The sequence below is a fragment of the Pseudomonas sp. PH1b genome (assembly GCF_000633395.1).
Lineage (GTDB): Bacteria > Pseudomonadota > Gammaproteobacteria > Pseudomonadales > Pseudomonadaceae > Aquipseudomonas.
Genome location: NZ_AYMU01000024.1, coordinates 1 through 56,355, shown reverse-complemented (window position 1 = coordinate 56,355; position 56,355 = coordinate 1). Strand labels below are relative to the sequence as shown.

Here is a 56,355-nt window from a genome sequence, read left to right as displayed (position 1 = left end):
TGGGCGGTGCTGATCAACGAGTTTGGCCAGATCGGCCTGGATGCAGCCTTGCTGACCCGTGACGAGGATGGCATCGCCCTCGGTGAAGTGGCCGGAGGCTGCGTGTGCTGCGTCAACGGCGCGCCGTTTCAGGTGGGCCTGGGGCGTTTGCTGCGCCAATCGCGACCCGATCGCCTGTTTATCGAGCTGTCCGGCCTCGGCCACCCGGCGCAGTTGCTCAAGCAATTGAGTGTCGCGCCCTGGCAAGGGGTGCTGGCGCTGCAGCCAGGCGTGATGGTGCTGGATGCCCAGGCCCTGGCGGCTGGCAAGCCGCTGCCCCAGGCCCAGCAGGAGGCGTTGTCCAGCGCCGGCTTGCTGGTACTGAACAAGGACGAGCTGCTCAGCGACAGCGAGCGGTTGCGGGTACTGGAACAGTTGCCGGCTATCCGCTTGTTCTGGACTCGTCATGCGGCGCTGCCCCTGGCGGAGCTGCCGGGCCTGGCGGTCAGTGCCGAGGCCGCGCAGGAGCCATTCGAGCTGCCCCAGGGGCTGGCGCAGCTACCGGCGGTGTGGAGCGATCCGGCCATGCCGATCTGCCTCAGCCAGGCCCAGGCCGAGGGCTGGAGCGTCGGCTGGCGCTGGCACCCAAGCCAGCAGTTCGATCTGGCCCGGATCGAGCACTGGCTGCAGAACCTCGACTGGCGGCGGGCCAAGCTGGTGATCCACAGCAGCGAAGGCTGGCGCTCGGGCAACGGGCTGGAGAATTCGCCGCTCAACTGGCTGCCCAGCGAATGGCGTCGGGATTCGCGCCTGGAGTTGATCTTCAGTGAGATTCAGGATGTGCAGGCGCTGCAAGACAGCCTGGCGGCCTGCCGCCTGTAGCTGCTGCGGTGGTTGGCTAGCAGCGGCCAAGGATTGTCCTGGGACGGCAAAGCGGCGCCGGCTTCGGCCTAGTGCCGTCGCCGGAGGACAGCAGGGGGGTCAATTGCGCTTGCGGTGTTCGTCGCGCCACTGGCTGAGTTCGATCACCTCGGCGCTGGGCTGGGGTTCCTTGGCCTCAAATGGGTAGGGCGCCAGTTCGATCTGCGCGTTGTGGGCGCCGAACTGGGTGATGGTCCCGGCGTGGCGGGTTTCGCCGGTGACGGTGAACTCGAAGGTGTAGACCCGGGCCAGGCGCCGTCGGCCGCTGGCGTCCTTGATCAGGCCAATGCGCTTGAGCGCCACGTTGCCGTCGAGCAACTCGATGTCGAGCCGTGCGCAGTGTTGCTTGACCCGTTCCAGCGCCCGCTCGCGCAGGCTGTGGTTGTGCCACAGCCAGGCGGCGCCGGTCGCCAGCAGCATCAGCACAAAGATATTTCCAAGGGTCAGCATGAAGGTTCGCTCCAACGAAGTGGCATCAGCTTAACTGCGACTCCGGTCTGTCGTACAGGCTGCGTTTAGTCGCATACTGCGCGGCTTGAATTCCACCGGTTTTATGGAAAATCCTGCATGAAACGTACGCCCCACCTGCTTGCGATCCAGTCCCATGTGGTTTTCGGCCACGCCGGTAACAGTGCCGCAGTCTTTCCCATGCAGCGGGTTGGGGTGAATGTCTGGCCCCTGAACACCGTACAGTTCTCCAACCACACCCAGTATGGTCACTGGGCCGGGGAAGTGCTGGCGCCCCAGCAGATTCCCGAATTGGTGGAAGGCATCGCCAGCATCGGCGAGCTGGGCAACTGCGACGCGATCCTCTCCGGCTACCTGGGCAGCGCAGCTCAGGGCCGGGCGATCCTCAGTGGCGTGGCGCGGATCAAGGCGATCAACCCCAAGGCCTTGTACCTGTGCGACCCGGTGATGGGGCACCCGGAAAAAGGCTGCAGCGTGCCGGCGGAGGTCAGCGACTTTCTGCTGGACGAAGCGGTGGCCATGGCTGACTTCCTGTGCCCTAACCAACTGGAGCTGGACAGTTTTTGCGGGCGCAAGCCGCAGTCGCTGTTCGATTGCCTGGCCATGGCCCGCTCGCTGCTGGAGAAAGGCCCGAGAGCGGTGCTGGTCAAGCACCTGGACTACCCGGGCAAGCTGGCGGAAGGTTTCGAGATGCTGCTGGTGACTGCCGAAGGCAGCTGGCACTTGCGGCGCCCGTTGCTGGCGTTCCCGCGCCAGCCGGTGGGTGTGGGCGACCTGACGTCGGGTCTGTTCCTGGCCCGGGTGCTGTTGGGGGACAGCCTGGTGGCGGCGTTCGAATTCACCGCCGCAGCGGTGCACGAAGTGCTGCTGGAAACCCAGGCCTGCGCCAGCTACGAGCTGGAGCTGGTGCGGGCCCAGGACCGCATTGCCCACCCACGGGTGCGCTTCGAAGCCACGCCGATCGGTTTCTGAGGGCGACCGGCAGGCGGTCGAGTCAGGCCTGCTCGGAGAACTGCACCGTCGGCGCCGGCTGACGGAAGCCCCGGGTTTGGATGGCCAGGTAGACCAGGCCCAGGGCGAACCAGGCCATGCCGATTCCCAGGGTCAGGGCCGAGAGGCTGGTCCATAGCCAGACGATCAGGGCAAAACCGATCAGCGGCAGCAGGCCGTACTGCAGCAGCCGCACGATGCCGCGCGGCTGGCCCTGGCCGAGGTGGCTCTTGATCACCGCCAGGTTGACCACGGAAAACGCCACCAGCGCGCCGAAGCTGATCATCGATGCCAGGGTGGTCAGATCGATGACCACCGCCAGCAAGGACACCAGCGACACCAGCACAATGGCGATCACCGGTGTCTTGTAGCGCTCCGACAGGCGGCCGAACAGCCGCCGCGGCAGGATGCCGTCGCGGCCCATGCTGAACAGGATGCGCGACACCGAGGCCTGGGAGGCCAGGGCCGAACCGGCGGCGCCGGCCACGTAGGTGGCGGTGAAGAAAATCTCCAGGAAACGCCCGCCCGCCTGGAGCATCACTTCGCTGGCCGCCGCGTCTGCGTCCTTGAAACTGCTGCCGGGAAACGCCAGCTGGCTGGCCATGGCCAGCAGGATGAACAGCAGGCCGGCGCCCAGGGTGGTGATCAGGATGGCCCGGGGGATGTCCCGCCGCGGGTCGCGGGTTTCCTCGGCCAGGGTCGATACCGCGTCAAAGCCCAGGAACGACAGGCACAGCACCGCTGCTCCGGCCATCAACGGCAGCAGCCCGGTCTGGCTGCCGTCACCGACCCAGGGCGCGGCGAGGTCCATGCTCGGGGCGCCTGCCAGCTGGCGCAGCACCAGTGCCACGAACACCACCACGAACACCAACTGGGCACAGACGATCAGGTTGCTCATGCTCGACACCGAGCCGATCCCACGGATGTTCAGCACGGTCACCAGGCAGACCGTCGCCACCACGAACACCCAGGCTGGCACGTCGGGGAACGCCAGGTTGAGAAACAGCCCGATCACCAGGTAATTGATCATCGGCAGGAACAGGTAATCCAGCAGCAGCGACCAACCGGCGAGGAAGCCGATACCCGGGCCGAAGCTGAGGCTGGCGTAGGAATAGGCCGAACCGGCAATCGGGTATTTCCTGACCATCACGCTGTAGGAGCGGGCGGTGAAGATCATCGCCAGCAAGGTGATTACATAGGCTGCGGCGGTACGGCCGCCGGTGATCTGGGTGACCACGCCGTAGGTGGTGAAGACGGTCAGCGGGACCATGTACACCAGGCCGAAGAACACCAGGGCCGGTAGGCCGAGGATGCGTCGCAGGGCAGTGCCCTGGGCACTGTGGGCGAAACTCGCGTCGAGGCTGGCGCTGCTGGAAAGTGGAGGGCTGCTGGGGAGGGGATTGGCGCTGGGCATTGTTATTGTTCTCACGCGTTCGTTGGCTCGAAGGCTCCCCGGGGGGAGTGCGTTGCTGCCTTGCCCATGGATTCTGGCAGTGGCGCCCTGAGGACATAACTCTCGATGTGGTCAAAAAGGGATAGATCTGGCCATTCAAGATGACCGCAGAAGACTGCCTGGCAAGGCCCGGAAAGGAGCTGGCCTGGCGCAGCAGGCGCGGGCCGGGAGGAGAGTGGAGGGGAGCGGAGGGAAGGACCGTCCGTGGTCCTGCTGGAGCAGCTGGATTACCGGTGAATCAAGGGCCGTCGGCCTTGATTTCCTGGTAGCGCTTTTCCAGTTCCTGGCGGATCTGCCGGCGCTGCTGGGCCTGGATATAGCGGCGCTTGCCGTCGCTGGTTTCCGGCTGCAGAGGCGGCACCTGGGCCGGTTTGCGCTGGTCGTCCACCGCCACCATGGTGAAGAAGCAGCTGTTGGTATGGCGCACCGAACGCTCGCGGATGTTCTCGGTGACCACCTTGATACCCACCTCCATCGAGGTGTTGCCGGTGTAGTTGACCGAGGCCAGGAAGGTCACCAGTTCGCCGACATGGATCGGCTCGCGGAAGATCACCTGATCCACCGATAGGGTCACCACGTAGCGTCCCGCGTAGCGGCTGGCGCAGGCATAGGCGACTTCATCGAGGTACTTGAGCAGGGTGCCGCCGTGGACATTGCCAGAGAAATTGGCCATGTCAGGGGTCATCAATACCGTCATCGACAGCTGGGCGTTTCCGGGTTCCATAGCACACTCACGGTTCTAGGCAGGGGTTGCTGGAGCACCTCTGCGGGTGCTTGGTCGAAGAGTTTTCAAACTATCGATAACGGGACGCCGGGCCTCGTCGCGCCGTCACGCTTTAGTGGATCTGTTTCCTTATATTGCGCCGCCTTGCTGGCGGAAGTCGCGGTGTTAACCTGCAAAACACCCGTTCCAGGGTATTTTTCCACTCCTCTTGAAGGATGTTTCCCCTTACTGATCAGAATTTTCTTTTGAGGCGATCTGCGCCGCCCATCATTCAAGGAGAGCACCGGCCATGCATGCCATCAGCTTCATTCAGGACCTGGCAGTGATCATGTTGGTCGCAGGCGTGGTGACCATTCTCTTTCATCGATTCAAGCAGCCGGTGGTGCTGGGCTACATAGTCGCCGGCTTCATCATTGGCCCGCACACCCCGCCTTTCGGCCTGATCCATGACGAGCAGACCATCAAGACCCTGGCCGAGCTGGGGGTGATCTTCCTGATGTTCTGCCTGGGGCTGGAGTTCAGCCTGCGCAAGCTGTTCAAGGTGGGGGCCACGGCGTTTATCGCGGCCTTCCTGGAAATCGTACTGATGATCTGGATCGGCTACGAGATCGGCCGCTGGTTCGACTGGAACACCATGGATTCGCTGTTCCTCGGGGCGATCCTGGCCATTTCCTCCACCACCATCATCGTCAAGGCCCTCAACGACCTGAAGATGAAGAACGAGCGCTTCGCCCAGCTGATCTTCGGCGTGCTCATTGTTGAGGACATTCTGGGTATCGGCATCATCGCCTTGCTCTCGAGCATCGCGGTCAGCGGCACCGTGAGCTCCGGCGAGGTGTTCTCCACCGTCGGCAAGCTCTCGCTGTTCATGATCGTGGCACTGGTGATCGGCATCCTGCTGGTACCGCGCCTGCTGGCCTACGTGGCGAAGTTCGAGAGCAACGAGATGCTGCTGATCACCGTGCTGGGGCTGTGTTTCGGCTTCTGCCTGCTGGTGGTCAAGCTGGAGTACAGCATGGTCCTGGGGGCCTTCCTGATCGGTGCGATCATGGCCGAGTCCCGCCAGCTGCTGAAGATCGAGCGGCTGATCGAGCCGGTTCGCGACCTGTTCAGTGCCATCTTCTTCGTCGCCATCGGCCTGATGATCGACCCACAGATCCTCCTGCAATACGCCTGGCCGATCGCGGTGATCACGGTGGCGGTGGTGCTCGGCAAGATGCTGTCCTGCGGCATGGGGGCCTTTATCGCCGGCAACGACGGACGTACTTCCTTGCGAGTGGGCATGGGCCTGTCACAGATCGGCGAGTTTTCCTTCATCATCGCTGCCCTGGGCATGACCCTACAGGTCACCAGCGACTTCCTGTACCCGGTGGCAGTGGCGGTGTCGGCCATGACCACCCTGCTCACGCCGTACCTGATCCGGGCCGCCGATCCGCTCTCGCTGAAGCTGGCGGGGATCATGCCCCAGCGTGTCAGCCGGGTGCTGGGCATGTACGGTGAGTGGCTGCGCAGCATCCAGCCCCAGGGTGAGGGGGCATTGCTGGCCTCGATGATTCGCAAGATCCTGCTGCAGGTGGGGGTGAATCTGGCGCTGGTGGTGGCGGTGTTCTTTTCCGGCGGCTATTTCGCCAAGCGCATTGGTGCCTATCTACAGGACTGGGTGAGTGATCCCAGCTGGCAAAAGGCGTTGATCTGGGGTGGGGCGCTGCTGGTTTCCCTGCCGTTCCTGATCGCCGCCTATCGCAAGCTCAAGGCCCTGTCGATGTTGCTGGCGGAGATGGGGGTCAAGGCGGAAATGGCCGGGCGCCATACCCAGCGAGTGCGCCGGGTCATCGCCGAGGTGATCCCGATCCTGTCGTTGCTGGTGATTTTCCTGCTGCTGGCGGCGCTCTCGTCGAGCATCCTGCCAACCCTGGAGTTGCTGATGCTGATCGCGGTGGTGGCGGCGGCGGTGGCCGCGGTGCTGTGGCGCTGGTTCATCCGCGTACACACGCGGATGCAGGTGGCGCTGATCGAAACCTTGGACCACAGCAAGGACAACGGCGGGCATTGACCCTGCCACTCGCCAGCAGGGGGGCTGGCGAGTTGTTTCAAGCGCTGCAGGCCAACGCTGGGCGGCGCAGGTCTCAGCTTTCCAGCCAGACGTCCCGCGCCCAGTGCCACACCGATTCCCAGGATTCCTCGGTGATCAGCTCTTCTTCGCCGGACCACAGCACCACGGTGCCGTCTTCCTCGACGCAGTAGTAGTCGTCGCCGTCCTGGCAGATCGGGATCAGCTCGCGAGGCACGCCCATGTCCCAGGCGGTAGCGGCCACTTCCGGCAGGTAGGTGTGGGATTGTGGGTCGGTGACGGTTACAGGTTCGAGGCTGCCGTAAACCACATCGCTGACCGTCAACAGGAACTCCTTGAAGACGAACGGGATGTTGATGAACAGCTGTTCTTCAATTTCCACCAGTTGGTCTTCGTCCGGGAGTTCCAGGGGGACGGGTACCGGTTCGTTGGCTTCTCGGAGTTGTTCGATGACTTCTTCCACGGCCTGGGTCCTCTTAGCTCTATGGCGCGGTTATGTGACGGCGGTTTATACAGTAGCTCGCTATAAGTGCAATCGTGAAATGCAAAACCCCGACCTGAGTCGGGGTTTTGCATTACAGCTGTGACAGCAGAATGAATCAGCCGTTCTGGCGGATACCTGCCACCAGCCATGGCTGGTTGTCGCCCTGGGCACGTTCCATGTTCCAGCTTTCGCTGAACACTTCGCCCTGGTCGAAGCGCGAAGTCTTCGATACACCGCTGAAGGTCAGGGTGGCGATGGTCTTGTCGGCACGGTCATCCACGCCTTCAAGCTGCACTTGCAGGTTGTCGATGTAGGTCGACTGGAAGCCGTCGCCCAGGTCGGCACGTTCCTGCTTCAGGAACTGCAGCAGTTGCGGGGTCACGAACTCGGCGATCTTGTCCATTTCGTTGGCGTCCCAGTGTTGCTGCAGGGACTGGAAGTGGTTGCGCGCCGCTTCAATGAAACGCTCCTCGTTGAACCAGGCCGGTGCGTTGATCACCGGGCGGGCGACCGGAGCGGCCGAGCCGCCGAAGATCGAGCCACCCGCAGGCTGCTGAGGTTCGAAGGCTTCACGCTGCATCGGCGCGTGGCCCGCCGGAGCATATTGCTCCTGCTGCTTGCGGCGACGTGCGGCAATGAAACGGAAGATCACGAAGGCAATGACCGCCATGATCAGGATGTCGAAGATCTGCATGCCCTGGAAGCCACCGCCCATGAACATGGACGCCAGCAGGCCACCGGCGGCGATGCCGGCCAGAGGGCCGAGCCAGCGCGATGCACCACCGGCCTTGGCCGCAGCGCCCGCGGCACCGGCTGCGCCAGCGGTGGCTGCAGCGGCGGGAGCACCCGGGGCGGTCGGCGCCGCCTGGCGAGTCTGGTGAGTCGGGGCAGCACCGGCACTTTTGCCGCCGCCAAAGCGCTTGGCGTTGGCATCGAGGCTCATCGTCAAACCGATGCACAGCGCCATGGCGATGCTAAGAAAACGTTTCATAAAGGGGGTTCCCATTTGTGGATGGCACGCGCGCCATATTGCACAGGTGAAGTGTCAGTGGCGAGCGGCATAATGTTTCGGGCTTTTGCCTGACAGGCTCGGTTCAGCTCTGCCCGGCGTCATGCTCGCCGTTGTGGCTTTTGTCCGTCCAGAGGTGTTGCGTTCAATCCCGGTGTCATTCAGCGCCGCAGTGCCAGCAGCACCACGCCCGCGGTGATCAGGCCGATTCCACTCCATTGCCGCAGGTCGAGCTTCTCGCCCAGCAGCACCACGCCGATGATCGCGACCAGTACCACGCTGAGTTTGTCCACCGGCGCCACCAGCGAGGCGGGGCCGAGTTTCAAGGCGCGGAAGTAGCACAGCCAGGAAGCGCCCGTGGCCAGCCCGGACAGCAGCAGGAACAGGTAGCTTCTGGCAGAAATCGATCCCAGGGACTGATATTGGCCCGTGGCGTACAAAATCAAGGCCAGGCTGACCAGTACCACCACGGTGCGCAGCAGGGTGGCGAAGTCGGAATTGACGTTTTCAATGCCGACTTTCGCGAAGATCGCCGTCAAAGCGGCGAAAGTGGCCGAGAGCAGGGCCCAGAATGTCCATGAGGAAAAAAATCCCGAGCCCATGTTCGCGCATCCTTATATAGGTGCTGTGCCTGCCGGCTGGCCGGCGAAGGCGTATTGGGGATCGCCATCGCCGGTGCGCCAGCCCCGCAACAATCAGGTTTAGATGGCTTCCAGCTTGGCGTAGCCGAGCATCAGCCACTTGCTGCCCTCACTGAAGTTCACTTGCACCCGGGCCTGGGCACCGGCGCCTTCGAAGTTGAGGATCACCCCGTCGCCGAACACCGAGTGCCGCACGGCCTGGCCCAGGCTCAGGCCGGTGTCGGGGATCTCGCTGCCGCCGAACAGGCTGCTGGTGCTTTGTGACTGGCCGCCCCCAAAAGGCCGGCTGACGCTGTTGGACAGGCGTACTTCCTGGATCAGGCCCTTGGGCACCTCGCGGACGAAGCGCGACACCTTGTTGTAGGTTTCGCTGCCGTACAGGCGACGTGTTTCCGCGTAGGTCATCACCAGGTTCTGCATCGCCCGGGTAATGCCGACATAGGCCAGGCGCCGTTCTTCCTCAAGGCGGCCGGGTTCTTCCAGGCTCATCTTGTGGGGAAACAGGCCTTCTTCCATGCCCACCAGGAACACATAGGGGAATTCCAGGCCCTTGGCACTGTGCAGGGTCATCAGCTGGATGCCGTCTTCATGCTCTTCGGCCTGGGTATCGCCGGCTTCCAGGGACGCGTGGCCGAGGAAAGCCGCCAGGGGCGTCAGGTCCTGGTCTTCCTCGGTGCTCTCGAAGTTGCGCGCAGCGCTGACCAGCTCCTCGAGGTTTTCTACCCGTGCCTGGCCTTTTTCGCCTTTTTCCGCTTCGTGGTAGGCAATCAGCCCGGATTGCTCGATCACCGTCTGGGTCATCAGGTGCAGGGGCATGTCCAGGGTCTTGGCCGCGAGGTTCTCGATCAGCTCGATAAAGGCCCCGAGGGCGCCGGCGGCACGGCCGGTCAGGCCTTTGTTGGCCACCAGCTGGCGCATGGCTTCCCACATCGACACATCGCTGTGGCGCGCGTGCTCGCGGATGGCCTCGACGGTCTTCTCGCCGATGCCCCGGGCCGGCACGTTGATCACCCGCTCCAGGGCTGCGTCGTTGCCGCGGCCTTCCAGCAGGCGCAGGTAGGCCATGGCGTTCTTGATCTCGGCCCGTTCGAAGAAGCGCTGGCCGCCATAGATGCGGTACGGAATGCGCTCGCGCAGCAGGGCCTCTTCCAGCACCCGGGACTGGGCGTTGGAGCGATAGAGAATGGCGATGTCGCTGCGGGCCAGGCCCGTCTTCAGCGCGCTTTCGATGGTTTCCACCACGTAGCGTGCTTCATCGTGCTCGTTGAAGGCGGCGTACAGGTTGATGGCTTCGCCATCGCCGCCGTCGGTCCACAACTCCTTGCCCAGGCGCCCGGTGTTGTTGGCGATCAGGGCGTTGGCAGCCTTGAGGATGCCGGCGGTGGAGCGGTAGTTCTGCTCCAGGCGGATCACTTCGGTGTCCGGGAAGTCTTCGGAATACTGATGGATGTTCTCGATCTTCGCCCCGCGCCAGCCGTAGATCGACTGGTCGTCGTCGCCCACCACCATCAGGCTCTCGCCGCCCTTGGCCAGCAGCCGCAGCCAGGCGTATTGCACGGCGTTGGTGTCCTGGAACTCGTCCACCAGCACATGGCGGAAACGCTTCTGGTAGTGCGCCAGCAGGCCCGGGTGGTCGCGCCACAGGTCCAGGGCGCGCAGCAGCAGTTCGGAGAAGTCGATGACCCCGGCACGCTGGCAGGCGGCCTCGTAGGCCTCATAGATGCCGCGCATGGTGGCCAGGAACAGGTCGCCGCTGGCCTGGATGTGCTGCGGGCGCAGGCCTTCGTCTTTCTGGCCGTTGATGAACCACTGGGCCTGGCGGGCCGGCCAGCGCTGCTCGTCCAGCCCCAGCTCGCGGATCACTCGCTTGACCAGCCGTTGCTGGTCGTCGCTGTCGAGGATCTGGAAGGTCTGGCTCAGGCCGGCCTCTTGCCAGTGCGCCCGCAGCAGGCGGTGGGCCAGGCCGTGGAAGGTGCCGACCCACATGCCCGCCGGGTTGATCCCCAGCAATTGCTCGATGCGGTGGCGCATTTCGGCCGCCGCCTTGTTGGTGAAAGTCACCGACAGGATCGAGTGGGGCGAGGCGTTCTCGACCTGGATCAACCAGGCGATGCGGTGCACCAGCACACGGGTTTTGCCGGAGCCAGCACCGGCCAGGACCAACTGACGACCCACGGAGGCGGCTACGGCCTGGCGTTGGGCATCGTTGAGGGAGTTCAACAGGAGGGAGAGATCATCGCGCATCGGGGCATTCTAGGGGGCCGCGCCACCCCGGGCAAACCCGGCATTGCATTAGCCGATAAAACAACGGTCGGGGACGACCGGTTGGTCACAGGTCGCAGCCATTGGCGTCTCTCGCCCGCACACTTTCATGACGGAATACGCCGGGATTTGTTTTATCGATTTTATGACCTGGGGCAGTTTGGCTCGGGCCTTTGCTTGTGTATGCTCCGGCGACGTTTCAGGCTCAACCATTATAAGAACACTGCCTATGACACTTGACCCAGACCTGTCCGGGCCCTTTGTGGCGCCCCGGGTCATTCGCCAACGCTACGCCGTCGAGATGGCGGTGGAGCGTACACGCCTGCTGTATCAGGGCTCGTTGCTGCCCACCCTGTTCATGCTGCTCAACGGCCTGGTGTGTGCCTGGCTCCTGTGGAATCCGACGCGCTATCTGTTGCTCAGTGTATGGATGGTCTGGCTGCTGGCCCTGGTGGCCTTGCGGGTGATCCAGGTCGCGGCCTTCGATTCGGCGATCCCCAGCCGGCAGGCGCAGCCGATCTGGCAGCGGATGTTCCTCCTCGGCTCGGCGGTCAGCGGCCTGACCCTGGCCTGCGCCGGCATTGCTCTGGTACCCACCGACAGTTTTGTCCAGCAGGCCTGGGTGTTCGGCCTGATCGGCGCGGCCATTCTGTCTGCCAGCGTGGCCTATGCGGTCAACCTGCAGGCTTTCTTGTCGTTCACCCTGCCTTGCCTGCTGCCGGCCATCGGCTACCTGTTCTGGGGCGGTGACGAGCAGCAGCGTGGCTGGGGCTGGCTGGGGCTGATTCTCCTGGTGTCCCTGAGTGTGGTGGCCTGGCAGGTCAATCGCCTGATCCAGCGCGGCCTGCTGCGGCGTTTTCAGAACCAGGCATTGATAGAACATCTGCAGAACGCTCAGGGCCGCAGCGAGCAACTCAATCGCGAGCTGGCCCGAGAAGTCGAGCAGCGCCGGCGAGCCGAAGAGCAATTGCGCGAGGCCCAGGCCGGGCTGGAGTTGCGGGTGGCCCAACGCAGCCTGGAACTGGACGCGGCCAACCAGGCCCTGAGCAAGAGCGAAGCGCGCCTGGCCCTGGCTCTGAATGCCAGCGAGCTGGGGTTGTGGGACTGGAACCTGCAGAGCGACGAAATCCACCATACGCACCTGCGGGAGCTGTTCGGCCTGGAGCCAGAGGGCGTGACCGCGATGCTCAGCCACCTCAAGCCGCGCCTGCACCCCGAGGACCTGCCCGTGCTCAAGCGGGCGCTGGTGGAGCACCTCAAGGGGCGGCGCGACGATTACCAGGTGGAATACCGGGTGCGCCACGGTGACGGCCACTGGGTATGGATCGAGGATCGCGGCCGGGCGGTGGAGCGCAGCCCCAGTGGGCGAGTCCTGCGCATGGTCGGCACGCGGCGCGACATCAGCGCCGACAAGGAGCTTGAGGTGCAGCGCAACCTGGCGGCGACGGTGTTCGAGGCGGCCAGCGAGGGCATTGTCATCCTCGACCCCGACTACGCCCTGATCGCCGCCAACCAGGCCTTCAGCCAGGTCACCGGGTACCAGATCGAGGACATGCTCGGGCGCAATGTGGTGGAGCTGTCCTGCAGCCGCGATGCCCGTCGCCACTACCCGCTGATTCACCAGGCCCTGGAACAGCACGGCAGTTGGCAGGGGGAACTGGTGGAGACGCGCAAGAACGGCGAGCTCTATCCGCAATGGCTGCAACTGAATGTGGTGCGGGACAAACGGGGGAAAATCCGCCATATCGTGGGCTTCTTCGCCGATCTTTCGGCCCGCCGCGAATCCGAGGAGCGCATGCGCTACCTCACTCACTACGACGAACTCACCGGGCTGGCCAACCGCTCGCTGTTTCGCGAGCGCCTGCGTGAAGCCCATCAGCGGGTACGCCAGGGCGGGCGCAGCCTGGCGCTGCTGCACATCAACCTGGATCGCTTCAAGCTGCTCAACGACAGCCTCGGCCATGAAGTGGCCGACCAGCTGTTGCAGAAGATGGCCCGGCGTCTGGTCAACGCCTTGCCGGAAGCCGACACCCTGGCGCGCCTGTCCGGGGATGAGTTCGCGGTGCTGTTCGACGCCTATGGCAACCTGTCGAGCCTGACCCGGGTCGCCACCCGGCTGCTGAGCAAGTTGCGCCTGCCGATCACCGTTGACGGCCATGAGCTGGTGGTCAGTGCGTCCATGGGCATCAGCATGCTGCCGGACAACGCTCGGGAAATCGCCGCGCTGGTCAGCCAGGCGAACATGGCCATGGCCCACGCCAAGCACCTGGGTGGCAACAACTTCCAGTTCTATACCGAGAGCCTGCAGGCCAGCACCCTGGAGCGCCTGCAGTTGGAGAACCAGTTGCGCAAGGCCATCGAGGAAGACCAGTTGATGGTCTTCTACCAGCCCAAACTGTGCCTGGCCAGCGGTCGGCTGAATGCCGCCGAGGCCCTGGTGCGCTGGGAACACCCGACCCTGGGGCGGGTGCCACCGGGGGATTTCATCGGCCTTGCAGAAGAGACCGGGCTGATCGGCCCGATCGGCGAGTTCGTGCTGCGCCAGGCCTGTCGGCAAGCCTGCGAATGGCAGCGCCAGGGCCTGGAACCGATTCGTGTGTCGGTCAACCTGTCGGTCTACCAACTGCGCCAGGGCAAGCTGGTGAGCCTGGTGCGCCAGGTGCTGGAAGAAACCGGCCTGGAGCCGCACTTCCTCGAACTGGAGCTGACCGAAAGCCAGTTGCTGGACAGCGTCGAGCACATCATCACGACCTTCCAGCAACTGCGCCGCCTGGGGGTCAAGCTGGCCATCGACGACTTCGGCACGGGCTACTCGTCCCTGAGCTACCTCAAGCGCATCCCGGTGGACTACGTGAAGATCGACCAGGCCTTCATACGCGGGCTGGCCGATGGTGGCGAGGATGCGGCCATCACCCGGGCGATCATTGCCATGGCCCACGGCCTGTCGCTGAAAGTGGTGGCCGAGGGGGTCGAGGACCCGGCCCAACTGAGCTTCCTGCGGGCCGAGCACTGTGATGAGGTGCAGGGCTACCTGATCAGCCGTCCGGTGGCCGCCGAGGAGCTCGCCGCCCTGTTGCAGGCCCAGACCCGGTAGGTGCCGGCGCTGCCTGCCACAACGGCTACATAAGTCGTACCCGGCTGAAAATGGGGGGCGGGCCGTTATCTTCTTGATGCATTGAACGGGCAAAAAGCCGATTCCTGTAGTATAACTACAAGCTCGCTACATCCCCGGCGTCAGCCAATAACAATGAGTCCAGCCCTTTGAACCTGTTGCAGCACATCGCCCAGTCACGTCATCTGTTACGCAAATCGGAGCTCAAGGTCGCCGATCACGTGCTCCTTGATCCTGCGGCCGTGATGCACAGTTCCATGGCGGACCTGGCCCACAGCGTGGGCATCAGCGAGCCGACCATCGTGCGCTTCTGCCGGGCCATCGGCTGTTCCGGTTTCCAGGACCTGAAGCTCAAGCTGGCCCAGAGCCTGGCGGCGGGAGCCAGTTTCGGCCAGTTCGCGATCCATGAAGACGACTCGGTCGCCGACTACAGCCTGAAGATTTTCGATACCACCCTGCACACCCTGATGGAGGTTCGCGAAAAGCTCGATCCGGTGGAGTTGCAACGGGCCGTGACCCTCATGTCCCAGGCCCAGCGCGTGGAGTTCTACGGTTTTGGTGCCTCGGGCGCGGTGGCCGCGGATGCCCAGCACAAGTTCTTCCGCCTGCTGCTGACCGCCGCGGCCTATTCCGACCCGCACATGCAGGCGATGTCGGCGGTCACCCTGAAGCCCTCGGACGTGGCGATCTGCATTTCCCAGTCCGGGCGCTCCAAGGACCTGCTGATCACCGCCAACCTGGTGCGTGAAAGCGGCGCCTCGCTGATCACCCTGTGCCCGAGCCAGACGCCGTTGGCCGAGCTGTCGACGGTCAATCTGGCCATCGACGTGCACGAAGACACCGAGATCTACACCCCGCTGACCTCGCGGATCGCCCATCTGGTGGTGATCGACGTGCTGGCCATGGGCGTGGCCATGGCCCGCGGTCCGAGCCTGGTGAACCACCTCAAGAGCGTCAAGCGCAGCCTTCGCAGCCTGCGCCTGTCGCCCAAGTCGGTGAAAGCCCTGGACGATTGATCAGCCGGGTTGCTGGTCGTGATGGGTGGAGGGTGGCGAAGGCTGGGCGACCGAGCGCGAGCAGGCTCCCTCATCCCCCAGGCAGATGCTTGAGCTGACTGGGCATCGCCGCTCAGTGCTGCCTTTGGGCAACTTTCATGTCCCTGTAACCGAGCCGCCGCCAAATCGTCATCCCAGGCGTCCATCGTGAGGCTTCCGTACTCGCATTGGGAGACTCGAAATGGCCCGCCCTTACGAAGACAGCAACAGCGCAGTCAAGACCCGTCGTCAGCAGGAAGACCAGCGTCGCATGGAATTTCGCCGTGCCATCGAACATCGCTTCGAGCTGCGTCAGTTGCAACAGGACATCGATGACTATCCGGAACTTGAAGCCGTCAATTACTGGCAGGCAGCCCCAGCGGCTTCCCGTCGAAGCGTTCAACCAACCCGCTGATCTGCACCCGTTCGCTGCGGATGAATCCCAGGAACGCGTGCGCTACCGGTGACAGGCGTTTGGCTTTGGCCTGCACCAGGCACCAGCTGCGCAGCAAGGGCAGCTCTTCGACCGGCAACTCGATCAGGCCGCCGGTCGCCAACTCAAGGTTCAGGGCGTGGCGCGTCAGCAAGGCCACGCCCAGACCCGCTCGCACGCACTCTCGCTGAGCTTCCGCCGACGACACTTCAAGCACCTGGGTGAAGTGCACGCGCTTTTCCTTGAAGTACTCCTCGCAGGCCAGGCGGGTGCCGGAGCCCGACTCCCGCAGCACCAGGGTGTAGGGTTCCAGGTCTTGCAGGCGCAGCGGCCCCATGTGGCTCAAGGGATGATCCGGCGGGGCCACGGCGACGATCGGGTTGTTGAGAAACGGCAGGAACTCCAGCTCCATGTCCGGCGGCACCATGGACATGATCACCAGGTCGTCGCGGTTGTCCGAAAGGCGGCGGATCACCTGGGCGCGGTTGACCACCGTCAGTTGCAGGTGGACTTCCGGGTGCTGGCGCTTGAAGGCGGCGAACAGGTGCGGCACGAAGTACTTGGCGCTGGACTCCACCGCCAGCTTGAGCTGGCCCTGCAGCGAGCCCTGCATGTCGGAGAGCTGCATGTCGAGGTTCTCCAGGCGCCCGAAGATGTCCCGGCTGGCCCGTTGCAGGGCTTCGGCGGCTTCGGTCATGTAGAGCTTCTTGCCGACGTAATCGAACAGCGGCTGGCCGATCAGCTCCTCCAGCTGGCGAATCTGCAGGCTGACGGCGGGCTGGGACAGGGACATTTCCTCGGCGGCGCGGCTGTAGGAGCGTAGATCGCAGACTTCATTGAAAATCTGCAACTGACGTAATGTCAGTCTCATCAAGGACTTACGCATCTTCAGAGTGCTCGTGCCAAGGGCTGGTGGCATGACTATAAGTCTTTACTTATGTCCGACCCAATAATTATTGATTTTTGTTAATCCCTCTTCAGAGCTAGTGTGACGCGGCGACTGACTTGAAACATTTGGTCACGCGCCGACTCGGTCTAGCGGGTCGTTTGTTTCAACGGCTCAAGGGAACCTCCAAGTGATAAAAAAGATCCTGATTGCCAACCGTGGTGAGATTGCCGTACGAATCGTGCGTGCCTGCGCCGAGATGGGCATCCGTTCGGTGGCGATCTTCTCCGACGCCGATCGCCATGCCTTGCATGTGAAGCGTGCGGATGAGGCCCACAGCATTGGTGCCGAGCCCCTGGCCGGCTACCTGAACCCGCGCAAACTGGTGAACCTGGCGGTGGAGACCGGCTGTGATGCCTTGCATCCCGGCTACGGTTTTCTTTCGGAAAACGCCGAGCTGGCGGACATCTGCGCCGAACGCGGGATCAAGTTCATTGGCCCATCGGCGGAAGTGATCCGGCGCATGGGCGACAAGACCGAAGCCCGCCGCAGCATGATCAAGGCCGGCGTGCCGGTGACCCCGGGCACCGAAGGCAACGTCGCGGATATCCACGAAGCCCTGACCGAAGGCGACCGCATCGGCTACCCGGTGATGCTCAAGGCCACCTCCGGCGGTGGCGGCCGCGGCATTCGCCGCTGCAACAGCCGTGAAGAACTCGAACAAGCCTTTCCCCGAGTGATATCCGAGGCCACCAAGGCCTTCGGTTCGGCGGAAGTGTTCCTGGAAAAGTGCATTGTCAATCCCAAGCACATCGAAGCGCAGATCCTCGGTGACAGCTTTGGCAACGTGGTGCACCTGTTCGAGCGCGACTGCTCGATCCAGCGCCGCAACCAGAAGCTCATCGAAATCGCCCCGAGCCCGCAACTGACCCCCGAACAGCGCGCCTACATCGGCGACCTGTCGGTGCGCGCGGCCAAGGCCGTGGGCTACGAGAACGCCGGCACCGTGGAGTTCCTGCTCGCCGAGGGCGAGGTGTACTTCATGGAAATGAACACCCGGGTGCAGGTGGAACACACCATCACCGAGGAAATCACCGGCATCGACATCGTCCGCGAGCAGATCCGCATCGCCTCCGGCCTGCCGCTCTCGGTCAAGCAGGAAGACATCCACCACCGTGGCTTTGCCCTGCAGTTTCGGATCAATGCAGAAGACCCGAAGAACAACTTCCTCCCCAGCTTCGGCAAGATCACCCGTTACTACGCCCCCGGCGGTCCCGGCGTGCGTACCGACACGGCGATCTACACCGGCTACACCATTCCGCCGTTCTACGACTCCATGTGCCTGAAGCTGGTGGTCTGGGCCCTGACCTGGGAAGAGGCGATGGACCGTGGCCTGCGTGCCCTGGACGACATGCGTCTGCAAGGGGTCAAGACCACCGCCGCCTACTACCAGGAAATCCTGCGCAACCCGGAATTCCGCAGCGGTCAGTTCAACACCAGCTTTGTTGAGAGCCACCCGGAACTGACCAACTACTCGATCAAGCGCAAACCCGAAGAGCTGGCCCTGGCCATCGCCGCCGCCATCGCCGCCCACGCAGGCCTTTGAATGCAGCCGCAAGCTGTCAGCGGCCAGCGGCAAGTAGAAGCGGATCGGCTTTTACTCGCAGCTTGTAGCTTGGAGCTTGCCGCTATGAGGAGATACCAATGACTAAGAAAATCTTCGTTACCGACACCATCCTGCGCGACGCCCACCAATCGCTGCTGGCGACCCGCATGCGCACCGAGGACATGCTGCCGATCTGCGACAAGCTCGACAAAGTCGGCTACTGGTCCCTGGAAGTCTGGGGCGGCGCGACCTTCGACGCCTGCGTACGCTTCCTCAAGGAAGACCCCTGGGAGCGCCTGCGCAAACTACGCGCCGCGCTGCCCAACACCCGCCTGCAAATGCTCCTGCGCGGCCAGAACCTGCTGGGCTACCGCCACTACAGCGACGATGTGGTCCGGGCCTTCGTGGCCAAGGCGGCGGTCAACGGCATCGACGTGTTCCGCATCTTCGACGCGATGAACGACGTGCGTAACCTGCGGGTCGCCATCGAAGCGGTGAAGGCCGCCGGCAAACACGCCCAGGGCACCATCGCCTACACCACCAGCCCGGTGCACACCATCGAGGCCTTCGTGGCCCAGGCCAAGCAGATGGAAGCCATGGGTTGCGACTCGATCGCGATCAAGGACATGGCCGGCCTGCTGACCCCTTATGCCACCGGCGAACTGGTCAAGGCGTTGAAGGCCGAGCTGTCGTTGCCGGTGTTCATCCACTCCCATGACACCGCCGGCCTGGCCGCGATGTGCCAGCTCAAGGCCATCGAGAACGGCGCCGACCACATCGACACCGCCATCTCCAGCTTCGCCTGGGGCACCAGCCACCCGGGCACCGAGTCCATGGTTGCGGCCCTTAAAGGCAGCGAGTTCGACACCGGCCTGGACCTGGAGCTGCTGCAGGAGATCGGCCTGTACTTCTACGCCGTACGCAAGAAGTACCACCAGTTCGAAAGCGAATTCACCGCGGTCGATACCCGGGTGCAGGTCAACCAGGTGCCGGGCGGGATGATTTCCAACCTGGCCAACCAGCTGAAAGAGCAGGGCGCGCTGAACCGCATGGGCGAAGTGCTGGCCGAGATCCCGCGGGTGCGTCATGACCTGGGCTACCCGCCCCTGGTGACTCCGACCTCGCAGATCGTCGGCACCCAGGCGTTCTTCAACGTCCTGGCCGGCGAGCGCTACAAGACCATCACCAACGAGGTGAAGCTCTACCTGCAAGGTGGCTACGGCAAGGCGCCGGGCCAGGTGGACGAGAACCTGCGGCGCCAGGCGATCGGCAGCGAGGAGGTGATCGACGTACGTCCCGCCGACCTGCTGAAGCCGGAAATGACCAAGCTGCGCGGCGAAATCGGCACCCTGGCCCATTCCGAAGAGGACGTGCTGACCTACGCCATGTTCCCGGACATCGGGCGCAAATTCCTCGAAGAGCGTGAGGCCGGCACTCTGGTTCCGGAAGCGCTGCTGCCGATCCCCGAAGCCGGTGGCGTCAGCAAGGCTGGCGGCGAAGGCGTGCCTACCGAGTTCGTCATCGACGTGCACGGCGAGACCTACCGCGTCGACATCACCGGGGTCGGGGTCAAGGCCGAAGGCAAGCGGCACTTCTACCTGTCCATCGACGGCATGCCGGAAGAAGTGGTGTTCGAGCCCCTCAACGAGTTCGTCGGCGGCGGTGGCAGCAAGCGCAAGCAAGCCAGCGCCCCGGGCCACGTCAGCACCACCATGCCGGGCAACATCGTTGATGTGCTGGTCAAGGAAGGCGACACGGTCAAGGCCGGCCAGGCGGTGCTGATCACCGAAGCCATGAAGATGGAAACCGAAGTCCAGGCGGCGATTGCCGGCAAGGTGGTGGCGATCCACGTGGCCAAGGGCGACCGAGTCAACCCGGGCGAAATCCTGATCGAGATCGAGGGCTGAGTTCAGGCCCTCATCGGCAACTGTTTACCTCGGGGGAGCTACGGCTCCCCTTTTTTTTGCCTGGCGCCAGGGCTAGGTAGGGCAGGGTTGAAGTGTGTTTTAGTGCACTTTATTCATGTTTTAATCAGTAAACATGCGTTAAAATGCATTTTTCTGCCAGGCAGAAGATTCTGAATGCATTAAAAAGCAGGTAAAAAAGTGCTTCGGCTGACTTTGCAACTCTACTGCGCAGGGACATGGACTGACGCCATGACCTTGAATTTCGACAGGCCCGAAGAGGGCTTCGCCAGCCCCTGCAGCTTTGGTTACCTGCACCAGTACCTGGTGGACAACCTGGAGGCGGTCGCCAGCCCGCTGGCGCGTTCGGTCAGTGCGCTGATACCTCTGGGGTGGGAGCCATGGCGAGAAGACCGCGCCCCGGCCTTCCTGTATGACCTGGCCTCCACCAAGGCGGCGAGTGGCTTTTTGCTGCGGCAGATCGGCCATGAGCGGCCCGATGGCCTGGGCAGCGAGTTGTTCCTGCTGGCCCGCAGCAGCGCGGCGCCCATTGGCAATCTGCGGATCAAGGAGTCCCTGGCAGGGCTGCGCAGGCGTCCGGCCCTGGGCTTCACCCGGGATCAGGTGGTCAGCCTTGATAACCGCTTTGTTGAATACGCCCATGAGCAGGCGGCGGCTTTTGGTGGCACGGCGAGCATCGGCGACGAAGCACCCAAGTTGTTGCTGACTGAAAACCGCGAGGGCTTGTTGTACCCCGATGCGCTGCTCGATGACGCCTCGGCGGCGCGTCACTGGTGGGTGAAGTTCCCGCGCAACCCGGCTTCGGCCAATGACTGCGAGATACTCAGGAGCGAGTTCCATTACTACCGGGCGCTGCAGCAGTTGGGTGTCGAGACCTTGCCGGCTCCCGGGCTGGCCCTGGAAGAGGGGCGCCGGCCGAGCCTGTGGGGGCAGCGTTTTGACCGCCGGCTAACGCCCGCAGGCGTCGAGCGCCTGGCAGTGGAGTCGATCTATTCCCTGGCTGGGCTGGTGGGCCATGGCCAAGGCATGCGCCATACCGAGGTGCTGGGGATACTCGCCGAACTGTGGCGTTCCACGGGCCAGGAGGCGTCGATCCCCGATCTGGTGGCGGACTACCTGCGGCGCGACCTGATCAACAGAATCCTCGGTAACACGGATAATCATGGCCGTGCGCTTTCGGTGGTTCGCGCTGATGAGGGGGTGCGTCTGGCCCCGATCCATGACCTGGCGCCCAAGGTCATGGATGACCAGGGGATTGCCCGCACCACCAAATGGCCCGGTCGCATGGAAGTGGCCGGTGAAGTCGACTGGCGCATGGTGTGCGCCAGCCTCAAGCCGCTGCTCGATCCCGAGCTGGCCTTGACGCGCCTGCGCGCCGATGCCGAACAGCTGCGGGCCCTGCCAGACCTGCTGAGTGCCGGGGGCTTGCCCGAAGCCACCCTGAATCATCCGCGCATTCACCTGCGCCACCTGGATCGACGCCTGCAGGAGTGGGGATTGCTATGAACATGACTGTGGAAGAGCGCGGTGCGCTGATCGACAACATCCAGCAGGAAATGGCGGCCGGTCGCTTGCCCATTGGCGATGCGGTCAAGCGCCTGCGGACCGAGGTCACGGGGCTGCATCAGCACCTGTTTGCTCGAATGTGCCGGATTTCCCTGCGCACCCTGATCCATATCGAACACGGCGACGGCAACCCGACCCTCAAGTCATTGAACGCGGTGTTCCAGCCTTTCGGCCTGCAGATGGGGGTGGTGAAAGTGCAGCGAACCAGCCGCGCCCGTTCGCTGTTCGATGAGCCTGAGCGCTCCGAAAGAAGCCCGGGTGGCCCCGGGCCTTCAGCCCTTGCCTGAGCCTCAGCCGCGCTGCACGTAACCCTTGCCGTAATGCTTTTCCATGCGTGCCTGGATCAGTTCCAGGCCAATGGACAGCAGCCAGTAGATCAGCGCCGCGGTGCTGAGCATCTCGATGTAGCGGTAGCTGGAGCGGCCATAGGACTGGGCCAGGAACATCACCTCCCAGACCCCCATCACCGAGATCAGCGACGAATCCTTGAGCATCGAGATGAACTGGTTGGTGGCCGGTGGAATGATGGTGCGCATGGCCTGGGGCAAGGTCACCTGCCAGAAGATCACCCGTTCATTCATTCCCAGGGCCAGGGCCGCCTGGCGCTGGCCATGGGGCACGCCGAGGATGCCGGCGCGGAAGATCTCGCTGAGGTAGGCACCGTAGTTCAGCGACAGGGCGATGATCCCCGCGGTGATAGCGCCCGGCACCACCCCCAGTTGCGGCAGGCCGAGGTAGATCAACAGGATCTGGATCAGCAGCGGCGTGCCGCGAAAGAACGAGGCGTAGAAGCTGGCGATGCCGAATGCCACGGCGCTTGAAGACAAGCGCGCCAGGGCGGTGACAAAGCCCAGCAGCGACGAGGCGACGATGGAGCAGGCGCAGAGGAACAGGGTCAGCGCCGCGCCCTGGAGAAAGCCGCTGGGGGACAGGTGCAGGCCCAGCAGGTTCGGCAGCTTGTCGAGGATGATCGAGAACTTCAGCTCGAAGCTCAGGAAGAAACTGGCGAACAGCACCAGCAGCGTGGCCCAGGTCAGGTACAGCCGGGTGCGAAAGCCCAGCAGGCGCTTGAGCAGTGGCTCGGCCACCGCGTGCGGCGGCCGGGGAGGTGGGGTGTAGGCGGTCATTGGCTGATGTCGGCGCCGATCCATTTCTGCGACAGCTGGCTCAGGGTGCCGTCCTGCTTCAGCTGGGCGAAGACTTCACGCACCTTGGCGTTCCACTGGGCGTCGCCTTTCTCGATGGCTACCGAGTTGGGCTCGGCGTACAGCGCTTCACCCGTCAGCTTGAAGCGCGAATCCTGGGTCAGCCGTGGTTGCGCGGTGACCAGGTTGGTGAGGATCGCATCCAGACGCACGCCGGGGCCCAGGCCAAGGTCCTGGAAGGCCACGTTGTCGGTGTCGTAGGGGGCGATCTGCACATTCTCGAAGGGGTATTGCAGTTGGGTGTCTTCGGCGCCTTCGATCACCAGGTTCTTGTTCAGGTAGCCCTCGTAGCTGGAGGCGGCAGTCAGGCCGACCTTCTTGTCGCTCAGGTCCTTGGCGCCGTGGATCCGCTCATCCTTGGCGTTGACCACGATCACCGCCGGCGAGGCGTAGTACTGCACCGGGAAGTCGAAGACCTCGGCGCGGGCCTTGCTCGGGGTCATGGAGCAGATGCAGATGTCGTAGCGCCCGCTCCAGCGGCCGGCGGCGATCACGTCCCAGGACGGGGTTTCCAGGCGCAGCTTGACTCCCAGCTTGGCGGCCACGGCCTTGGCCACGTCCACATCGAAGCCATCCAGCTGGTTCTGCTCATTGAGAAAAGAGAAGGGCGGGTAGCTTTCCATCAGCACCCCCACCAGTTCCTTTTTCTGCTCGATACGCTCCAGGGTGGCGCCGGCGAAGGCCTGGGAGGAGGCCGCGAGAAGGGTCAGGCCGAGGGCCAGCAGCGGTTTGAAATTCATCGGAATCCTGACTGAAAAAGAGTTGTTATTAACTGAATGGTGCGTATTTAATAGTTATAAGAACGGCTCCGGTAGTGAGTTATTTTCATAAGCATATGAGTGAAAAGCATATGGGCGCAGGTAGCACGGTAATTCTGGATGGCGGTATGGGTCGCGAGTTGCAGCGCCGTGGTGCGCCGTTCCGGCAACCCGAGTGGTCGGCCCTGGCATTGAGCGAAGACCCGCGAGCGGTGGAGGCGGTACACGCGGCCTATATCGATAGCGGTGCCAACGTGATCACCAGCAACAGCTATGCCGTGGTGCCGTTCCATATCGGCGAAGAACGCTTCGCTGCCGAGGGCCAGGCCCTGGCCTCCCTGGCTGGCGAGCTGGCGCGGCGTGCGGTGCAGGCTTCCGGCAAGCCGGTGCGGGTTGCAGGCTCGTTGCCGCCGCTGTTCGGCTCCTATCGTCCGGACCTGTTCGATGCTGCGCGGGTCAAGGATGTGTTGAGCCCGCTGATCAAGGGCCTGGCGCCCCATGTCGACCTGTGGCTGGCGGAAACCCAGAGCTCCATTGCCGAGGCGCGGGCCATCCACGCCGGCCTGCCCAAGGACGGCAAGCCGTTCTGGCTGTCCTTCACCCTGAAGGATGAAGACGTCGATGAAGTGCCGCGCCTGCGTTCCGGCGAGCCGGTGGCCGAAGCGGCGGCGGTGGCGGCGCAGTTGGGAGTGCAGACCCTGCTGTTCAATTGCAGCCAGCCGGAAGTGATTGGTGCGGCGGTGGATGCGGCCCGTGAAACCTTTGAGCGTCTTGGGGTGCAGATCCATATCGGCGTGTACGCCAACGCCTTCCCGCCGCAGCCCGAAGATGCCACCGCCAACGATGGCCTGTGCCCGCTGCGAGAGGACCTGGACCCGCCGGGTTATCTGCACTGGGTGGCGGATTGGCAACGACGCGGGGCCAGCCATGTGGGCGGCTGCTGCGGCATCGGGCCGGAGCATATTGCGCTGTTGGCGCAGAAGCTCGGTTGAGCCCTTCGCTGGCAAGCCAGCTCCTACACAGGCCTGTAGGAGCCGGCTTGCCGGCAAAACCCCCGCTTAGCCGCGACACTCCGCCAGGGATTTGAGCTGCCCCGAGCCGCTCTGGTTCTCATCGCTGAGCCATTGTTCGAAGCCCTTGGCGATGGCCGGCCACTCTCCATCGAGGATCGAGAACCACGCGGTATCGCGGTTCTGCCCCTTGGCCACCATGTGCTGGCGAAACACCCCCTCGAAGCTGAAACCCAAACGTTCCGCGGCGTAGCGCGAGCGGGCATTGGCGTTGTTGCACTTCCATTCCAGGCGCCGATAACCCAGGGCGAAGGCTTCCTTGGCCAGCAGGTAAACCGCCTCGGTGCTTCTCGGTGAACGTTGCATCGGCGCACCGAAGGTCACGTGGCCGATCTCGATGCGCCCCTGGGCCGGGACGATCGACATCAGACTGAGAATGCCCTGTACCTGGCCGCTGGCGCGGTCGATCACGCTGAAGAAGTACGGATCGCTGGCCGCGGCGTTATTGCTCAGCCAGGCATCGAACGCCGGGCGCTCGGGGAAGGGACCGTAAGGCAGGTAGTTCCACAGCACCGGGTCGGCGCCGGGGCCTTGCAGGGCCTGGAACAAGTCGTCGCCATGGCGCGCCGGGTCGAGCCTTTCCAAACGGATGAAGCGCCCTTCAAGCAGGGTGGCCGAAGGGGCGGGGGCGCCTTTCCAATCGGCGAGTGAAATCGACATGCAGTGGCTCCTTGGCAACTCAGAGGGGTTTGCGGAACTGGATGAAACCCGGGCGCTCGGCAATGCGCTCATACAGCTGGATGGCCGTGGCATTGGTTTCGTGGGTCAGCCAGTGGACCTTGGCGCAGCCGTCCTGCTTGGCCTGGGCGTAGACGAACTCGATCAGCTTGCGGCCCACGCCAGTACCGCGCTGGTCAGGGGTCACCAGCAGGTCCTGCAGGTAGCAGGAATTCTCGATGCTCCAGTTGGAGCGGTGGTAGATGAAATGCACCAGGCCCACGGCGCGCTCGCCGTCCCAGGCCAGGGCGGCGTGGGTCGGCTCGCCGGCATCGAGAAAGCGCTGCCAGGTGCTTTGGCTCACGGCGTCCGGCAGTTCGGTTTGGTAAAAGCGCAGGTAGGCCTGCCACAAGGGCAGCCAGGCGCCGTGGTCGACAGCGGAAACGGGGCGGATCTGGATCTGGCTCATGAAAGCTCCTTTTTTGTTCTGTACGAAAACCTAGCCCATCAGATGGGCGAGTTGTTGGTCACGCAGGTCGGTGCTGGCCGTCAGGCCCTCGCGCACCCCGGCGATATCCTCGGCGCTGCGGTTCTGGCTGAGCTTGCGCTTGCCCTCCAGGCGCTGGATCGGCAGGGCAAAGCCGACAATGGCCCGCAGCATACCGTCGAGGTAGTCGGCCGGGGCATCCGCTACCTTCCACGGCTGGCGGCGGCCGCTTTCGTGGCGTTCGGTCAGGCCCTCTACCACCTGCAACAGCCGCTGCGGATCAGTGAATACCTCGGGCTGGCCATAGGCGTGCACGGCCACGTAGTTCCAGGTCGGTACCACTTTTCCGTGTTCGGCCTTGCTCGGATAGAACGAGGGGCTGACATAGGCGTCCTCGCCCATGAAGATCACCAGTGCCTCGGCGCCACTGGCCAGTTCGGCACATTGCGGATTGGCCTTGGCCAGATGCCCGTAGAGGGTGCCATTGGCCCCCTGTGCCGGGTCCAGCAACAGCGGCACATGGCTGGCCTGCAGACCCAGGGCGCCCCAGGTCACCAGGGTCGCCAGGCGGCTGTGCTGGATCACCCCGTGCAGGCGGGGCAGGTCTTCATCAACGAAAGCGCGAGGCAGATACATATAAAAAATCCTTGGCGAGTGGCTGCATCCTAGGCAGGCTAATGGTTCGTTGTAAGAGCCATCTATGATCTATTTCATGGGTCCAATCGCCCTGGGTGTACCCCGATGAACAGTGCCTTGCCTCCGCTGTCTTTCAACCCTGCCGGTATCGAACTGGATCGTCGCCAGGGCCTCAGCCGCCAGCTGTACCAGGCCTTGCGCCTGCGGGTGCTCGACGGTCGCCTGGCCAGTGGCACACGCCTGCCGGCCACTCGCGACCTGGCCGCCGCCCTGGGGATTTCCCGCAACAGCGTGGTGCGGGCCTACGACCAGCTGTATGCCGAGGGGTTTATCGAGAGCCGGGTCGGTGATGGCACCTATGTGGCTCAACTGCCGGAAACCCGGTTGCCGCTGAAAAAACTATCCACAAAAGTATCCACAGGGTTTTCAACAGGCTTACCCACAGGTTTATCCACAAAAAGCACGGATTTACCTGGGGTTACATCCAGTAAAGTTATCCACAGCAGTGGTGTGCAGCGGCTGCAGACGCACCATTTGAGTGCTCCGCCCAGTGGTCCACCGCGGGCTTTTCGGGTCGGCGTGCCGGCTTTCGATCTGTTTCCATTCGAGGTGTGGGCCAAGCTGAATGCGGCTTTCTGGCGCAGGCCGGACCTGCGTCAACTGTGTTACGGCGATTCGGCCGGCGATTCGCGCCTGCGCAGCCTGATTGCCGCCTACCTGCGCAGCGCCCGGGGGCTGCACTGCACGGCTGAACAAATTGTGATCACCTGTGGTGCGCAGCAGGGCATCAGCCTTTGTGCACAGCTGCTGGTGGAGCCCGGCGACAGCGTGGCTGTGGAAAACCCCGGCTACCGCGCCGCCGGCCATGCCTTCGCCGTGGCCGGGGCGCGATTGCGGGGCGTGGCGGTGGATCAGGAGGGCATCGACTGCCGTCAGCTGGAGCAACTGGACAACTGCCGCCTGGCCTATGTCACACCGTCCCACCAGTACCCCACCGGGGTGATCATGAGCCTGGCCCGGCGCCTGGAATTGCTGGCCTGGGCCGAGCGCAGCCAGGGCTGGATCGTCGAGGACGACTATGACGGCGAGTACCGCTACAGCGGCGCTCCGCTGGCGCCCCTGGCAGCCCTGGACCGCCAGGGGCGGGTGATCTACGTCGGCACCTTCGGCAAGGTGGCTTTTCCGGCGCTGCGCCTGGGCTACCTGGTGCTGCCGCCGAACCTGGTGCAGGCCTTTGCCCAGCGCCGGGCGGTGGATGTACGGCATTCGGAAGTCAGTACCCAGGCGGTGATGGCCGAATTCATGGCCGCCGGGCACTTCCAGCGGCATATCCGGCGCATGCGCAGGGCTGCCCTGAGCCGGCGCAATACCTTGCTGGAGGCCTGGCCGACGGTGATCGAGGGGGTAGGGCCGCTGCCCTCGGTGGCTGCCGGGCTGCACTTGACGCTGAAGGTCGACAGCCTGCAGCGAGAGCAGGAGTTGCTGGCCCAGGCCGCGAGTGTCGATGTCGAAGTCAACGGCCTGAGCAGCTACTGGTTGCCGGACACGCCCTTGCCCGAAGACCGGCGGGCCGGGCTGGTGCTGGGGTTTGCCGCGGTGCCGGAGGCCGATATCCGCGCCGCCGTGAGCCGTTTGCGCCAGGCCTGGCGGGTCTGAGCAGGTATACTCCCGGGCCTTCCCCTGCCCGAGACTCCTCATGAGCCAGACCCTTTCCATGGCGCCTGAACGCAAGTTCGGCGCCCCGTTGTTCGCCCTGTTGCTCCTGGTAGCCGGGGCCTTGTTCCTGCAAGCCCAGGTGGGCGCGCGGCAGGTGCTGCTGTTGCTGTTGGGGGCGGCCCTGGGATTGACCCTCTACCACGCGGCCTTCGGCTTCACCTCGGCCTGGCGGGTGTTTATCCGCGACCGGCGCGGCGCTGGCCTGCGGGCGCAGATGGTCATGCTGGCCCTGGCGGTGCTGCTGTTCTTCCCGGCGCTGGGGGCGGGCAGCCTGTTCGGCCAGCCGGTGGTGGGCCTGGTGGCGCCGGCCGGGGTGTCGGTGATTTTCGGCGCCTTCATCTTCGGCATCGGCATGCAGCTGGGCGGCGGTTGCGCCTCGGGCACGCTGTTCACCGTTGGCGGCGGCAATGCGCGGATGCTGGTGACCCTGGGGTTCTTCATCTGCGGTTCGTTGCTCGCCACCCATCATGTGGATTGGTGGTTCGCCCTGCCGTCGCTGCCGCCGATCTCCATCGTCCAGAGCTTCGGCGTGGGCCCGGCGCTGGGCTTGAGCCTGAGCCTGTTCGCCCTGATCGCGGTGCTCACCCTGACCCTGGAAAAGCGCCGTCACGGCAACCTCGAAGCCCCGGTCGCCAGCGCGCACCAGGGCTGGCGCCGTCTGCTGCGTGGCCCCTGGCCGCTGGTCTGGGGCGCGGTGGCCCTGGCCCTGCTGAACTTTGCCACCCTGGCCCTGGCCGGACGCCCATGGGGCATTACCTCGGCGTTCGCCCTGTGGGGCGCCAAGGTTGCCAACGGGCTGGGCGTGGACGTGGGCAGTTGGGTGTTCTGACAGGGTGCGGCGAATGCCAAGGCCCTGGCAGCCCCGGTGTGGCAGGACATCACCAGCGTCATGGACATCGGCATCGTCCTGGGGGCGCTGCTGGCAGCGGGGTTGGCGGGGCGTTTTGCGCCGAACCTGAAGATCCCGGCCCGCTCCCTGATGGCGGCGGTGATTGGCGGCCTGCTGCTGGGCTACGGCTCGCGCCTGGCCTATGGCTGCAACATCGGCGCCTACTTCAGCGGCATCGCCTCCGGCAGCCTGCACGGCTGGCTATGGCTGGTGGCGGCCTTTATCGGCAACGGCGTGGGTGTGCGCCTGCGGCCCTGGTTCTTCGCCGAAGAGCGCAGCCCCCAAGGCCTCAGCGGCTGCTGAAGGCTCAGCTGTAGGAGCCGGCTCGCCGGCGAACCCGGCGCCGCGGTCTATCGCCAACCGCGCCACCGTCGTCCGCCGGCAACCCGCACACCGCCCCTGTGCTGCTGACGAATCAGGTCCCGGACTTGATCTTGGTCCAGGCCCGGGTCCGCGCCCGCTCCGCATCACGGGGCAACGGCTGCAGCGTGTACAGGGTGCTCATGGCTGCTTCTGTCGGATACAGGTTGGGGTTGTTGCGGATCGAAGGGTCCACCAGTTCGGTAGCGTCCTTGTTCGGATTGGGATAACCGACAAAGTCGCTGACCGGGGCAATCACCTGGGGTTGCAGCAGGTAGTTGATGAAGGTGTAGGCATCTTCCTGGTTCTTCGCGCCCTTGGGGATCGCCAGCATGTCGAACCAGATCGGTGCGCCTTCCTTGGGCAGGCGCATGTCCACGGTCACGCCGTTCTTGGCTTCCTTGGCGCGGTTGGCGGCCTGGGAGAAGCTCCCCGAGTAGCCCACCGCCACGCAGATGTCGCCGTTGGCGATGTCGGCCATGTACTTGGAGGAGTGGAAGTAGGTGATGTACGGGCGGATCTTCATCAGCAGCGCTTCAGCCTTGGCGTAGTCCGCCGGCTTCTTGCTGTTGGGGTCCAGGCCCAGGTGCTGCAGGGCCAGGGGCAGGATTTCCGAAGGCGAATCCAGCAGGGCCACGCCGCACTGCTTGAGCTTGCTGATGTTCTCTTCCTTGAAGATCAGGTCCCAGCTGTCCAACGGTGCCTGGTCCCCCAGGGCGGCCTTGATCTTGGCCGGGTTGAAGCCGATCAGGATGGTGCCGTACATGTAGGGCACGGCGAACTGGTTGCCCGGGTCGTTGGCTTCGATCAGCTTCATCAGCTTGGGATCGAGGTGGTTCCAGTTGGGCAGCTTGCTGCGGTCCAGGGGCTGGAACACCCCGGCCTCGATCTGCTTGGCCAGGAACACGTTGGACGGCACCACCACGTCATACCCGGAGTTGCCGGTGAGCAGCTTGGCCTCCAGGGCTTCGTTGGTGTCGAAGATGTCGTACACCAGCTTCACCTGGCTGTTCTGGGCCTTGAAATCCTCCAGGGCCTTGGGGGTGATGTAGTCGAACCAGTTGTACACCCGCAGGGTGCGTTCTTCGGCGTGGGCAGCGGTGCCCAGCAGGCTGGCGCACAGGGCCGGAACGATAAGGCGTTGCAAACTTTTCATCGGGCGAATCCTCACTGGGCGCTTTGAAAGCCTTCGAGAACGTTGACGGCGTTGATGCCGATTTCTGCCACCGCGTAACCGCCTTCCATGACGAACAGCGTCGGCTTGCCGAGGGCGGCGATGCGCTTGCCCATGGCCAGGTAATCCGGGCTGTCGAGTTTGAATTGCGAGATGGGGTCGTCCTTGAAGGTGTCCACGCCCAGGGACACCACGATGATGTCGGCGTCATAGCGCTGGATCTCGTTGCAAGCCTGCTCCAGGGCCGCGCTCCACACATCCCAGCCGCTGCCGGCGGCCAGCGGGTAGTTGAAGTTGCAGCCTTCGCCGGGGCCTTCGCCGCATTCGTCGGCATAGCCGAGGAAGAACGGGAACTCGGCTTCCGGGTGGCCGTGGATCGAGGTGAAGAGCACGTCGCTGCGCTCGTAGAAGATCGACTGGGTGCCGTTGCCGTGGTGGTAGTCGACGTCGAGGATCGCGACTTTCTTATGGCCCTGATCGAGGAACGCCTGGGCGGCGATGGCGGCGTTGTTCAGGTAGCAGTAGCCACCCATCAGGTCGCCGGCGGCGTGGTGTCCCGGCGGCCGGCACAGGGCGAAGGCACTGCGGGCGCCGCGCTGGATCACCGCCTGGGCGGTGAGGGCCACCTGGGCTGCGCTATAGGCCGCCTGCCAGGTGCCAGCGGTGATCGGCGCGCCGCCGTCGAAGCTGTAGTAGCCGAGTTGGCCGTGGAGGCTGGTGGGGATCACGCTGCGCAGGGTGCGCGCCGGCCAGGTGTAGGGCAGCAGGTCGCCGTCGATACCCTGGGCCGCCCAGCGCGCCCAGGCGCCCTTGAAGAACTCCAGATAGGCGCGGCTGTGGACGCGCTCGATGGGCCCCAGGCCGAAATCCTTGGGCGCCTCGACGGGGCCGAGGTTGCGGTACTTCACCCGGTCCAGCACGTGGTCGGCCCGGGAAGGCATTTCGAAGCAGGGCATGAGTTGCCCGTCGATCAGTTCGCAACGGCCGTGGTGCAGGTGGTGATCATCCGAGTAGATCGTCAGCATTTTCTTGTTCTCCGCAGGCTGATTCGGTGGATCACAGTCTTGCGGGGCGCGGGGTTTCGGAGAACGGCAGGAGCGGCCAAAAGGGGATTGATCTGGCCAAAGTGTTTGACCGAAATTCGCCCCTTAAAGAGGCGTGGCGCCCCGTTGCGGGGCGCCATCGACTTCAACCGACGGCTGGGGTGGGAACGTAGCGTTGCAGGACCTTGCGCATGTCCTCGCGTTTTTTCCGGGCGATGGCTTCGAGCAATAGCGTGTAGCCCTTCTTCTCGCAGTGCTGGCCGATATTCGGGTCGGCGCCTTTTTCCAGCAGCAGGCTGAACAGCGCCAGGGTGTCCTGCTGGCTGACGTAGGGCGCCTTGTCGTCGGCGGAGGTCTTGTCGGCCACCAGGGTCAGCAGGCTTTCGCCCACCGGCTGGTTGTAGCAGGTGCCACGGCCGTAGCTCAGGTTGAGGTTGGCGCCAGCCTCTATCAACTGCCTCATGGCCACGTAGTTGTTGCCCGAGAACGCCCGGTACAGCGCGGTTTCGCCATCCTCGGTTTTGCGCAGGTCGAGGTTTTGCGGGTACTGCATCAGCCAGCTGAAGCCTTGCAGGCTGCGCTTGTGCTCGGCCATCTGCATCAGCGGCGTCTGGCCCTGGCTGTCCGGCTCGTCGATGGCCACCCCGGCGTCGATGAGGAACTTCAAACGCCCGCCCTGGCTCAGGTCGGGGCTGTCGCCGAGGTCGCGGCGCATGGCCAGGGTCGCCAGGGTGGTCCAGTTGTACAGGCCACGGGTGTGGGCGCCGTGTTCCAGCAGCAGCCGGGCGATGTCCAGGCTTGGTGCGTCCAGGGCGTGCAACAGGGCGCTGCGGCCATCGTCGGCCATGACCTCGCCGCTGATGCCCGTGGCCAGCAGGCGCTGCACCTCGGCCAGGTCGCCGGCATCCACGGCGTCCACCAGCGGCCAGAAGGCCTGGCAGGCCTGGGGATTGGCGGCGTTCAGGCCCAGGCGCTGCAGCACCCGCGGCGGGATGCTCATCTGGCGTTGCAGGCGCAGGCCGCAATACACCCGGTAACCCTCGATGGCCCGGCCCTGGTGGATGTTGTCCAAGGTTCGTAGCTGGTAGATCGCCCAGTCCAGGTCCGCCAGGTTGAGATAGGTCGGCATGCGCCCGGGATCGCGGCGCAGCACTTCCTTGAGCCAGGGGCGGGCAGTGCGCAGCTGGCCGGCCTCGCTGGCCCAGTAGGCGATGTCATTGAGCAGGTGGGGGTATTCACGGCGGTCGGTGGCGATGCTGCGAAAGTCATGCTCGACGAAGAAGTCCTCCACCTCGAAGAGGCCCGGCTGCTTGTCCTTGGCGATGCGCAACTGTTCGTGCAGCGCGCGAAACTGCTTCCAGACGCTGTCCGGATCCGGGGCCTGCGCGGGTACATAGGCGTTGAGGGTGAGCGGCCCGCTGCCGTGGGTGAAGGGGCGGAACCACGCTGGGAATGTCTGCAGGGCCTGCAACCATTGCGCTCCGGTTTCCTCGCTGATGGGTTGCAGCGGGGTGAAATCCATCTGGGTCAGGTCCTGGCGGTGACTGATGGCCAGCAGCGGGTGCTGCGGATCGCGCTGGTCGATCAGCAGGTAGCGTTGGCTCAGTTGCCAATCGGCTGGCACCGAGCAGTCGAAGTCCAGGGGCGTCAGACTGATGCCGGGGGCCAGGGTATTGCTGGTGGGCCAGTGGTCGGTGACCCGCACCGGGTTCTCCGGAGACACGCAAGCCCGCAGCTCTTTGGGGCTGAACAGGGCAATCGGCGGCGACTTGTAGACCCGCTGCTGGTAGTCCAGGTCCTGATAGGCGTTGAGGTAGAACAGCCCGCGATACTGGGTCAGGATGATCCGCGCCGGCACCCGCGCCAGGCCCGGCAGGGGGAACGGCTGGAGCTGCAGGGTGGCGGTTTCCGGGTAGTCGATGACGAAGTGGCGGACCGCCCCCGACCATTTGATCCCGGCCAGGTCCGGATCGAAGGCCTGGGCGACGGGGGCGCCAGCCAGCAGCGCCAACGCCAGGCCAAGCCCGCGCATCCTGATGCGCCGGGCGATGGCGCTTGAGAAGAGGTTCAACGTTGCAGTCCCTTGCCGGTAGAAAGCTCGGCAATGTAATGCAATCGGTGGTTTTTTGCCGGGCTTTGTCTCGGGCCTGAAACAGGCTCGGCACCGCGCCTCAAAGACGAAACGCCGTCGCGGGCGGTGGCGGCGCAAAGCCTTGCAGCACCTTGAGCATGTCGTCGCGCTTGCGCCGGGCGATGATCTCCAGCAGCCAGGTGTAGCCGTTGTTCCGGCAGTAGCGGCCGACGTTGGGATCGGCGCCACGCTGCAGAAGCAGGGTGAACATGTCCAGGCTCTCTTGCTGGCTGACCCAGGGATTGATGACCTCGGGCGAGCCCTGTTCGGCGACGATCATCAGCAGGCTTTCGCGGGTGGGCTGCTTGTCGCAAACATAGCGGCCATAACCCAGGTTAAGGTCGGCGCCGGCTGCTATCAGTTGCCTGGCAGCGGCGTAGTTGCCCGCCTTGAGCGCCAGGTACAGCGCCGTTACGGCGTCCGGCCCGCTGCGTTTGTCGAGGTTCTGTGGGTGTTGCAGCAGCCAGTTGAAGCGCTCGATATCATCGCGCTCCTTGGCCATTTCCTGCAGTGCGGTGCCGCCCTGGATATCCTGCTCATCGATTGCCGCGCCGGCTTGCAGCAGGAAATTGAGGCGTGTGGCCTGGTTCAGGTCCGGGTTGTCCTTGAGGTCGCGGCGCATGGCCAGGACCACCTGGGTGCGGCCGTTGTATTGGCCATCGGGGCGGGCGCCATGGGCCAGCAACAGTCGGGCGATGTCCAGGTCTGGTTTATCCAACGCGTGCAACAGTGCCGGGCGCCCATCGGTGCCTATGACGTCGCCACGCAGGCCGTTGTGCAGCAGGCGCCGGACTTCGGCCGCGTCGCCTTGGTCCACGGCTACCACCAGTGGCCAGGAGCCCTGGCAGGCCTGTTCGCTGGCCGTTTCCAGCCCCAGGCGCTGGGTGACCCTGGCGGGAACCCCGAGCTGGCGCTGCAGGCGTAGCCCGCAGTACAGCCGATAGTTCTCCATGGCCCGGCCCAGGTGCCTGGAGTTCGCGGGTTCCTGTTGGTACAGGCGCCAATCCAGATCCGCCAGGTTCAGATAGGTGGGGATGCGCCCAGGTTCGCGGCGTAGTACGTACGCCAGCCAGGGCCGGGCGCTCTGCAACTGGCCAGCCTCGGTGGCCCAATAGGCGATGTCGTTGAGCAGGCCGGGGTAGGCACTGCGCTCGGGGGCGATAGCGCGAAAGTCATGGCGGGTGAAGAAGTCTTCGACCTGGGCGATGCCCGGGGCCTTGTCCTTGGCAGCGCGCAATTGTGCGTGCAGTTGGCGAAATTCGGTCCAGGCCTGGTCCGCAGTTGATGCCGCGGCATAGGGCTTGATCATCAGTTGGCCAGTGCTGGCATTGAACGGCTCGAGCAACTGGGGATACTTGCGCAGGGCTTGTAGCCATTGCTGCTGCAGCTCGGGGCCGATCGGTTGCAGCGGGATGAAGTCAATCTGCGCCTCGCCCTGGCGATGACCGATGGCCAGCAACGGCCGCAAGGGGTCACGGTTGTCCACCAGCAGGTAGCGATTGCTGAGCTGCCATTCCGGGCTCTGGCAGTCGAAACTCAGTTTGCTCAGACTCAGGGCTGATTCCAGCTGGTGGCTCTTCGGCCAGTTGTCCGTGGCTTCAACCGGGCGTTGCTCTGGTACACAGGCCTGCAGTTCCTGGGTGCTGAACAGTGGCAGAGGCGGCGATTTGTAGACCCGCTGTCGGTACTGCGAATCCCCGTAGCCATTGAGATAGAACAGCCCGCGGTATTGGCTGAGGATCACCCGTGCCGGTGTCTGGGCCAGCCCGGGCATGGCGAATGGTTCGAGTTGCAGCGTGGCGGTTTCCGGATCGTCCAGGAGGATGTCGCGCTGCATTTCCCACCAGCGGATCTTCCATAGGTCGAAGGCCTGGGCGGCAGGTGCGCCGGCCAGCAGCGCCAGCGCCAGGCAAACCCCGCGGATGCCGACATGTCGGGCGATGGCGCGTGTGGATAAGTTCAACGTTGCAGTCCCTTGCCGGTAGAAAGGTCGGCAATGTAATGCAATCGGCGGCTTTGTGCCGGGGTTTGTCTCAGGGCCGGAACTGGCTCGGCGCCACGCCGCTCCAGCGGATGAAGGCATGGCGAAAACTCGCGGTTTCGCTGAAGCCCAGGGCCTCGGCGATGCGGTAGATGGGCAGTTGGTCTTCGCAGAGCATCTGCTTGGCCCGTTCGAAACGCAGTTCGTCCAGCAGCTCCTGATAGCTGCAACCCAGGTCCCGCAGGTGGCGGCGCAGGGTCCGGGCCGAGCAGTTCATCTGTTCCGCCAGCCCCTCCAGCCCCGGCGCGGCGTCCAGCTGCGCCGCCAGCAACTGGCGGATACGCCCCAGCCAGGCCTGGCGCCCGGTGAACTCGGTGTTCTGCTTGCGGCAGCGTTCGGCCATGGCCTGATGGGTGATCACATCCGCCAGGGGCAGGGGCTGGTCGAGCCAGCGCTGGTCGAAGGCGAAGGCGTTGCTGCGGGCGTCGAACTGCAGCGGGCAGTCGAAGGGTTCGCGGTAGTGCTGTTGATAGTCCGGCGCCGGGTAGTCGAAGCGCGCGCCCAGCAGCGGCAAGGGGTGGCCCAGCAGGTCGTCGCAGATGACCTTCATCGACACCAGGCAGAACTCGGTGTTGAACGCCGCCAGTGCCGGGCATTCGCGGTAGTCGGCGGCGGTCAGCCAGATGCGCGCGCCGTCGGTTTCCAGGCTCAGTTCGAAAAGTGTTCCCATCAGCGCCGGATAGCGCAGCGCCAGGCGCAAAGCGTCACCTAAGGTGGCACTGGTGAGCAGGGCATAGCCGAGCATGCCGTAGGAGGACACGTGCATCCGCCGGCCCAGTTCCAGGCCGATGTCCCGTTGCAGGGCCACGGCATTGGCGCACACCAGCATCTCCTGGTTGGTGGTGATGCGAGTGTCGGCGCGGCTCAGGTCGGCGGGGTTTATACCGCTGCCGGCCAACAGCGTGTCGCCGTCCTGGCCCTGTTCCTTGAAGGTGTTGAGCACCAGTGAAACCGCATTGAGGGTGGTGAGGTGCGAGTGCAGCATGCGCAGATTCCAGCCTGGGAAAGACCCTTAACCGGAGCAAGTTGCATGCCGCCCGCGCTCGGACCTGTGGTTTGCCGGCCTGCTGCAGGCGGCATTCCGGGGGTTGTGTGGCTAGTGACTTGGCGCTTTGATTGGTGCAACCTGCCTGCCATTCACCGCCTGAGGTGGCGGTGCAGCAACCCCGATAAAGGATTATGTATGACCCTCATCCCTGCGCGTTCCCTGCTTCTGCTGTCCGGCTTGCTCCTGAGTTCGCTGTGCCTGGCCGAGGCTGAGCCAGGCAGCGAAAGCACCCTCAAGGACTCTGCCAAGTCAGCCGTCTCGTCAGCCATTTCGGCAGGCAAGAACCTCTTGGGCGGCGTCAGCGAAGGTGTGCTCGATGGTCGCCAATCGGCGCAAGGCGTCGACGGTGCCTCGATCATTTCCTCCCGTGAGCAAATGAAAGGCCGCGTCGATGTCCAGGTATTGAAGACCGAAGCCGTCGGCGACAGCTTCAACGTCACCCTGGGTTTCAAGAACAGCAGCGACAGCCAGTTGCGGCTGATCAACCTCAAGCAGACCGGCGCCCTGCTGGCGATCGACCAGGACGGTTACGCCAACAACCTGACGGCCAGCCTCGACAACCCGGACGAAGTCACCATCCCGGCCAAGGCGGCCGTGCGGCAGAAGTTCGTGTTTGAAGGGCCGATCGAGAGTTCGAGTTCGGTGCGGGTCTGGGGCCAGGATTACTCGGTCAAGAAGTAACCCGAGCGCCATCCCCTGCTTGTCGTCGAGCCGGCGGCTACCGCAGTAGCTGCCGGCTCCCGAGCGCGAGCTTCAGCTCAGCTCGCCACACAGGTCCAATTCCACCAGGCGCCGCACTTCGGCGGTTTCCAGGCCCGCGCCGAGCAGGGCGTTGAGCTTGCCGAACGCCGCCTCGCGGGTCATGCCGCCACCGGACAGCACGCCCACGCCGCGCAGGCGGCTGCCGGCTTCGTAGATGTCCAGCTCGACACCGCCTTCATGGCACTGGGTCACGGCTACCACCACGACCCCGCGCTCATGGGCGCGCTTGAGGCTGGCGAGGAAGGCCGGGTTGTCGCTGGGCCCGGTGCCGCTGCCGAAGCACTCCAGGACCAGAGCCTGGATTCCGCTGCCTAGCACGCCGTCCAGCAGTTCGGCACCGATGCCGGGGAACAGCGGCAGCACGCCGACCTTGGCCAGTTGCCTGGCTTGGCGGTAATCCAGCCCGGCAGGAATCGCCTCGGCCCTGGCCGCGCCGCCATTGCGCTTCAGGGCGGCGAACGGGTGCCGGCCGAAACTGCGGATCTTCGCGCAGCGGGTCGGTGCCAGCAGCTCGCCGTGGAAGTACAGGTGCACCCCCGGTGCCAGGCCCTGGCCCAGGGCCAGCAGGGCACCACTGAGGTTTTCCCAGGCATCGCTGTCGGGCACCCCGGCCGGCAGCATCGAACCGGTGAAGACCACCCGCGCCGGCAGGCCCAGCAGCTGGAAGCTCATGGCCGCGGCGCTGTAGGCCAGGGTGTCGGTGCCGTGCAGGATCAGCACGCTGTCGCAGCCCTGTACCTCGACGGCCTCGACCACCGCTTCACGCAGGCGCTGCCAGTAGTCGGGGGTCATGTTGGCGCTGTCGATCAGCGGCGCCATCTCGCGAAAGCGCCAGGCCGGCACCACCAGTTCGGGCTGGCTGTCGAGGTAGGCGCGCATCCGCACGTCGAAGCCGGACGCCGGGGCCAGGCCGTCGGCGCTGGCCTGCATGCCGATGGTGCCACCGGTGTAGAGCACCATGACGTGCTGGGCGGCAGGGTAGGTCGAAGGGTTCATGGGATTCTCCGAAACGGTGAGTTCCTGTGGGAGCGGGCAAGGCCGCCCCCACATTTATCGAACTGTAACCGACGGATGCAGAGGATGCGCCCGTCGTTTACCCGTCAGCGTTGCGCTGCGGGCACGCCTTGCGGCTCGGCCTGGGCGGTGGCCGAAGGTTCGGCAGGCCAGGCCTTCAGGTCCAGGTCCAGATCGGCGAATTTGCGCGAGTCGAACACTGGCTGGGCGACGCCGGCGCGGCGCTGCTCGTCGTAGTCGCGCATCACCCGCAGGCCGACCTTGAACAGCATGGCCAGGGCCACCAGGTTGACGAAGGCCAGGCAGGTCATGGTGATGTCGGCGAAGGCGAACACGGTCGAAAGGTCCTGCATCGAACCCCATACCACCAGCGCCAGTACCAGGCCGCGGAACAGCATCAGCACGGTGCGGTTGCGGGTGAGGAACTGCAGGCTGTTCTCGCCCAGGTAGTAGTTGTAGAGGATGCAGGTGAAGACGAACAGCGACAGCGCGACGCTGACGAACAGGCGACCCCAGTCACCGACCACGGCGGCCAGCGAGTTCTGGGTCAGGACGATGCCGTCGCCTTCGAAGCCCGGGGTGTAGAAGCCGGACAGCAGGATCAGCAGCGCGGTGCAGGTGCAGATCACGAAGGTGTCGAGGAACACGCTGAAGGCCTGGACCACGCCCTGGGCGCCCGGGTGCTTCACAGCGGCCACGGCGGCGACGTTCGGCGCACTGCCCAGGCCCGCTTCGTTGGCGAACACGCCGCGCTTCACGCCCATGACGATGGCGCTGCCGAGCAGGCCGCCGAAGGCCGGATCGAGGCCGAAGGCGCTCTTGATGATGGTCTCCAGCATGGCCGGCACTTGTTCGATCTGGGTGCCGATCACGTACAGGGTCACGGCGATGTAGGCCAGGGTCTTGACCGGGACCAGCAGGTCGGACACCGCGGCGATGCGCTTGATGCCGCCGATGAAGGTGATCGCCAGCAGCGCCGCCAGGACAATACCGGTGTGGCTAGGGGCGAAGGCGAAGGCGTCCTGCAGCGAGTGCGTCACGGTGTAGGACTGCAGGCCGATGAAGGCGAAGCCGTAGGTGACCAGCAGCAGGATCGAGAACAACACCGCCATGCCCTTGAGCTTCAGGCCGTGCTGGATGTAGTAGGCCGGGCCGCCGCGGTACAGGCCGTCGCCGTCGGCGCGCTTGTAGACCTGGGCCAGGGTGCACTCGAAGAAGCTGCTGGACATGCCGACCAGTGCGGTCACCCACATCCAGAACACCGCGCCAGGGCCGCCCAGGGTTACGGCGATGCCGACGCCGGCGATGTTGCCTGCTCCCACTCGGCCGGCGAGGCTGAGCATCAGCGCCTGGAACGAGCTGAGCTGGCCGCCGGTGCTTTTCAGGCTGTCGCGGAACACCGCGAACATGTGGAGGAAGTGGCGCAATTGAACGAAACGCGAGCGGATCGTGAAGTAGCTGCCGAGCCCGACGATGAGCACGATCAGCACTTTCCCTGAGAGGAAGTCGTTGATGACTTCGAGCATGGATTATTCCTCGCTGTTTTTTGTGTAGGCAAAAGCAGAGCGGACAGAAACATTCTGTTACACCGCTGATTGCACGCACGGCAAAGCGGTGGGGCGATTGTTCGTCCCGGTTCTCTATTCGCGGGTTGTTATTAGTTCGGGTTTCCCGTGGGATTGAGCCTCGTTACCGACGGCTGTCCACGTGAAGAGGGGGCGCACTATACCGGTGCACGGGCTCGCCGTCTGCATATAGTGCGTCGAGCCGAGGAACGGCAGGCTGGGCGGCAGGCTGAATCGGTTCTTGTCCTGGCCCGCAAACCCCCGCGAACAGGCGTCCCGAGAACCCCATCTCCCCCCGATCCCCCTGCCAGCTGTAGGAGCTGGCTTGCCAGCGAAGAGGCCCGCAAGACCGCCATCGCCGGCAAGCCGGCTCCTACAGACTCCCCCCGATCTCCCTGCCAGCTGTAGGAGCTGGCTTGCCAGCGAAGGGGCCCGCAAGATCGCCTTCGCCGGCAAGCCGGCTCCTACAGACTCCCCCCGATCCCCCTGCCAGCTGTAGGAGCTGGCTTGCCAGCGAAGGGGCCCGCAAGATCGCCATCGCCGGCAAGCCGGCTCCTACAGACTCCTCCCGATCCCCCTGCCAGCTGTAGGAGCTGGCTCGCCAGCGAAGGGCCCTCAAGACCGCCATCGCCGGCAAGCCCCCCCTACCTTTCAGAGCAGAAACTCCTCATGCCGCTCCTGGAAGCCCTGCAACTCACCCTGTTCCAGCAACTGGCGAATCCACGGCCCCAGCAGATCCAGCGAACTGTCCAAAGGGCTTGGCCGCTGCCAGCGCAGCGGCACCCGGGCGAAGCGCTGCTGGTTGGCGCTGACTTTCTCCAGGATCTGCCGGTCCTGCTTGAGGATCACCTTGAACAAGGGCTGCAGCACGCCACGCTTGAGCCAGCCCGGCGTGCGGCCGCGGGCGGTGGCGATGCGCGCGAACAGGCGCAGTTCGCCCTCGGCGGCCGGGCTCAGCCAGGCGCTGACCAGCAGGTTGAGCCGGCCCTGGCGGTCGCGGTATTCGATTTCCGCCAGCCCGGGCAGGCGGAAGCGCCCCATGCTGATGCCGCGTTCGCCTTCGAACAGCCGGGATATCAGCCCGGATTGGGTGCCTTCTTCGCTGTACTGCGCTTCAACCCCATCCTCCAACTGATGCACCCAGGCGCGAATACGCTGGCGCTGGCGGTCGTGGCGAATCCAGCCGGCGTGCACGAAGTGGGTGTGGAAGCCGTCGAGGAAGTTCTCCGCGGCGTCCTGCAAGGTGCAGCGCACCCGGTCGCTGATCCAGAACACGTCCAGGGCCTGGGACTGTTCGGCGGCGGCCACCGGAGCGGTGCTCGGTGGTTCGGCGGCAAGGCTGGCCCACACCAGCCCCTGGGCTTCGCAGCTGTGCAAGGGTTGCAGCAACGGCTGGCTGCAGCGTTGCTGCTCCTGGCCGGGCAGGTGCGTGCAGCGGCCCTGGGAGTCGAAACGCCAGCCGTGGTAGGGGCACTGGATCGCTCCGTCGCGCACCCGGCCGGCGCTCAGGGGCGCAAAGCGATGGGGGCAGCGGTCCGGCAGCACGGAGGGGGTGCCTTCGGCATCGCGGAACAGCACCAGCGGCACGCCGTGCAGGGTGCAGGCCAGGGGTTGGCGTTGCAGTTGCCGGCTCAGGGCGACGGGCCACCAGCCCGAGTGACTGTTCACAGTTTGAGCTTCCTCATCAGTGGTACGCCGATCCGTTGCAGCAGCAGGCCCATCAATTGCCACACCAGCCTTCGCGACCAGGGCAGGTGGGCGACGTGGATCAGGCTGTATTCGATCTCTGGCTCACCGCCCCGCAGGCGCTTGAAGGCGGCGGCGCCGGAGCTGAAGTTGAGCACCTGGCGGCGGTTCACCGCTTCTTGCAGGCACAGTCTTGTCAGTTGCCGGTACAGGCCGGCGCGCTGAGGCAGGGCGGTGTCATAGCCGACGATGGGGGTGCTGATCAGGGCGCTGTTGGCGAACCAGCCCAGGGCGCCGTCGATGCGCCCTTCGGCGTTGCGCAGGGCGCGCACTTCCAGCCAGCCCTCGGCCTGCCCGCGTTGCAGCCATTGGGCGCTGTAGTGGGGGTTGAGGCGGCTGTACTTGTCCAGGTAGAGCAGGTTGTACAGCTGTTCGATGCGCTGGAAGTCGGCCTCGTTCAGCTCGCTGCCGGGCACCACCGTATAAGGGCTGCGGCGCAGCAGGGTGGCGTCCATGCGGGTGTTGTGATGGCGCAGGAAGGCCGAGTCCTCGCCGTCGCGCCCGTCGAACAGGTACACCTGGCGGCTGGGAATGGCCAGGTAGCCCAGGGCTTGCAGGCGCTTGCGCAGTTCCAGGTTGCTGAAGTCGTTGAGGGAGCGGAAGCCGAAGCCGTGGTCGGGAAACTCCCGGCGCAGCAGCTCGGTGATCGCCGGCAGATCCGCGCCATCCCAGTCGGCCGGGTAGAGGTTGGTGGACAGCAGCCAGTTGTTGACCTGCACCAGGCGATCGACCTTGGCCGCGCTCAGCAGCCGGTCGACGCCCTGGGTCAGCAGCTTCAGTGGCCAGGCCAGCCAGGGTCGCTTCAGGCGTTGCAGCTCTTCCCGGGCATAGCCGCTGTAGGCGGTCTGCGGCGACACCACGTAGCAGTTATCCACAGGGTCGTGGCCATGGTTGATGCTCACCGGGAACTGCTGGCGGCCGGTGTCCAGCAGGGCCAGGGCGGTGCTGACGTTGCCGATCAGCTCGCCACCGGCGCAGGTGCGCACGTAATGCCGGGCGTGGCTGTCGTCGGCGCCGGGTGGCTGCTGGGCCAGTTGTTCGGGCAGCAACAGCTTCATGGGCGCGGCGCCTCCAGGGGTTGGCCGTTCCACTCGATATCGGCGGTGGAGGCGGCCAGCAGCCCGCAGCGGCGGGTCAGGGCGCGGCCGATGATTTCCGCCAGGCTCAGTACCTGGGCGGTGAGGGGGCCGCGGTCGCCGTCCTGGACGATCACGTCCCGGGCTTGCCGGTAGTCGTGCCAGAACGTGCGGCTCAAGGCCCGTTGCGGCGCCGCCAGAAGCAGCATGGCCAGGGCGATCATCCGCGGTTCCAGGGTGGCCTGCAGTGCTGTGCCGGCCTCAATGCCCAGCGCCGCCACCAGTTGTTCGCGCTGGTCGTCGAACAGGTGCACGCCGCTGGTGGCCCTGGGGTTGCACTCCAGGACATGGAAGCGCCCGTGCTGGTCCTCGATGAAATCAAAGCCCACTTGCCCGGTGTAGCCGGTGGCCTGGCCGAACTGCTCCAGGAAGGCGCGGATCGGCGCCGGGGCGCAGCTGTGGAAGTAGATCCCCGAGCCGCGCCCAACCCGGTAGCGCGGCTGGTAGCTGCTGTGGGCGCGCAACTGGCCGTCCACCAGCACGCTGAAGCTGCAGTATTCCTGGCCGGGGACAAAGCGCTGGGCCACCCAGGGGGCCTCGGCGCTGGGTCGGACCTTGGTCAGTTGCGCCGGGCTCGGGCGGATCAGGGTCTGGGAGGCGAAACGCGAATAGGCCGGCTTGAACACCAGGGCATCGTGTTCGGCGGCCAGGGCCTGCAACGCGGCCGGGTCATGCAGCACCTGGGTCGGCGGTGCGGCCACGGCCCAGCCCTGGGTCATGGCCGCGAAGTCGCCCTTGTGGTGCAGGCGGTGCAGCAGCTCGAAATCGCTGGTGAACACCCGGCACAAAGGCCGCAGGCGTTCCAGGCCGTGGGCCAGGTAGAACACCTCTTCGCAGGTGGGCAGCAGCAGGTCGATGGCCTGCTGGCGGATGACCACGGCCAGGGCCTCGATCCAGGCCTGGGGATCGTGCCGGGGTTCCGGCAGGCGCACGAAGTGTTCGGCGGCGCGGCTGAAACGGCTCAGGGGCTGGGCCAGGGAATCGGCCACGGTCACCGTCCAGCCGGCTTGCTTGAACGCCCGGGCCCATTCGAGGCAGGCCGGGGCCCGGGCGCCGAGAATCAATACACGCATGGCAGTCCCTCGGGTAGTTGCAGCATCAGCAGGCGGCGTCTTTTCGTTTGGGGGGGAGGGGCCTGCCAGTGGCCGAAGCTCAGGCTCGGCGTCTGCAGCCCCTGTTGCGCGCAGAGTGCGCTCAGGGCCTCGGTCAAGCGTTGGCACAGGGCGGGGTAGTCGCCCGAGGTGCGCAGGTTGGCCTGCCAGAGCAGCCCGCGCTGGTGGATTTGATATTCCTCAAGCGTCGCCCCGAGCATCAGCAAGGCGCGGCGCAACACATCGGGGTAGAGCGGTGCCAGTTGCTGGCCGTCGAGCCTTGGCAGCCAGAGGATCTCGTCGGCGCGGCCCTCCACGGCGGCAATCGCCCGCTCCGCGCGGCCGCAGGGGCAGGGCGCGCTGGCCACCCGCAAGATGTCATTGAGGCGATAACGCACGATCAACTGCGTACGCCGGGAAAAGTCGGTGATGATCGGCTGAAAGCGCGTGCGTTCCGGGTCCAGCCACTGCGGTTCGATGTGCAGGTGGCTTTCATTCAGGTGCAGGGTGCCGGCCTCGCAGGTGTAGCCAAGAAAGCCCTCGCTGGCCTGATAGATCTGCTGGGGCTTGAGGCCGAAGGCCTGCTGCACCACCTCGGCGTCAGTGCTTTCCAGCACTTCGGCCACCGACAGGATGTGCCGTGGGCGGATCGTCAGCTGCCCGGCCAGGGCCGCCTGGGCCAACCCGCGCAGCACCGTGGCCGGGGCCACCAGCACGTCGGGGTTGTGCTGATTCAGGCGCTCCAGGGAGGCGCCCAGGCCCAGGGTCAGGTCATGAAAGGCGAAGTCGATGCGACGGCTGGCCAGGGTGGTGTACAGGCGGCTGTTGGCCCGCAGGAAAAAGGCGATGCGCAGCGGCGCCAGCCAGGGGCACAGCAACCGTGGCAGCAGGGCCCGGGGCAGGGTTCGCGCCAACAGGATACCGGCCCAGCGCTGGCGTTCCGCGCTGCTGACCAGGAACACCCCCTGGGCCCCCGAAGTGCCGCTGGACAGGCCTACGGTGATGTCCCCCAGGGTCGGGCTGAAGTCCCGGGAGTGCTCGGCTTGCAAGGCCACCGGCAGCACCTGTTCCAGGCTCAGGGCACGGGTGTTGAAGCCGGCGAAATCGCTCATCAGGCTGGCCTTGTCCATGATCGGCAAGCTGTGCAGGCCGTCGTTGACCAGCCCCCTGAAGCGCTCGCCGCCAGGCATGACCTTGGCCATGAAGTGCCGCAGGCGCCTTGCCTGCCAGGCTTCCAGCCGCTCGCGACGACGAAAGCGCAGGGCATAGCGGCTGAACACGAAGGAGCCAATGCTGCGCAGGGTGCCCAGCAGGCGTTCACTGTTCATTGGCGAACGCCTCCCAGGCCTGGGTGCAATGGGACGGCAGCACCGCCACCGCCGGTTCCCGGCGGATCAGCTGGCCCAGGCCGCTGTAGGTGCGCAGGTATTGCTGGCGGTCGGCGCTGGCAAACCACAGCGCCGGTGCGGCCGGCAGGCGCTCGGCGCGGCAGGCCGGCACTGACCAGCAGGCGTCGGCCACCAGAAATACCGGCCGCCCCTGAGCGTCGGCGATGAACAGGCCCAACTGGCCGGCGCTGTGCCCCGGCAGCGGCACGCCGATCAGGCTGCCATCGCCGAACAGGTCCAGGCCCTGCTCGAAGGGCGCCATCCAGCCCGGTAGCGCATAGCTGGGGCTGGCGTCGGCCAGGCGCAGGCGGGCGCTGAAGTCGTCCGGCAGCAATCCCGGCAGATGGCCGCCGAGGGTGGCGCGCCAACGCTGGCCGCGCAGGTTGTCGATATGCTGGTAATCGGCCTCCAGGGCGATGAAACGGGCATTGCTGAAGTCCCGCAGGCCGGCGATATGGTCGGCGTGGAAGTGGGAAATGATCACATGGCGGATATCCCCCGGGCCGATGCCCAGCTCGTGCAACTGCGCGCCCAGTTGCTCGACCACCGGCAACTGCACCGGCACCGCGCTGCGGTACAGGCGTTCGGGTAGGGCGCGGGTGGCCTGGAAGAAGTGCTCGGCGTAGCCGGTGTCGTACAGAATCCAGCCGTGGTCCGGGTGCTGGATCAGCCCGCACAAGGCCGGAAACTGCACCGGCGCCAGGCGCCCGCCGCGGTCGGCCATGCATTCCAGATGCTGGCACCAGCCGGCCCGCAGGATCTTCAAGCTAACGCGGCGGCTCATGGTCGTTGCCTCTGTTGGGCCAGCCACCATTGGGCGTGCTGGGCGATGCCCTGTTCCTGGCTGATCACCGGGTGGTAGCCCAGCTCGCGCTGGATGGCGCTGATATCCAGGGTCTGGCTGAAGGCCAGGACGCCTGCGCCATAGCGGGTGATCAAGGGTTCGGCACCGTTGCCCAGGCGCGCCTTGAGCTCCAGCAACTGTGCCACGCCGTGCACCAGGGGCCAGGGCAGGCGGCGGGTGCGCAGTGGCAATTGGAAGTGCTCGGCCATCTGTTGCAGCAAGTCCTTGAAGGCCAGGGGCGTGGCGTTGCTCAGGTTGTAGACGCACAGCGGGCGCGGCAGGGGCCGGGTCAGGGCCAGCCACACCGCGTGCACCAGATTGTCGACGCAGGTCAGGTCCAGCTGGGCCCGGCCGCCGCGCATCAGCGGAATCGCCCCGCGCTGCATCACCCGCAGCAGACGCGGCATCAGGGTCGCGTCCCAGGGGCCGAATACCGACCGGGGCCGCAGGATCACGCATTCCGGCAGGCCGGCTTGGCCCAGCAGGGTTTCGGCCTGGGCCTTGCTGCGGGCGTAGTCGTTCACCGGTGGCGGCAGCGGCTGGTCTTCGCGGATGCCCAGGCGGTCGCTGAAGTTGAAGTACAGGCTTGGGGTGGAGATGTGCATCAGCCGCGCAATGCGGTTGTCCCGGCAGGCGTGGATCACCTCGGCGGTGGAGTCGAGGTTGGCCCGGGCAAACGCCTGGGGCGAACCCCAGGGCGAGGACAGCGCCGCGCAATGGATGATGGCGTCGTGCTCGCGGCTGGCGTCGGTCAGCAGGCGTTTGGCCTGGCGGCTGCCGTGTTCCAGGGGCAGCCAGCGCACCGGCGCCGGGCTGTGGGCGATGACTTGCGCCGCCGCCTCGGGGTTGCGCCCGCTGAACTGCACTTCGCAGCCTTCGGCGGCCAGCTTCCAGACCAGATGCCGGCCAATAAAACCGGTGCCGCCGGTGACCAGGATCTTCATCAGAACTCCAGGATCAGGCCGCCGAGGGACAAGCCCGCGCCGGTGCCGATCAGCATCAGGGTTTGCCCGCGTTGAATGCGCCCGTCGCGCACCGCGATGTCCAGGGCGGTGGGCAGGGACGCCGCCACCTGGTTGCCGTGCCGGGCAAAGATATCGATCAGCTTCTCGGGGCCGAGACTCAGGCGCTTGGCTGAGTGCTGCATGGCCTGCTGGCTGGCCTGATGGGGGATTACCCAGTCGATCCGCTCCAGGGGCAATGCAGCTTGCTGGAGCAGGTCGTCCATCAGCTCGGGCAGGTGCTTGGCGGCGAGGCGGAACACCCCTTTGCCCTGCATGGCGAAGCTGGTCAGGGGCTCGAAGGGCACCTCGATGCGCCGCGGATGAAAGCGCGAACCGCCGGCTGGGATCTGGCACAGCGCGGCGCCTTCGGCGTAGGTCTTCAGGCGCGAGGCGAGGATCTTCTGCCCGCCGTCACCGGCCCCCAGCACCACCGCCGCCGCGCCGTCGCCGAAGATGCCGCTGACCTCCACCTGCTGCCAGTCCAGGCCGCAGGAGGCGATATCGGCGCACACCAGCAGCACGCGCCGGTAATGCCCGGCCTGGATTGGCCAGGACAGGGTGTCCAGGGCGGCGATAAAGCCCAGGCAACTGGCGTTGATGTCCATGGCCGGAATGCCCGACTGCCCCAGGCCCAGCTCCCGCTGCAGCAGCGCGGCGTTGCAGGGCATGCCCTGGTCCATGGTGCCGCTGGCGCAGACGATCAGGTCCAGCTGTTCAAGCGTCAGGCCTGCTGCGTGCAGGGCCTGGCGTGCAGCACTGGCACCGAGGCTGGCGGCGTTGTCCGCGGGGCCGGCGACATGGCGCTGCTGCACACCGCTGATGCGCGCCACGCTGCCGGATTCCAGGCCGAGCCGGCTGTCCAGTTCGGCACTGGTGACCACGCGCTGCGGCAGGGCATGGCCGCTGCCGAGGATGGCCAGAGTGCGGGCCGGACGCAGGGGGGACGCTGATGTGTGCATGCAAATTCCATTTGTGGGGCATCGAGGGGGTGTTGCGAGGTGCGCTCAGTTGGCTGAAGGCGCCACTGGGCATTTGCTCAGAAACCCCTGCAGCTTTTGCTGGTATTCCTCGACCGGCATCAGGTCACTGTGTTTGGCGATGAAGCAGGCCGTACCCTGGCGCACCATATCGGCGTCAGCCACGAGGTAGAAATCGGCTATTTCCTGCACGCGTACGATCTGATCCCAGGCCAGGCTGCTCTGACCTCCGCGGGCGTTGAGCAGGGTGAAGCCCTGGTGGTCGAAGTTCAGGTAATAGGTGCCTTCGACGACTCGCAGCCTGGTTTCGATCAAGTGCTGACTCAACCCGCGCAATGGCGCCTGGGGTTTGATCGGGGTGGCAGCAATTCGGTTTTGCAGGTGCTTGATCCAGCGCCCGGAAAAGCGCCACCACAAGGGGATGAAGATCAACGCGAACAGCACCATGGCGATGACTTTTTCCGGGGTAAGGCGTCGCTCCGGGAAATAGATCGACAGGCAGCCGCCGAGCAGGCACAGGGTGAACATCACCAGGCCGATAAAGCGGCCTTGCCACTGAGCAAATGTGCTCATGGCCCGGACATGCTGCTGATCACCCTTGAGCAGTTCCTGCTTCAGCGGTTCGGCAATCCAGGCTTCGGTGTGGGCAGGGGTGATGCGGTAGTGCAATTCCATGGGGGCTGAATCCGAGGTCCGTGTTCGGTGAGGGCGGCAGTTTACCGATTTCTGTGGGGCGGGTAGCAGCGGCGTGTGCGCGAACCTTTACTCACTGCTCAGGTTGGAAATTGCTCTATGTATCGCTCCACCCATTGGAACAGGTGTTCGTCGAGTTGCGGCCGCTGCTGGCTGAAGCGGTCCTGGCAGCTAATGAAGAACGGGTCCTGATTGACCCGCAGCGCCAGCTCGATGGGGCTTTCGCTTTCGGCATGGGCCGCTCTTAGTTGCTGCTGGCGCTGATCGGCCTGTTCCAGACTGTCCGCCAGGGTATCCAGTTGCAGGTGGCGCAACTGGGCGATGGCCTCGGGCAGGTGAAAGTGCAGGGCGCTGTCGAAGCCTTCCCAATCCTCGTAGGCCAGCCACTCGTGCAGGATCATGAAGCAGCGCGGGGCCGGGGCCAGTTGCTCCAGTCGTGCGAAATCCAGCCAGTACTGACGTGGCAACTGCTCGGCGGTTTCCAGGGCCTGGGCGATCAGGTCCAGGGCCTGAGCCGGGTCCCGGTGATGCTTGCGCAGGATGCGCTGGGTCAGGGTGAAGCGCGCTTCTTCAATCGCGTGCAGGGCGCGGTTCAAGTCATAGCCGGCGGCGTGCAGCTGTTCCCGGGCTTGCTCTTGGGGCAGGCCGGACTTTTCTACCAGCACCTGTAGCAACTCGGATTTGTAGAGCTCGGCGGCCTGTTGCGGATTGCCTGCGCAGCGGGCGAGCAGGGCCTGGGCGTGGCGCAGGCCGATGGGGATCAGGGTGCGTAGCTGTTGCAGGGCCTGGATGTGCGTCGGGTCCATCGACTGCGTTGCCTCGGGAGTGGCGGATGTTCGAGAGGGGCGATTATCCACCGTGGGCGCGCAGTTGTGCGGGTTTATAACGAGGCTCCGATGATGATCGCGGCACCCACGGGATTTACACGGTTTTGGGTTTGTAGGAGCCGGCTTGCCGGCGAAGGCGTCGGCCGGGATGGCGGTGAAGGCAGGGCTGGCCTCTTCGCTGGCAAGCCAGCTCCTACGGGATTTGCGCGGTTTTAGGTTTGTAGGAGCCGGCTTGCCGGCGAAGGCGTTGGCCGGGATGGTGGTGAAGGCCGGGCTGGCCTCTTCGCTGGCAAGCCAGCTCCTACGGGATTTGCGCGGTTTTGGGTTTGTAGGAGCCGGCTTGCCGGCGAAGGCGTCGGCCGGGATGGTGGTGAAGGCCGGGCTGGCCTCTTCGCTGGCAAGCCAGCTCCTACGGGGCGGTGTTTAGGCGGGGTCTGGGCGGGCACCGTCGAGCAGGGCGTCCACCACGGCGCGGGCCATTTCAACCGAGTGCACCATGGACCAGATCAGCCCGCGTTCGATGCCGCTGGCCCGTTCGGTGATTTCATCGGATACCTCTTCGGCGCATTTGAGCAGCAGGGAGACGTGCATCAGCGCGTCTTCGGCATTGACCTGGGGCTGTACGGCGAACAGCGGGTGGCCTTGGCCATCGCGCAGGCCGAAGGGGCGATGGCGGGTGCCGTGCAAGGCGGCCAGCAGGTTGGCGTTGGCGCGGTCCAGCTCCGGATCGCGGCGCGGATGATCGGTGGGTAAAGGTGGATCGGGGACGAGCTTTTTCATGACGGTCACTCACTCAGTAGTTAACGGACTGCCGAGCTCACTTCCACATGAGGGGTGGCAGTTGTGCGAGGGTGTGGAAGACCGGGACTGAGTAACCCAGCACACCCGAAGGTGTCCCGCGCACAACCGCCATAAAGCGATGCCGACGACAATACGTCGAGCCATGCCCATGAGCGCTCATGCTTACTCAGATCCGAACTTCCACATCCGGGCCGCTGATTTTGCAGCGGCACCGGGAGACTGCCTGATCGTTCGAAGGGGTACAAGGCGCTCAAAGGCGTGGAGGATTCTCTCGGATTTGCCCTACAAAACAAAGCGAATCCGCTTCGATGCTGGGCGGCATCGCCTGACAAATCACGGCTTTTTCCAGGCCAAAAAACGGCACACCGGCCAATTAAAGGAGCAGAGAAATGATTTGATATTCAGTGAAATCAGGATTCGATAATCGGTCTATATTTGGGCTGAATATAGTGTAGGGTTCAAGCTGGCAGGATGATTGCGATCTTGCATAGTGAGCGTTAGGCATCCTGAGCGGCGAAGTCGCACAGAGTCAGTTCGTAGCAGGGCGGCGAGCAAGCCGCCAAATTTAGGAGGTTTCACTCATGCGAGTTGAAACGGTCAGCTTTTTAAAACGATATGCCTCCGACCTGCCTTTAGAGGAACCAATGGTCGTCACGCAAAACGGTGTGCCTGTTTACGTTGTTGAGTCTTACGTTGAGCGTAAGCGCCGCGACGAGGCAGTGGCGTTGGTGAAATTGCTCGCAGTCAGTTCGCGCGAGTACGCCCAAGGCAAGCATTGTTCGACTGATGAGCTGAAGGCCCGCTTAAGCAAGAGGTTTGCCCACAAATAAAAAAGGTGGGGTAGATGCCAACTCTGACAATCCGCTACACCGAAACCGCACAGCAAAGCATTGAAGACCAGATTGTGCATCTGGCCGACTATAGCGACCTTAAGTCCGCCTTTGAGCGGTTGGAAGCTGTGATTGACGCTCTTCAGGACAAGCTCTTGTCCGCCCCGCTAGGCTACCCAGTCAGCCCTCAAGCAAGCGATTTGGGCATCTTGCATTACCGTGAGCTCAACACCGATGGATACCGGGTGTTCTACGAAATCGTGGATGCGGATCAGGCGATCGTGATTGGGCTGGTGCTGCGGGATAAGCAAAGCGTCGAGCAGGCACTTATTCGTTACTGTCTGCTGCATACCGATTGACGATTGTGGGTGTGAGCCGTCCGCTGTGGTGTTGGGGCGTGTCACCCGCACTCGGTCCGGGAAGGGGGCTTGCCAATACGTTCTAATTGGATTCACACGTTCGCCACTCTCCATCCCGCTCGCCATTTCGAAAGATGAAGGGGGAGAGGGGGCAGCGCTGCGTCTGTCATAAACGAAAATGTGCACAGCTTCCGCGCTATCACGGCGCTCCATCAAGGGGCGGCGCTGAAAAATAGGCGGTCTTGCTTCTGGGTTTCCGGGACTTTGTGAGGAGCCAAAAAAAAGGGCCTGGAGACGTATCTCCAAGCCCTCAAAAGGTGAGAGGTGTCTAGTCCCTCAACCTGGTGAGCGGTGTTGCGTGTTTCGGTGTCGCGGTGGTTAGGCTTTCAGCGGAACCAGACGCGGGGCAATCATGTTTTCCGGACGCAGGATGTCATCGAGCATGGCGTCGTCCAGCAGGCCTTCTTCGCGCACCAGTTCCAGTACGCCACGGCCACTTTCCAGGGCGATGCGGGCGATACGGGTGGCGTTTTCATAGCCGATGTACGGGTTCAGCGCGGTGACCAGGCCGATGGAGTGCTCCACCAGTTCGCGGCAACGGGTTTCGTTGGCGGTGATGCCGGTGATGCAGTGCTCGCGCAGCATGTCCATGGCGCGTTGCAGCAGGCGGATCGAGTCGAAGATCTTGAAGGCGATCAACGGCTCCATCACGTTCAGTTGCAGCTGGCCGCCTTCGGCCGCCATGGTCAGGGCCAGGTCGTTGCCGATGACTTGGAACGCTACCTGGTTCACGGCTTCCGGGATCACCGGGTTGACCTTGCCGGGCATGATCGAGCTGCCTGGCTGGCGCGCTGGCAGGTTGATTTCGTTAATGCCGGTGCGTGGGCCGCTGGACAGCAGGCGCAGGTCGTTGCAGATCTTCGACAGCTTCACCGCGGTACGCTTGAGCATGCCGGAGAACAGCACGAAGGCGCCCATGTCGGAAGTGGCTTCGATCAGGTCGGCAGCTGGAACAACCGGCTGGCCGCTGATGACGGCCAGGCGTTGCACGGCCAGGGCCTGGTAACGCGGGTCGGCGTTGATGCCGGTACCAATGGCGGTGCCGCCCAGGTTGACTTCGGTCAGCAGCTCGGGGGCCAGGGTCTTCAGGCGCGCCAGGTCTTCACCCAGAGTGGTGGCGAAGGCGCGGAATTCCTGGCCGAGGGTCATCGGCACGGCGTCTTGCAGCTGGGTGCGGCCCATCTTCAAGACGTGGCTGAACTCGACGCCTTTGGCGGCGAACGACTGGATCAGGCTGTCGAGGCTGGCCAGCAGCGCGTCGTGACCCAGCAGCAGACCCAGGCGGATCGCGGTCGGGTAGGCGTCGTTGGTGGACTGCGCCATGTTCACGTCGTTGTTCGGGTGCAGGTACTGGTATTCGCCCTTGCTGTGGCCCATGGCCTCCAGCGCGATGTTGGCGATGACTTCGTTGGCATTCATGTTGGTTGAAGTGCCAGCGCCGCCTTGAATCATGTCCACCACGAACTCATCGTGGAAATCGCCGCGGATCAGACGGGCACAGGCTTCGCTGATGGCAGCGTGCTTGGCTTCGCTGAGCTGACCCAGCTCGCGGTTGGCGTCAGCAGCTGCCTGCTTGACCATTGCCAGACCGACCACCAATTTCGGGTAATGCGAAATCGGAACACCGGAGAGGCGGAAGTTGTTCACCGCTCGCAGGGTCTGGATGCCGTAATACGCTTGAGCGGGTACTTCGAGTACGCCAAGCAGGTCTTTTTCGGTGCGGAATGATGCAGCGGAGGACATGACGAAGATCATCTCGGTAGGGACCCGGTCTGTGCCGGGAACGCTGCGAATCCTAGGCCGAAGGGAATTTTTGGGCCAATGCTGTTAAACACTGGGCTATGCATATTCGGCATAATGGCGGTGTGACGCCGGGTTGCCGGCGAGCGTGTGACCTAAAATGGTGCGTGTCCGGGAGGACGTGATGAATCTGGAAAGCAAATGGCTCGAGGATTTCAGTGCCCTGGCCGCCACCCGCAGCTTTTCCCAGGCTGCCGAGCGACGTTTCGTGACCCAGCCGGCGTTCAGTCGGCGGATCCGCAGCCTGGAAGCGGCCCTGGGCCTGACCCTGGTCAACCGCTCGCGCACGCCGGTGGAACTGACGGCAGCGGGGCAGTTGTTCCTGGTGACCGCGCGCACCGTGGTCGAACAGCTCGGCGAGGTGGTGCGCCACCTGCACCACCTGGAAGGCGGGCAGGGTGAGGTGATGCAGGTAGCGGCGGCCCACTCCCTGGCGCTGGGCTTCTTCCCGCGCTGGATCGCCCAGTTGCGCAACGAAGGGCTGAACATCGCCACGCGGCTGGTGGCCACCAACGTCGGCGATGCGGTGCATGCCCTGCGTGAAGGCGGTTGCGACCTGATGCTGGCCTTCTACGACCCGGACGCCGCCCTGCAGATGGATTCGGAAATCTTCCCCTCGCTGCACCTAGGGCACACCGAGATGCTCCCGGTGTGCGCCGCCGATGCCCAGGGCAAGCCGCTGTTTGACCTGGAGGGCGAGGCCAGCGTGCCGCTCTTGGCCTATAGCGCCGGGGCTTTCCTTGGCCGTTCGGTGAACCTGCTGCTGCGCCAGCGCAACCTGCGTTTCACCACTGTTTATGAAACCGCCATGGCCGACAGCCTCAAGAGCATGGCTTTGGAGGGGCTGGGCATTGCCTGGGTGCCGCAACTGAGCGTGCGCGCCGAACTGGCCCGGGGCGAACTGGTGGTGTGCGGCGGCGCCCAATGGCATGTGCCACTGGAGATCCGCCTGTACCGCTGCGCCCTGGTGCGCAAGGCCAACGTGCGCTTGCTCTGGCGCAAGCTGGAAGGCGCCGCCGCCCAAGCCGCGGCCGTGTAGGAGCCGGCTTGCCGGCGAAGGCGTCGGCCGGGAGGGTGGTGATCGCCGGGCAGGCCTCTTCGCTGGCAAGCCAGCTCCTACGGGAGATAGGCGCAGGTTTTTTGTAGGAGCCGGCTTGCCGGCGAAGGCGTCGGCCGGGATGGCGATGATTGCAGGGCAGGCCTCTTCGCTGGCAAGCCAGCTCCTACGGGAGATAGGCGCAGTTTTTTGTAGGAGCCGGCTTGCCGGCGAAAGCGTCGGCCGGGATGGCGGTGATCGCGGGGCGGGCCTCTTCGCTGGCAAGCCAGCTCCTACGGGAGATAGGCGCAGGTTTTTTTGTAGGAGCCGGCTTGCCGGCGAAGGCGTCGGCCGGGATGGCGATGATTGCAGGGCAGGCCTCTTCGCTGGCAAGCCAGCTCCTACGGGAGATAGGCGCAGGTTTTTGTAGGAGCCGGCTTGCCGGCGAAGGCGTCGGCCGGGAGGGCGATGATTGCAGGGCTGGCCTCTTCGCTGGCAAGCCAGCTCCTACGAGGGCGCGGGATTGACCTTGGAGTCAATAAAACCGGGCTTTTGCGGCGTAAATACTTTGTTCGACAGATGGTCGGCGAAAGTGCGTTTGCTGCGGCTTTTTCGGTATACTGCGCGGCCTTCGGCCGGTTCGCCTGGCCATAATTCGTACAATTTAAGCCACGCATTTCGCGTGGCTTGTTGTTTTTGACGCGCCCGCGGGCGCCCAGAGAGAAGAGGCACGACGATGAGTGCACTGGTTGGCGTGATCATGGGCTCCAAGTCCGATTGGTCCACCCTTAGCCACACCGCCGATATGCTGGAAAAGCTCGGCATCCCTTACGAGGTGAAGGTGGTTTCCGCACACCGCACCCCGGACCTGCTGTTCCAGTACGCCGAAGAGGCTGAGGCGCGAGGCATCGAGGTGATCATCGCCGGTGCCGGCGGCGCGGCGCACTTGCCGGGCATGTGCGCAGCCAAGACCCACCTGCCGGTGCTGGGCGTGCCGGTGCAGTCGTCGATGCTCTCGGGCGTGGATTCGCTGCTGTCCATCGTGCAGATGCCGGCCGGCATTCCGGTCGCCACCCTGGCCATCGGCAAGGCTGGGGCAATCAACGCCGCCCTGCTCTCGGCGAGCATCCTGGGCGCCAAGCACCCGCAATTCCACGCGGTGCTGAAAAAATTCCGTGCTGAACAGACAGACAGCGTCCTGGACAATCCAGACCCGCGCGTCGCCTGAGGTTGTTGACGATGAAGATCGGTGTAATCGGTGGCGGCCAGTTGGGCCGCATGTTGGCCCTGGCGGGTACTCCGCTGGGAATGAACTTCGCTTTCCTCGACCCGGCGCCGGATGCCTGTGCCGCCCCTCTGGGGGAACACCTGCGGGCCGATTACGGCGACCAGGACCACCTGCGCCAGCTGGCCGATGAAGTGGACCTGGTGACCTTCGAATTCGAGAGCGTGCCGGCGGAAACCGTGGCCTTCCTCTCGCAGTTCGTGCCGGTCTACCCGAGTGCCGAAGCCCTGCGCATCGCTCGCGATCGCTGGTTCGAGAAGAGCATGTTCAAGGACCTGGGGATTCCTACCCCGGAGTTCGCCGACATCCAGTCCCAGGCTGACCTGGACGCCGCCGTGGCGCGCATCGGCCTGCCGGC

47 protein-coding genes and 3 pseudogenes (1 of these 50 only partly in view) are annotated in these 56,355 nt (G+C 64.6%); 19 read left to right on the top strand and 31 right to left on the bottom strand.

Translation table 11 applies throughout. The annotated features are described in order from the left end of the window. Positions 1 to 861: the 3' portion of a GTP-binding protein gene (locus U873_RS0128885; protein ID WP_025131555.1), read on the top strand. It extends 102 nt beyond the left edge of the window; the window shows 861 of its 963 coding nt (coding positions 103–963); the start codon falls outside the window, past its left edge; the stop codon is at positions 859 to 861. 99 nt (positions 862 to 960) lie between these two features. Here U873_RS0128885 and U873_RS0128880 read toward each other — a convergent pair whose 3' ends face one another. Next, the gene (locus U873_RS0128880; protein WP_025131554.1) at positions 961 to 1,350 is read right to left on the bottom strand and encodes a DUF3301 domain-containing protein; all 390 of its coding nucleotides are present in this window, start codon (positions 1,348 to 1,350) and stop codon (positions 961 to 963) included. Between the two features lie 117 nt (positions 1,351 to 1,467). Between U873_RS0128880 and pdxY the strand changes: the two genes are divergently transcribed. Then, positions 1,468 to 2,340, top strand: a complete 873-nt coding sequence (pdxY, locus tag U873_RS0128875) for a pyridoxal kinase PdxY (RefSeq protein WP_025131553.1) — start codon at positions 1,468 to 1,470, stop codon at positions 2,338 to 2,340. Positions 2,341 to 2,362: 22 nt separating this feature from the next. Here the strand turns inward: pdxY and U873_RS0128870 are convergent, their stop codons facing one another. Both U873_RS0128870 and U873_RS0128865 read right to left on the bottom strand, forming a co-directional pair. Then, positions 2,363 to 3,772, bottom strand: coding sequence for an APC family permease (locus U873_RS0128870; RefSeq protein WP_025131552.1), 1,410 nt, complete (start codon positions 3,770 to 3,772; stop codon positions 2,363 to 2,365). 277 nt (positions 3,773 to 4,049) lie between these two features. Continuing rightward, positions 4,050 to 4,535 (bottom strand): acyl-CoA thioesterase, encoded by a 486-nt coding sequence (locus tag U873_RS0128865; RefSeq protein WP_025131551.1) that lies wholly within the window; start codon positions 4,533 to 4,535, stop codon positions 4,050 to 4,052. 289 nt (positions 4,536 to 4,824) lie between these two features. On the opposite strand from U873_RS0128865, the gene U873_RS0128860 reads away from it, so the two are divergent. Beyond that, the gene (locus tag U873_RS0128860) at positions 4,825 to 6,588 is read left to right on the top strand and encodes a cation:proton antiporter (RefSeq protein ID WP_025131550.1); all 1,764 of its coding nucleotides are present in this window, start codon (positions 4,825 to 4,827) and stop codon (positions 6,586 to 6,588) included. Positions 6,589 to 6,661: 73 nt separating this feature from the next. Here U873_RS0128860 and U873_RS0128855 read toward each other — a convergent pair whose 3' ends face one another. The 4 genes from U873_RS0128855 to uvrD all read right to left on the bottom strand — a co-directional run bounded on the left by U873_RS0128855 (position 6,662) and on the right by uvrD (position 10,984). Then, positions 6,662 to 7,069 (bottom strand): SMI1/KNR4 family protein, encoded by a 408-nt coding sequence (locus tag U873_RS0128855; protein ID WP_011064330.1) that lies wholly within the window; start codon positions 7,067 to 7,069, stop codon positions 6,662 to 6,664. Positions 7,070 to 7,205: 136 nt separating this feature from the next. Continuing rightward, on the bottom strand, positions 7,206 to 8,081 hold the full coding sequence (locus U873_RS0128850; RefSeq protein WP_025131549.1) for a Tim44 domain-containing protein: 876 nt from the start codon (positions 8,079 to 8,081) through the stop codon (positions 7,206 to 7,208). 179 nt (positions 8,082 to 8,260) lie between these two features. After that, entirely contained in the window at positions 8,261 to 8,701 is a 441-nt protein-coding gene (locus U873_RS0128845; RefSeq protein ID WP_025131548.1) for an EamA family transporter, read from the bottom strand. Positions 8,702 to 8,800: 99 nt separating this feature from the next. Next, on the bottom strand, positions 8,801 to 10,984 hold the full coding sequence (gene uvrD / locus U873_RS0128840; RefSeq protein WP_025131547.1) for a DNA helicase II: 2,184 nt from the start codon (positions 10,982 to 10,984) through the stop codon (positions 8,801 to 8,803). A 247-nt stretch (positions 10,985 to 11,231) separates the two neighbouring features. Between uvrD and U873_RS0128835 the strand changes: the two genes are divergently transcribed. The 3 genes from U873_RS0128835 (at position 11,232) to U873_RS35525 (ending at position 15,563) form a co-directional block, all read left to right on the top strand. Beyond that, on the top strand, positions 11,232 to 14,096 hold the full coding sequence (locus U873_RS0128835) for a bifunctional diguanylate cyclase/phosphodiesterase (RefSeq protein WP_025131546.1): 2,865 nt from the start codon (positions 11,232 to 11,234) through the stop codon (positions 14,094 to 14,096). Between the two features lie 167 nt (positions 14,097 to 14,263). Continuing rightward, positions 14,264 to 15,130, top strand: a complete 867-nt coding sequence (hexR, locus tag U873_RS0128830; protein ID WP_025131545.1) for a transcriptional regulator HexR — start codon at positions 14,264 to 14,266, stop codon at positions 15,128 to 15,130. Between the two features lie 220 nt (positions 15,131 to 15,350). After that, a complete protein-coding gene (locus tag U873_RS35525; RefSeq protein WP_081818725.1) occupies positions 15,351 to 15,563 on the top strand; it encodes a PA3496 family putative envelope integrity protein in 213 nt (70 codons plus the stop codon). Here the strand turns inward: U873_RS35525 and U873_RS0128820 are convergent. After that, a complete protein-coding gene (locus tag U873_RS0128820) occupies positions 15,505 to 16,467 on the bottom strand; it encodes a LysR family transcriptional regulator (RefSeq protein ID WP_025131543.1) in 963 nt (320 codons plus the stop codon). The genes U873_RS35525 and U873_RS0128820 overlap by 59 nt on opposite strands. Before the next feature lie 190 nt (positions 16,468 to 16,657). On the opposite strand from U873_RS0128820, the gene U873_RS0128815 reads away from it, so the two are divergent. The 4 genes and pseudogenes from U873_RS0128815 to U873_RS0128800 all read left to right on the top strand — a co-directional run. Next, a complete protein-coding gene (locus U873_RS0128815; RefSeq protein WP_025131542.1) occupies positions 16,658 to 18,073 on the top strand; it encodes an acetyl-CoA carboxylase biotin carboxylase subunit in 1,416 nt (471 codons plus the stop codon). A gap of 98 nt (positions 18,074 to 18,171) precedes the next feature. After that, positions 18,172 to 19,980 (top strand): sodium-extruding oxaloacetate decarboxylase subunit alpha, encoded by a 1,809-nt coding sequence (gene oadA, locus U873_RS0128810; RefSeq protein WP_025131541.1) that lies wholly within the window; start codon positions 18,172 to 18,174, stop codon positions 19,978 to 19,980. A 249-nt stretch (positions 19,981 to 20,229) separates the two neighbouring features. Beyond that, positions 20,230 to 21,504, top strand: coding sequence for a HipA domain-containing protein (locus tag U873_RS0128805; protein ID WP_025131540.1), 1,275 nt, complete (start codon positions 20,230 to 20,232; stop codon positions 21,502 to 21,504). After that, positions 21,501 to 21,767 (top strand): annotated as a pseudogene (locus U873_RS0128800) (helix-turn-helix domain-containing protein); the annotation flags it as partial. The gene U873_RS0128805 and the pseudogene U873_RS0128800, both read left to right, overlap by 4 nt. Positions 21,768 to 21,854: 87 nt before the next feature. On the opposite strand, the gene U873_RS0128795 reads toward U873_RS0128800, so the two are convergent. Both U873_RS0128795 and U873_RS0128790 read right to left on the bottom strand, forming a co-directional pair. Beyond that, the gene (locus U873_RS0128795; RefSeq protein WP_025131538.1) at positions 21,855 to 22,691 is read right to left on the bottom strand and encodes an amino acid ABC transporter permease; all 837 of its coding nucleotides are present in this window, start codon (positions 22,689 to 22,691) and stop codon (positions 21,855 to 21,857) included. Then, the gene (locus tag U873_RS0128790; RefSeq protein ID WP_025131537.1) at positions 22,688 to 23,509 is read right to left on the bottom strand and encodes an ABC transporter substrate-binding protein; all 822 of its coding nucleotides are present in this window, start codon (positions 23,507 to 23,509) and stop codon (positions 22,688 to 22,690) included. Before U873_RS0128790 ends, U873_RS0128795 begins: the two co-directional genes overlap by 4 nt. Positions 23,510 to 23,619: 110 nt before the next feature. On the opposite strand from U873_RS0128790, the gene U873_RS0128785 reads away from it, so the two are divergent. After that, positions 23,620 to 24,519, top strand: coding sequence for a homocysteine S-methyltransferase family protein (locus U873_RS0128785; protein WP_025131536.1), 900 nt, complete (start codon positions 23,620 to 23,622; stop codon positions 24,517 to 24,519). A gap of 66 nt (positions 24,520 to 24,585) precedes the next feature. Here U873_RS0128785 and U873_RS0128780 read toward each other — a convergent pair whose 3' ends face one another. The 3 genes from U873_RS0128780 to U873_RS0128770 are packed head-to-tail and all read right to left on the bottom strand — an operon-like array spanning position 24,586 to position 26,377. After that, positions 24,586 to 25,257, bottom strand: a complete 672-nt coding sequence (locus U873_RS0128780) for a GNAT family N-acetyltransferase (RefSeq protein ID WP_025131535.1) — start codon at positions 25,255 to 25,257, stop codon at positions 24,586 to 24,588. Positions 25,258 to 25,276: 19 nt separating this feature from the next. Further along, on the bottom strand, positions 25,277 to 25,723 hold the full coding sequence (locus U873_RS0128775) for a GNAT family N-acetyltransferase (RefSeq protein ID WP_025131534.1): 447 nt from the start codon (positions 25,721 to 25,723) through the stop codon (positions 25,277 to 25,279). Between the two features lie 30 nt (positions 25,724 to 25,753). Continuing rightward, the gene (locus U873_RS0128770) at positions 25,754 to 26,377 is read right to left on the bottom strand and encodes an FMN-binding negative transcriptional regulator (RefSeq protein WP_025131533.1); all 624 of its coding nucleotides are present in this window, start codon (positions 26,375 to 26,377) and stop codon (positions 25,754 to 25,756) included. A gap of 105 nt (positions 26,378 to 26,482) precedes the next feature. Here U873_RS0128770 and U873_RS0128765 point away from each other — a divergent pair, with 105 nt between their 5' ends. Beyond that, positions 26,483 to 28,033, top strand: a complete 1,551-nt coding sequence (locus U873_RS0128765) for a PLP-dependent aminotransferase family protein (protein ID WP_025131532.1) — start codon at positions 26,483 to 26,485, stop codon at positions 28,031 to 28,033. A 40-nt stretch (positions 28,034 to 28,073) separates the two neighbouring features. Then, positions 28,074 to 29,285, top strand: a pseudogene (locus U873_RS34575) (YeeE/YedE family protein). 112 nt (positions 29,286 to 29,397) lie between these two features. On the opposite strand, the gene U873_RS0128755 reads toward U873_RS34575, so the two are convergent. The 5 genes from U873_RS0128755 to U873_RS0128735 form a co-directional block, all read right to left on the bottom strand. Then, positions 29,398 to 30,498, bottom strand: a complete 1,101-nt coding sequence (locus tag U873_RS0128755; RefSeq protein WP_025131531.1) for a polyamine ABC transporter substrate-binding protein — start codon at positions 30,496 to 30,498, stop codon at positions 29,398 to 29,400. An 11-nt stretch (positions 30,499 to 30,509) separates the two neighbouring features. Beyond that, entirely contained in the window at positions 30,510 to 31,541 is a 1,032-nt protein-coding gene (locus U873_RS0128750) for a histone deacetylase family protein (RefSeq protein ID WP_025131530.1), read from the bottom strand. Between the two features lie 163 nt (positions 31,542 to 31,704). Further along, positions 31,705 to 33,630: an ankyrin repeat domain-containing protein gene (locus U873_RS0128745; protein ID WP_025131529.1), complete on the bottom strand. Its 1,926-nt coding sequence runs from the start codon at positions 33,628 to 33,630 to the stop codon at positions 31,705 to 31,707. A gap of 100 nt (positions 33,631 to 33,730) precedes the next feature. Next, positions 33,731 to 35,653, bottom strand: coding sequence for an ankyrin repeat domain-containing protein (locus U873_RS37025; protein WP_025131528.1), 1,923 nt, complete (start codon positions 35,651 to 35,653; stop codon positions 33,731 to 33,733). Between the two features lie 70 nt (positions 35,654 to 35,723). Then, positions 35,724 to 36,716 carry an AraC family transcriptional regulator gene (locus U873_RS0128735; protein ID WP_025131527.1) on the bottom strand — a complete coding sequence of 331 codons (993 nt, stop codon included), beginning with the start codon at positions 36,714 to 36,716 and terminating at the stop codon, positions 35,724 to 35,726. Between the two features lie 198 nt (positions 36,717 to 36,914). On the opposite strand from U873_RS0128735, the gene U873_RS34570 reads away from it, so the two are divergent. Beyond that, the gene (locus tag U873_RS34570) at positions 36,915 to 37,460 is read left to right on the top strand and encodes a hypothetical protein (protein WP_025131526.1); all 546 of its coding nucleotides are present in this window, start codon (positions 36,915 to 36,917) and stop codon (positions 37,458 to 37,460) included. 72 nt (positions 37,461 to 37,532) lie between these two features. Here the strand turns inward: U873_RS34570 and U873_RS0128725 are convergent, their stop codons facing one another. The 12 genes from U873_RS0128725 to U873_RS0128665 all read right to left on the bottom strand — a co-directional run bounded on the left by U873_RS0128725 (position 37,533) and on the right by U873_RS0128665 (position 50,606). Beyond that, entirely contained in the window at positions 37,533 to 38,537 is a 1,005-nt protein-coding gene (locus U873_RS0128725; RefSeq protein WP_025131525.1) for an asparaginase, read from the bottom strand. Positions 38,538 to 38,641: 104 nt separating this feature from the next. Beyond that, complete coding sequence (locus tag U873_RS0128720; protein WP_025131524.1) at positions 38,642 to 40,081, bottom strand: sodium:alanine symporter family protein; 1,440 nt, start codon at positions 40,079 to 40,081, stop codon at positions 38,642 to 38,644. A 690-nt stretch (positions 40,082 to 40,771) separates the two neighbouring features. After that, on the bottom strand, positions 40,772 to 41,788 hold the full coding sequence (locus U873_RS0128715; RefSeq protein WP_025131523.1) for an aromatic ring-hydroxylating dioxygenase subunit alpha: 1,017 nt from the start codon (positions 41,786 to 41,788) through the stop codon (positions 40,772 to 40,774). After that, the gene (locus tag U873_RS0128710) at positions 41,785 to 42,924 is read right to left on the bottom strand and encodes a hypothetical protein (protein WP_025131522.1); all 1,140 of its coding nucleotides are present in this window, start codon (positions 42,922 to 42,924) and stop codon (positions 41,785 to 41,787) included. Before U873_RS0128710 ends, U873_RS0128715 begins: the two co-directional genes overlap by 4 nt. Then, the gene (locus U873_RS0128705; protein WP_025131521.1) at positions 42,921 to 44,075 is read right to left on the bottom strand and encodes a hypothetical protein; all 1,155 of its coding nucleotides are present in this window, start codon (positions 44,073 to 44,075) and stop codon (positions 42,921 to 42,923) included. The genes U873_RS0128710 and U873_RS0128705 overlap by 4 nt, the downstream gene beginning before the upstream one ends. Further along, a complete protein-coding gene (locus tag U873_RS0128700) occupies positions 44,063 to 45,421 on the bottom strand; it encodes a F390 synthetase-related protein (RefSeq protein ID WP_025131520.1) in 1,359 nt (452 codons plus the stop codon). The genes U873_RS0128705 and U873_RS0128700 overlap by 13 nt, the downstream gene beginning before the upstream one ends. Beyond that, on the bottom strand, positions 45,411 to 46,265 hold the full coding sequence (locus U873_RS0128695; RefSeq protein ID WP_025131519.1) for an MBL fold metallo-hydrolase: 855 nt from the start codon (positions 46,263 to 46,265) through the stop codon (positions 45,411 to 45,413). The genes U873_RS0128700 and U873_RS0128695 overlap by 11 nt, the downstream gene beginning before the upstream one ends. After that, on the bottom strand, positions 46,262 to 47,269 hold the full coding sequence (locus tag U873_RS0128690; RefSeq protein ID WP_025131518.1) for an NAD(P)-dependent oxidoreductase: 1,008 nt from the start codon (positions 47,267 to 47,269) through the stop codon (positions 46,262 to 46,264). Before U873_RS0128690 ends, U873_RS0128695 begins: the two co-directional genes overlap by 4 nt. Then, on the bottom strand, positions 47,269 to 48,288 hold the full coding sequence (locus tag U873_RS0128685; RefSeq protein WP_025131517.1) for a beta-ketoacyl-ACP synthase 3: 1,020 nt from the start codon (positions 48,286 to 48,288) through the stop codon (positions 47,269 to 47,271). The genes U873_RS0128690 and U873_RS0128685 overlap by 1 nt, the downstream gene beginning before the upstream one ends. 45 nt (positions 48,289 to 48,333) lie before the next feature. After that, positions 48,334 to 48,981, bottom strand: coding sequence for a hypothetical protein (locus U873_RS0128680; protein ID WP_025131516.1), 648 nt, complete (start codon positions 48,979 to 48,981; stop codon positions 48,334 to 48,336). A gap of 98 nt (positions 48,982 to 49,079) precedes the next feature. Next, the gene (locus U873_RS0128675) at positions 49,080 to 49,805 is read right to left on the bottom strand and encodes a hypothetical protein (RefSeq protein WP_025131515.1); all 726 of its coding nucleotides are present in this window, start codon (positions 49,803 to 49,805) and stop codon (positions 49,080 to 49,082) included. 444 nt (positions 49,806 to 50,249) lie between these two features. After that, positions 50,250 to 50,606 carry a DUF6124 family protein gene (locus U873_RS0128665; protein WP_025131513.1) on the bottom strand — a complete coding sequence of 119 codons (357 nt, stop codon included), beginning with the start codon at positions 50,604 to 50,606 and terminating at the stop codon, positions 50,250 to 50,252. 602 nt (positions 50,607 to 51,208) lie between these two features. Here U873_RS0128665 and U873_RS0128660 point away from each other — a divergent pair. After that, positions 51,209 to 51,457: a prevent-host-death protein gene (locus U873_RS0128660; protein ID WP_025131512.1), complete on the top strand. Its 249-nt coding sequence runs from the start codon at positions 51,209 to 51,211 to the stop codon at positions 51,455 to 51,457. A 14-nt stretch (positions 51,458 to 51,471) separates the two neighbouring features. Next, a complete protein-coding gene (locus U873_RS0128655; protein WP_025131511.1) occupies positions 51,472 to 51,816 on the top strand; it encodes a type II toxin-antitoxin system RelE/ParE family toxin in 345 nt (114 codons plus the stop codon). Positions 51,817 to 52,194: 378 nt separating this feature from the next. On the opposite strand, the gene aspA is transcribed toward U873_RS0128655, so the two are convergent. After that, positions 52,195 to 53,619, bottom strand: a complete 1,425-nt coding sequence (aspA, locus tag U873_RS0128650; RefSeq protein WP_025131510.1) for an aspartate ammonia-lyase — start codon at positions 53,617 to 53,619, stop codon at positions 52,195 to 52,197. 181 nt (positions 53,620 to 53,800) lie between these two features. Between aspA and U873_RS0128645 the strand changes: the two genes are divergently transcribed. The 3 genes and pseudogenes from U873_RS0128645 to U873_RS0128630 all read left to right on the top strand — a co-directional run. Further along, positions 53,801 to 54,715 carry a LysR substrate-binding domain-containing protein gene (locus U873_RS0128645; RefSeq protein ID WP_025131509.1) on the top strand — a complete coding sequence of 305 codons (915 nt, stop codon included), beginning with the start codon at positions 53,801 to 53,803 and terminating at the stop codon, positions 54,713 to 54,715. A 733-nt stretch (positions 54,716 to 55,448) separates the two neighbouring features. Continuing rightward, positions 55,449 to 55,940, top strand: a complete 492-nt coding sequence (gene purE / locus U873_RS0128635) for a 5-(carboxyamino)imidazole ribonucleotide mutase (protein ID WP_016967060.1) — start codon at positions 55,449 to 55,451, stop codon at positions 55,938 to 55,940. A gap of 11 nt (positions 55,941 to 55,951) precedes the next feature. Continuing rightward, positions 55,952 to 56,355 (top strand): annotated as a pseudogene (locus U873_RS0128630) (5-(carboxyamino)imidazole ribonucleotide synthase); the annotation flags it as partial.

Excerpts from the sequence above, each read along its gene's own strand:
- U873_RS0128750 (WP_025131530.1), bottom strand. The coding sequence starts at position 31,541 with ATGCTGACGATCTACTCGGATGATCACCACCTGCACCACGGCCGTTGC.
- U873_RS0128865 (WP_025131551.1), bottom strand. The coding sequence starts at position 4,535 with ATGGAACCCGGAAACGCCCAGCTGTCGATGACGGTATTGATGACCCCT.
- U873_RS0128780 (WP_025131535.1), bottom strand. The coding sequence starts at position 25,257 with ATGTCGATTTCACTCGCCGATTGGAAAGGCGCCCCCGCCCCTTCGGCC.
- U873_RS0128775 (WP_025131534.1), bottom strand. The coding sequence starts at position 25,723 with ATGAGCCAGATCCAGATCCGCCCCGTTTCCGCTGTCGACCACGGCGCC.
- U873_RS0128710 (WP_025131522.1), bottom strand. The coding sequence starts at position 42,924 with ATGAAGCTGTTGCTGCCCGAACAACTGGCCCAGCAGCCACCCGGCGCC.
- U873_RS0128835 (WP_025131546.1), top strand. The coding sequence starts at position 11,232 with ATGACACTTGACCCAGACCTGTCCGGGCCCTTTGTGGCGCCCCGGGTC.
- U873_RS0128685 (WP_025131517.1), bottom strand. The coding sequence starts at position 48,288 with ATGCACACATCAGCGTCCCCCCTGCGTCCGGCCCGCACTCTGGCCATC.
- U873_RS0128790 (WP_025131537.1), bottom strand. The coding sequence starts at position 23,509 with ATGAATTTCAAACCGCTGCTGGCCCTCGGCCTGACCCTTCTCGCGGCC.
- U873_RS0128660 (WP_025131512.1), top strand. The coding sequence starts at position 51,209 with ATGCGAGTTGAAACGGTCAGCTTTTTAAAACGATATGCCTCCGACCTG.
- U873_RS0128870 (WP_025131552.1), bottom strand. The coding sequence starts at position 3,772 with ATGCCCAGCGCCAATCCCCTCCCCAGCAGCCCTCCACTTTCCAGCAGC.
- purE (WP_016967060.1), top strand. The coding sequence starts at position 55,449 with ATGAGTGCACTGGTTGGCGTGATCATGGGCTCCAAGTCCGATTGGTCC.
- U873_RS0128845 (WP_025131548.1), bottom strand. The coding sequence starts at position 8,701 with ATGGGCTCGGGATTTTTTTCCTCATGGACATTCTGGGCCCTGCTCTCG.
- U873_RS0128645 (WP_025131509.1), top strand. The coding sequence starts at position 53,801 with ATGAATCTGGAAAGCAAATGGCTCGAGGATTTCAGTGCCCTGGCCGCC.
- U873_RS0128665 (WP_025131513.1), bottom strand. The coding sequence starts at position 50,606 with ATGAAAAAGCTCGTCCCCGATCCACCTTTACCCACCGATCATCCGCGC.
- U873_RS0128805 (WP_025131540.1), top strand. The coding sequence starts at position 20,230 with ATGACCTTGAATTTCGACAGGCCCGAAGAGGGCTTCGCCAGCCCCTGC.
- U873_RS0128735 (WP_025131527.1), bottom strand. The coding sequence starts at position 36,716 with ATGCTGCACTCGCACCTCACCACCCTCAATGCGGTTTCACTGGTGCTC.
- U873_RS0128785 (WP_025131536.1), top strand. The coding sequence starts at position 23,620 with ATGGGCGCAGGTAGCACGGTAATTCTGGATGGCGGTATGGGTCGCGAG.
- U873_RS0128820 (WP_025131543.1), bottom strand. The coding sequence starts at position 16,467 with ATGCGTAAGTCCTTGATGAGACTGACATTACGTCAGTTGCAGATTTTC.
- U873_RS0128720 (WP_025131524.1), bottom strand. The coding sequence starts at position 40,081 with ATGCTCGAAGTCATCAACGACTTCCTCTCAGGGAAAGTGCTGATCGTG.
- U873_RS0128705 (WP_025131521.1), bottom strand. The coding sequence starts at position 44,075 with ATGCGTGTATTGATTCTCGGCGCCCGGGCCCCGGCCTGCCTCGAATGG.
- U873_RS0128795 (WP_025131538.1), bottom strand. The coding sequence starts at position 22,691 with ATGACCGCCTACACCCCACCTCCCCGGCCGCCGCACGCGGTGGCCGAG.
- oadA (WP_025131541.1), top strand. The coding sequence starts at position 18,172 with ATGACTAAGAAAATCTTCGTTACCGACACCATCCTGCGCGACGCCCAC.
- U873_RS0128680 (WP_025131516.1), bottom strand. The coding sequence starts at position 48,981 with ATGGAATTGCACTACCGCATCACCCCTGCCCACACCGAAGCCTGGATT.
- U873_RS0128755 (WP_025131531.1), bottom strand. The coding sequence starts at position 30,498 with ATGAAAAGTTTGCAACGCCTTATCGTTCCGGCCCTGTGCGCCAGCCTG.
- U873_RS0128690 (WP_025131518.1), bottom strand. The coding sequence starts at position 47,269 with ATGAAGATCCTGGTCACCGGCGGCACCGGTTTTATTGGCCGGCATCTG.
- U873_RS0128725 (WP_025131525.1), bottom strand. The coding sequence starts at position 38,537 with ATGAACCCTTCGACCTACCCTGCCGCCCAGCACGTCATGGTGCTCTAC.
- pdxY (WP_025131553.1), top strand. The coding sequence starts at position 1,468 with ATGAAACGTACGCCCCACCTGCTTGCGATCCAGTCCCATGTGGTTTTC.
- U873_RS0128765 (WP_025131532.1), top strand. The coding sequence starts at position 26,483 with ATGAACAGTGCCTTGCCTCCGCTGTCTTTCAACCCTGCCGGTATCGAA.
- U873_RS0128880 (WP_025131554.1), bottom strand. The coding sequence starts at position 1,350 with ATGCTGACCCTTGGAAATATCTTTGTGCTGATGCTGCTGGCGACCGGC.
- U873_RS0128770 (WP_025131533.1), bottom strand. The coding sequence starts at position 26,377 with ATGTATCTGCCTCGCGCTTTCGTTGATGAAGACCTGCCCCGCCTGCAC.
- U873_RS35525 (WP_081818725.1), top strand. The coding sequence starts at position 15,351 with ATGGCCCGCCCTTACGAAGACAGCAACAGCGCAGTCAAGACCCGTCGT.
- U873_RS0128655 (WP_025131511.1), top strand. The coding sequence starts at position 51,472 with ATGCCAACTCTGACAATCCGCTACACCGAAACCGCACAGCAAAGCATT.
- U873_RS0128695 (WP_025131519.1), bottom strand. The coding sequence starts at position 46,265 with ATGAGCCGCCGCGTTAGCTTGAAGATCCTGCGGGCCGGCTGGTGCCAG.
- U873_RS0128700 (WP_025131520.1), bottom strand. The coding sequence starts at position 45,421 with ATGAACAGTGAACGCCTGCTGGGCACCCTGCGCAGCATTGGCTCCTTC.
- U873_RS34570 (WP_025131526.1), top strand. The coding sequence starts at position 36,915 with ATGACCCTCATCCCTGCGCGTTCCCTGCTTCTGCTGTCCGGCTTGCTC.
- U873_RS0128850 (WP_025131549.1), bottom strand. The coding sequence starts at position 8,081 with ATGAAACGTTTTCTTAGCATCGCCATGGCGCTGTGCATCGGTTTGACG.
- uvrD (WP_025131547.1), bottom strand. The coding sequence starts at position 10,984 with ATGCGCGATGATCTCTCCCTCCTGTTGAACTCCCTCAACGATGCCCAA.
- U873_RS0128675 (WP_025131515.1), bottom strand. The coding sequence starts at position 49,805 with ATGGACCCGACGCACATCCAGGCCCTGCAACAGCTACGCACCCTGATC.
- U873_RS0128860 (WP_025131550.1), top strand. The coding sequence starts at position 4,825 with ATGCATGCCATCAGCTTCATTCAGGACCTGGCAGTGATCATGTTGGTC.
- aspA (WP_025131510.1), bottom strand. The coding sequence starts at position 53,619 with ATGTCCTCCGCTGCATCATTCCGCACCGAAAAAGACCTGCTTGGCGTA.